The organism is Streptomyces sp. NPDC030799 (genome assembly GCF_055572255.1).
The window spans coordinates 170,590-225,409 of record NZ_JBVIDS010000015.1 but is presented as its reverse complement, the minus strand read 5'-3'; the positions used below and the strand labels follow the sequence as shown (position 1 = coordinate 225,409).

The window sequence follows — 54,820 nt, the reverse complement described above, 5'->3', positions numbered from 1 at the left end:
CGGCCTGCCGAAGGACGGCTTCGGCGTCCGCTGGACCGTCACCCGCGACTTCGGCTCCGGCGGACCCTTCACGTTCGCCGTCTCCGGCACCGACGGCATCCGGGCCTACCTGGACGGCGTCCGCAAGGTCGACCTCTGGTCCAACACCTCGACCGCGCGCGCCAGGACCGTCTACGTCACCGTCCCGCAGGGCAGGCACACCCTGCGGCTCGACTACGTCAACTGGACCGGCAGCGCCCAGGTGAAGTTCGCCTACACACCGCGCACCTCCGCCACCGTCGACAAGGTCGCACCGCTCGCCCCGACCGGGGTCGCCTGGGACCACTACACCGGTGACCCGGACGGCATACACGCTCAGCTCAGCTGGGCGAAGAGCAAGGAGATGGACCTCGCCGGGTACCGCGTGTACCGACGGGTGGCGGGCACGAGCAGCTACACACGGGTCGGTACGACCACGGCGACCGCCTTCAGCGAACGGCCGCCGCAGACCGGCCAGTCGTACTACTACGAGGTCCGCGCCTACGACAAGGCCGGCAACGAGTCACCCGGAAGCACCGACCAGGGCCCGGTGCCGTCATGGGACCGGACCCCGCCGGCCGCCCCGAAGCTCACCGCGGCCGGCACGGAGGACGCCAACCAGTTGTCCTGGACGGCCGTCCAGGACGCCGTCGGCTACCGGGTGTACCGCAAGGCCGCCGACGGCACCTCCTTCACCCAGCTCACCGACACCACCTCCACCGGCTACACGGACACCCAGGCGGCCTACCGCACGGCCTACGACTACAAGGTCGCCGCCGTCGACGCGCACGGCAACGCCGCGGAGTCCGCCGTCGTGAGCGCCACCCGGACCATCACGCCGCCGCAGGACGTCACGGTGGACACGAGCAGCGGCGAGCTGGTGCTCCGCTGGACCGAACCCGTCGGCACCGCCGACTACACCGTGCGCCGCTCGGCCGACATCGCCGACGGCTCCCGCAACTGGCAGACCCTCACCTGCGGTTCCCCCACGAGCACCACGGACGCCGCCGGCAACACCGTGCGCACGTGTGCCGACTACTCCGGCCACCGCGGGCGCACCTACCACTACACGGTGCTGCGCAAGGACGCCTCCGGCCGCTGGTCCGTGCCCTCCGCCGAGGTCACCGCCACCCGGCCCGGCGACGAGACGCCGCCGCCGATCGTGACCGGGCTGGCCGCCGAGCCCCTGGAGTACGGCATCCGCCTGTCCTGGCAGCCCAGCACCGCGCCGGACCTGGCGTACTACGCCCTCTACCAGCAGCAGGACACGTCCCACGACCCCGAGTACGTCGGCAAGGTGGACGCGTCGGAAACGCAGACTCTGCTGCCCTGGCCGGCCGACGGCTCGTCGCGGCGCCTGTTCGTCGTGGCCGTGGACGTCTACGGCAACTCCCTGACCTACGTGGACGATCCGTACGTCGACGACTGGAGCGTGCCCGTCGGCTCCGTCCCGGTGACCGCGCTCGACCTCCGGCCCACGACGGTCCCGGACGCCACCTCCGGCTGCCAGACGATCACCTGGAACACCAGGAGCGGGGTCACGCTGGAGCCGTGGTGCCCGTACGAGGACATCTCCAAGGTGACCGGCTTCCACGTCTACCGCTGGGACCGCGCCCAGGGCCGGTTCGTCCGGCTGACGCAGACCGCTGTGCCCAGGGGCAGTGCCGACTGGGTCTGGACCGACACCGACGCCCCCGCCGGTACGACCCTCTACTACATGATCTCCCTGGTCTCGGCGGACGGCACCGAGGCCTTCGCCGACATGGACTACGCCATCACCCGGCCGAGCACGTCCTGACCTTCCCGGCCTGCCCGGCCTTCCGGCATGACGAAGGGGCCCGCGGTCTCCCGCGGGCCCCTTCGCGTGTTCCACTCAGGTCAGTCCTGTTGCTGCTGCCGCTTCGGCCGCCACACCACCAGCGCGCTGGTCTGCTGGACCTCCTGGTACGGGACCAGGTCGCGGCGGTAGGAGGCGTGGACGGCGGCCTCGCGCTGCTGCATCGCGGCCGCCGCGCCGTCCAGGGCCGCCTGCAGTTCCGCGACGCGGGACTGCAGGGCGGCGACCTGGTTCTCCAGTTCGATGATGCGCTTGATGCCGGCCAGGTTGATGCCCTCGTCCTGCGACAACTGCTGCACCTGGCGGAGCAGTTCGATGTCGCGGGCCGAGTAGCGGCGGCCCCGGCCCGCGGTGCGGTCCGGGGAGACCAGGCCGAGGCGGTCGTACTGGCGCAGCGTCTGCGGGTGGAGTCCGGAGAGCTGGGCCGCCACCGAGATGACGTAGACCGGGGTCTCCTCGGTCAGTTCATACGGGTTACGTCGACGGCCGTCCATCTCTCTCAGTCTCCCTTCGCGGCCTCGAACAGCTCCGCCCGCGGATCCTCACCCGCGGTCGCCTCGCGATACGCCTCCAGTGCGTCACGAGCCTTCCCCGACAGGTCCTTGGGGACACGCACCTCGACGGTGACCAGAAGGTCGCCGCGGGTGCCGTCCTTGCGGACCGCGCCCTTGCCGCGGGCGCGCATGGTGCGGCCGTTGGGCGTGCCGGGCGGCAGTTTCAGGGTGACGGCCGGGCCGCCGAGGGTCGGCACCCTCACCTCGCCGCCGAGCGCGGCCTCGGTGAAGGTCACCGGGACGGTCACCGTGAGGTTGTCGCCCTTGCGCCCGAACACCGGGTGCTCGCCGACGTGCACGACCACGTACAGGTCGCCCGCCGGTCCGCCCCGCTCTCCGGGCGCGCCCTTGCCGCGCAGCCGGATGCGCTGCCCGTCGGTCACGCCGGCCGGGATGCGGACCTGCATCGTGCGCGAGGACTTGGCGCGGCCGCTGCCCTTGCACTCGATGCACGGGCTCTCGGCGACCAGGCCGCGGCCCTTGCAGTCGGGGCAGGGATCGGTGAGCGAGAAGCCGCCGCCGGAGCCCCGGGAGACCTGCCCGGTGCCGACGCAGGTCGGGCACATGCGCGGTGTGCCGTTCTTGTCGCCGGTGCCGGCACAGGCCTTGCAGGGCGCCTGGGAGGACATCCTGAGCGGCACCGTGGCGCCCTCGATGGCCTCCGTGAAGCTCAGCGTGACCTCGGTGTCGATGTCCTGGCCGCGCCGGGGCTGGGTGCGTGCGCCCGTGGCCCCGCCGCGGTTGAACAGGCCCCCGAAGACGTCACCGAGTCCGCCGCCGAAGCCGCCGGCACCCCCGCCCTGGGCGCCGCCTCCGAAGAGGTCGCCCAGGTCGAAGTTGAAGGAGCCGCCGGCGCCCGGCCCGGGGCGGAAGCCGCCGTTGCCGAACAGGGCGCGCGCCTCGTCGTACTCCTTGCGCTTCTTGGGGTCGCCGAGGATGTCGTTCGCCTCGGAGATCTCCTTGAAGCGCTCCTCGGCCTTGGTGTTGCCCTTGTTGGCGTCCGGGTGGAACTCGCGGGCGAGCTTCCGGTACGCCTTCTTGATCTCGGCCTCGGTGGCGTCCTTGGGGACGCCGAGGACCTTGTAGTAGTCCTTCTCGATGAAGTCCTTGGTGCTCATCCTCGACGTCCCTCCTTCCTGTCTGCGGTGATCACGTCAGCCCTCGTCCGGGCCACCGTTCTCCTTGTCGTCGGCGGAGCCGGCCTGCTTCGCCTCGGTGTTCTCCTCGGCGCCCTCGGCCTTGACGGTCTGTGCGCCGGGCTGCGGCTCGGCGACGGCCACCCGCGCGGGGCGGATGGTGCGCTCGCCGATGCGATACCCGGGCTGCAGGATCGCCACGCAGGTCGTCTCGGTGACGTCCGGCGCGTAGGAGTGCATCAGCGCCTCGTGGATCGTCGGGTCGAAGGGCTCGCCCTCCTTGCCGAACTGCTGCAGCCCCATCTTCGCCGCGACGGTCTCCAGCGACTCGGCCACCGACTTGAAGCCGCCGACCAGTTCACCGTGTTCCCGCGCGCGGCCGATGTCGTCGAGTACGGGCAGCAGCTCGGTCAGGAGGTTCGCGATGGCGATCTCCTTGACCGCGATGCGGTCCCGCTCGACCCGGCGGCGGTAGTTCTGGTACTCGGCCTGGAGGCGCTGGAGGTCCGCCGTGCGCTCACCGAGCGCCGTGCGCACCTGGTCCAGCTGGGCCACCAGGCCCGCGTCTGCAGTTCCGTCCCCGGCCGGGGCCGCCCCCTCCTGGGGGGCGGCCTTCGACTCGGCGTCGTCGGGGGTGGCGCCGGAGGGGACGTCGGGCTTCTCTTCAAAGCCCGGGGTCTCCTCCGTCACGCGGCACCGTCCTTGCGCTCGTCGTCCACGATCTCGGCGTCCACGACGTCGTCGTCAGCGGGCTTGCCGCCCTGGGCGGCGCCCTCCGGACCGCCGGCGCCCTGCGCGGCCTGGGCGTCGGCGTACATGGCCTGGCCCAGCTTCTGCGAGACGGCCGCGACCTTCTCGGTGGCGGTGCGGATCTCGGCGGTGTCCTCGCCCTTGAGCTTCTCCTTCAGCTCGGCGACGGCGGACTCCACCTCGGTCTTGATCTCGCCGGGGACCTTGTCCTCGTTGTCCTTGAGGAACTTCTCGGTCTGGTAGACGAGCTGCTCGCCCTGGTTGCGGGTCTCGGCGGCCTCGCGGCGGCGGTGGTCCTCCTCCGCGTACTGCTCGGCCTCCTGGCGCATGCGGTCGACCTCGTCCTTCGGCAGCGAGGAGCCGCCGGTGACGGTCATCTTCTGCTCCTTGCCCGTGCCCAGGTCCTTGGCCGTGACGTGCATGATGCCGTTGGCGTCGATGTCGAAGGACACCTCGATCTGCGGGACGCCACGGGGCGCCGGGGGCAGACCGGTCAGCTCGAACATGCCGAGCTTCTTGTTGTACGCCGCGATCTCGCGCTCGCCCTGGTAGACCTGGATCTGCACCGACGGCTGGTTGTCCTCGGCCGTGGTGAAGATCTCCGAGCGCTTGGTCGGGATCGTGGTGTTGCGCTCGATCAGCTTGGTCATGATGCCGCCCTTGGTCTCGATACCGAGGGACAGCGGGGTGACGTCGAGCAGCAGGACGTCCTTGACCTCGCCCTTGAGGACACCGGCCTGGAGCGAGGCGCCGATGGCGACGACCTCGTCCGGGTTGACGCCCTTGTTGGCCTCCTTGCCGCCGGTCAGCTCCTTGACGAGCTCGGCGACGGCGGGCATACGGGTGGAGCCACCGACGAGGACGACGTGGTCGATCTCGTTGATGGAGATGCCGGCGTCCTTGATGACGTTGTGGAACGGCGTCTTGCAGCGCTCCAGCAGGTCGGCCGTCAGCTGCTGGAACTGAGCCCGGGTGAGCTTCTCGTCCAGGTGCAGCGGGCCCTCGGCGGACGCGGTGATGTAGGGAAGGTTGATCGAGGTCTCGGTGGAGGAGGACAGCTCGATCTTGGCCTTCTCGGCGGCCTCGCGCAGACGCTGCAGGGCCATCTTGTCCTTGGACAGGTCCACGCCGTGGCCGGACTGGAACTGCTTGACCAGGTAGTCGACGACGCGCTGGTCCCAGTCGTCACCACCGAGGTGGTTGTCACCGTTGGTGGCCTTCACCTCGACGACGCCGTCGCCGATCTCCAGGAGGGACACGTCGAAGGTGCCGCCACCGAGGTCGAAGACGAGGATCGTCTGGTCGTCCTTGTCGAGGCCGTAGGCCAGCGCGGCGGCGGTCGGCTCGTTGACGATGCGCAGGACGTTCAGACCGGCGATCTCACCGGCCTCCTTGGTCGCCTGACGCTCGGAGTCGTTGAAGTAGGCCGGGACGGTGATGACCGCGTCGGTCACCTTCTCGCCCAGGTAGGCCTCGGCGTCCCGCTTCAGCTTCTGCAGGATGAACGCGGAGATCTGCTGCGGGTTGAAGTCCTTGCCGTCGAGCTGGATCTTCCAGTCGGTACCCATGTGGCGCTTCACCGAGCGGATGGTCCGGTCCACGTTCGTGACCGCCTGACGCTTGGCGACCTCGCCGACGAGCACCTCACCGTTCTTGGCGAAGGCGACGACGGACGGCGTGGTCCTGGCGCCCTCGGCGTTGGTGATGACGGTGGGCTCGCCGCCCTCCAGAACGCTGACGACGGAGTTAGTCGTGCCCAGGTCGATGCCGACCGCACGTGCCATGGTTGATTCCTCCAGCTGACTTGAGTGCAACGGACTCAAGTGTGCATGACGGCCACCGCTGGGTCAACAGACCTGAGTCGCCAAGACTCAAGTCTTATCCGTTCCTTACACGCAACTGGCCGCTGACCTGCGTCGATTCCGTGCGCCGCGGCGACTGGACAGGCATGCGAAGGAGGACGAGCACCACCAGCAGCGCCGCTCCGGCCACCCAGAGCACGGCGCCCTCCCCGGTCCATCCGGTGTGCACGAGCACCCCGACGAGCACCGAGGAGAAGGAGCCGGCACCCAGCAGCACGACCGAGCCCGGCGGGGTCAGCCCGAGCGGCCGCATCCGGTGCGCGAGATGGTCCGGGCCGCGCCGCAGCAGCGGGCGCCGGGCCAGCCCCCGGGCGAGGACCACGAGGACGGCGTCGGCGATCGCCACCGCGCCGAGGCAGAACATCACCGCCGCGCTCGGCGCCAGGTCGTACCCCGCGCGCGTGAAGACGAGGGACGACGACAGCAGGAACCCGGTGAACAGCGAGCCGCAGGCGCCGAGCCCGATCCGGGCGGGGTGCCAGTTGTGCATCAGGAAGCCGGTGAGGGCCGCGGCGAACACGCTCAGCAGGACGGCGAGCCCGTCCATCAGCTCGGCGGCGGCGCAGGCCCCGGCCCCGAAGGCGGTGACGACCCCGACGGTGCCGGCCAGCCCGTCCGCGTGGTCGAGCCCCTTGAAGGCCAGCGAGGCGACGACGATCCACACCAGCGCGAGCAGCCCGCCCGGCACGCCCGTCGCGTCGTACGGCACCACGCAGGCCGCCGCCACGGTCGTACCGGCGACGAGCACCCGCGCGCGCAGCCGCCACACGTCCGCGACCAGCCCCAGCGCGGCGACCGAGCAGGCGGCGACCAGCAGGCGGACGACCCCGTCGCCGAGCGGGGCGACCCGGGTCCACTGCCCCATCCAGGTGACCAGGCAGGTGACGACCACCACGGCGAGCCCGCCGAGCAGCGGCAGCCGCCGCTGCCGGCGCCGGTCGACGATGCCCGCCCGCAGCGCGGGGACCCTGAGCAGCGCCGCGAGGACGGCGGCGAGGAGCAGGGCGGCGGTGGCGGCGGCGATCCCGTAGAGCACGGCTCTAAGGTAGGGGCGAATGTAGCAATTCGGTACGAATAACACGATCCGATGACCCGTGGGATGATGCGCATCACCCCGCGCCCGGCTGCATCCCGCAGGAAGATGGGGGTAGTCTCAAACGGACTGCATAAGTTACCGCTTAGTAATGTCGCCCGTTTAAGTCGCCCAGTCAGTTCGAGGCCGCCTCAGGAGCCCCAATGCAACTCGCCGCGATCATCGTGTCGCTGGTCCTGATCGTGGTCGGCGTGGCACTGTTCGGCCGCGCCCTCCTCCAGATCTACAACTTCATGAGGCTGGGCCAGTCGGTACCGGCCGGCACGCGGACCAACGACCCCGCACAACGCGTCCTCACCGTGGTCAGGGAGTTCCTCGGCCACACCCGGATGAACCGCTGGGGCGTCGTCGGTGTGGCGCACTGGTTCGTGGCAGTGGGCTTCTTCACCCTGCTGCTGACGATCGTCAACGCGATCGGACAGCTGTTCCAGGCGGACTGGATCCTGCCGGTCATCGGCGAATGGGCGCCGTACAACATCTACGTCGAGTTCATCGGCACCATGACGGTGGTCGGCATCCTGGTGCTGATCGGCATCCGCCAGCTGAGCCACCCGCGCAAGCCGGGCCGCAAGTCCCGCTTCGCCGGTTCCAACTTCGGCCAGGCGTACTTCGTCGAGGCCGTCATCCTCATCGTCGGCGTCTGCATCTTCATGCTGCACGCCCTGGAGGGCGCCCAGCACCACGTCGACGGCTACGAGGCCTCCTTCTTCCTCTCGTACCCGGTCGTGTCGTGGCTGAAGGGCATGGACGTCTCCACGCTCCAGAACCTCACCTACTTCTTCGCCGGCCTGAAGATCGCGACCTCCTTCATCTGGATGATCACGGTCGCCCTGAAGACCGACATGGGTGTGGCCTGGCACCGCTTCCTGGCGTTCCCGAACATCTACTTCAAGCGCAACGCCACCGGCGAGACCTCCCTCGGCGCCCTGCTTCCGATGACCTCCGGCGGCAAGCCGATCGACTTCACCGACCCCGGCGAGGACGACGTCTTCGGTGTCTCCCAGGTCGAGCAGTTCTCCTGGAAGGGCCTGCTGGACTTCTCCACCTGCACCGAGTGCGGCCGCTGCCAGTCGCAGTGCCCCGCCTGGAACACCGGCAAGCCGCTCTCCCCGAAGCTGCTGATCATGTCCCTGCGGGACCACGCGCACGCCAAGGCGCCGTACCTGCTGGCCGGCGGCGGCAAGACGATGGAGGGCGAGGAGAAGGCCTCCGAGGAGCAGCTGAAGGACGTCCCCGCGGCCGCCCTCGCCGAGGCCGAGCGCCCGCTGATCGGCACCGCCGAGGAGAACGGCGTCATCGACCCGGACGTCCTGTGGTCCTGCACCACCTGCGGCGCCTGCGTCGAGCAGTGCCCGGTGGACATCGAGCACGTCGACCACATCGTCGACATGCGCCGCTACCAGGTGATGATCGAGTCCGCGTTCCCGTCCGAGGCGGGCACGATGCTCAAGAACCTGGAGAAGAAGGGCAACCCCTGGGGCCTGGCGAAGAAGCAGCGCCTGGAGTGGACCAAGGAGGTCGACTTCGAGGTCCCGGTCGTCGGCAAGGACATCGAGGACCTGTCCGAGGTCGAGTACCTGTACTGGGTCGGCTGCGCCGGCGCCCTGGAGGACCGCGCCAAGAAGACCACGAAGGCCTTCGCCGAGCTGCTGCACATCGCGGGCGTGAAGTTCGCGATCATGGGTGGCGACGAGAAGTGCACCGGTGACTCCGCCCGCCGCCTCGGCAACGAGCCCCTGTTCCAGGAGCTCGGCATGGAGAACGTGGCCGCGCTGAACATGGCGTTCGGCGAGGACGACGAGGACCCCGCGACGAAGAAGCCCAAGTCGGCGAAGAAGATCGTCGCGACCTGCCCGCACTGCCTCAACACGCTCGGCAACGAGTACCCGCAGCTCGGCGGCGACTACGAGGTCATCCACCACACCCAGCTGCTGCAGCACCTGGTGGACGAGGGCAAGCTGATCCCGGTCACCCCGGTCGAGGGCATCATCACCTACCACGACCCGTGCTACCTGGGCCGCCACAACAAGATCTACACGCCTCCGCGCGAGATCATCGGCAAGGTCCCGGGCCTCAGGAACGAGGAGATGCACCGCCACAAGGAGCGCGGCTTCTGCTGCGGCGCCGGCGGTGCCCGGATGTGGATGGAGGAGCGGATCGGCAAGCGCATCAACAACGAGCGCGTCGACGAGGCCCTCTCCCTCAACCCGGACATCGTCTCCACCGCCTGCCCGTTCTGTCTCGTCATGCTGACCGACTCGGTCAACGGCAAGAAGAACGAGGGCAAGGCGAAGGAGTCCATCCAGGTCGTGGACGTCGCCCAGCTGCTGCTCGACTCGGTCAGGACGCCGGTCGACCCGGCGGGCGAGCCGGAGACCGAGAGCGAGCCGGAGCCCGAGCCGGTGAAGTAACCCCCCGGCTCTCCCGCGTACGGCGCCCCCTGCTTCGCACAGGCAGGGGGCGCCGTCGTTTCCGTGGTCCCCTGCCCGGCTGTCACAGATCCGGCCGCTGCCTTGTCCTGCTGATGTGCGCGCGGGCGCACCGGATGTCCGGTGAATGCCGCCGGTGTCCGTCCCCCTCCGGGAATCCGCGTGCCGTCCGTTGCCGAGATGTCCGCCGAGTTCGGCATCGCGGCCTCGACCGCGCAAAAGGCATTGGCCCGTCCGCACAGGGACCGTCGGCAACGGGGCGCCCGGCGCGGCGGCTACTCGCTCTTCGGCCCCGCCTGCTGCACCACCTCGAAGGACCACAGCGTGGAACCGGAGGCCGCCGGCTTCGGCCGCTCCCCCTCCGTGCCGCCCTGATGCGCGGCCTTCATCGGGCCCTCCATCCACGCCTGGAACGACTCCTCGTCCCGCCAGCGCGTGTACACGAGGTAGGTGTCGGTGCCCTCGACGGGCCGCAGCAGCTCGAACCACTCGAAGCCGTCGGAGTTCTCCACGGCGTGGGCGCGGGACGCGAACCGCTTCTCCAGCACCTCCCGCTGCTCGGCGGGCACGGTCAGCACATTGATCTTCACTACGCTCATGGCCCCATCCTGGACCAACGCTCCCCGCTCCGCCTCACCGGCCGAGGGGTCCCCGGGGGAAACCCTGAAGACTCCCTGGTCGAATCGCTGACGGTCCCTTAGGGGATGTCACAGGTCGGCCGCAAAGCCGGGCCCGGAAGCCCGGGCCGGGCACGTCACTCTCCGGGACCAGGTACGTTCGATGACGTGGCTGGATTCAGGATCGGACGCGGGGGCCGGGACAACCGCACCCCCCAAGGACAGCAGGCGCCGCAGGGACCGTCGTACGGCCGGCCCGGACCGCAGCAGGGGCAGCCCGCGGGGCCGTCGTACGGGCAGCCCTCGGGGCCCTCGTACGGCTACCCGCAGACGCCGCAGCGGCCGTACCCGCAGCAGGGGCAGCAGCCGTCGTACCCGCAGCAGGGGCAGCCGTACGGCCGGCAGAGCCAGGCGTACGGCCGGCAGGGACAGGCGTACGGACACCCGGGCCCGGCCGACGACGGGCCGGAGTACTTCGGGGACGACGGCGGTTACCCGGGCGGCGGCGCTTCCGGCCACGACCCGTACGCGGCCAACAACCCGGGCCACACCCAGGCGTTCTCGATCGACGAGGCCGCCGACTACACCCAGGGCGCGACCTACCACGCCGGTTCGGCCGCCGCACCCGCCGCCCCGCTCGGCCCGCCCCTGCACTGGAAGGACCTGCTGAAGGGGATCATCCTTTCCCCCGACCAGACCTTCCTGCGCATGCGGGACTACACGATGTGGACCCCGGCCCTCATCACCACCTTCCTCTACGGCCTGCTGGCCGTCTTCGGCTTCGACGGCGCCCGCAAGGACGCGATCAGCGCCACACTCTCCAACGCGGTGCCGATCGTGCTGATAACGGCGGTCGTGATGGTGCTCGGCCTGTTCATCCTGGGCGTGGTCACGCACACGCTGGCCCGCCAGCTCGGCGGCGACGGCGCCTGGCAGCCGACGGTCGGCCTGTCCATGCTGATCACGGCCCTCACGGACGCGCCCCGCCTGGTCTTCGCCATGTTCTTCGGCGGCGACGCCGGCTTCGTCCAGGTCCTCGGCTGGGCCACCTGGATCGGCGCGGGCGCCCTGCTGACGCTGATGGTCTCCCGCTCGCACGACCTGCCCTGGCCGAAGGCGCTGGGCGCGTCGGCGATCCAGCTGATCGCGCTGCTGTCGATCGTGAAGCTCGGCACGTTCTAGTCCCCCGGGCATGCGAGAGGGCCCCCGGCGCCGCGGCGCCGGGGGCCCTTCATGTGCCTGGTGTGCTCAGGCGTCGAGCACCTGTCCGGCCCGCTGCACGACGGGCGGCTCGACGCTCCACGGGAAGTTGATCCACTCATCGGTCCGCTTCCAGACGTACTCGCACTTCACGAGGGAGTGGGACTTCTCATAGATCACCGCGGAGCGCACCTCGGCGACGGTGTCGAGGCAGAAGTCGCGCACGAGCTTCAGCGTCTTGCCGGTGTCGGCGACGTCGTCGGTGATCAGCACCTTCTTGTCGGAGAAGTCGATCACGTTGGGGACGGGCGCGAGCATGACCGGCATCTCCAGGGTCGTCCCCACCCCGGTGTAGAACTCCACGTTTACGAGATGGATGTTCTTGCAGTCCAGCGCATAGGCGAGCCCGCCGGCGACGAACACACCGCCCCGCGCGATGCTGAGCACGATGTCCGGTTCGTACCCGTCGTCGGCGATGGTCTGCGCGAGCTCGCGGATGGCGGCGCCGAAGCGCTCGTAGGTCAGATTCTCCCGAACATCACTCATGCCTGTGGCTGCCCTCACACCTGGGTCCGATGGAAATTGACGTAGGACCGCGAGGCGGTCGGCCCGCGCTGCCCCTGGTACCGGGAGCCGTAGCGCTCGCTGCCGTAGGGGAACTCGGCGGGCGAGGTCAGCCGGAACATGCACAGCTGGCCGATCTTCATCCCGGGCCAGAGCTTGATCGGCAGCGTGGCGAGATTGGACAGTTCGAGCGTCACGTGCCCGCTGAAGCCGGGGTCGATGAACCCGGCGGTGGAGTGCGTGACCAGCCCCAGCCGCCCGAGCGAGCTCTTCCCCTCCAGCCGCGAGGCAAGATCATCAGGCAGCGAGATGACCTCGTACGTGGAGGCGAGCACGAACTCCCCGGGGTGCAGGATGAACGGCTCGTCCCCCTCCGGCTCCACGAGCCGCGTCAGATCGGGCTGCTCGACGGAGGGGTCGATGTGCGGGTAGCGGTGGTTCTCGAACACCCGGAAGTACCGGTCCAGCCGCACGTCGATGCTCGACGGCTGCACCATGGATTCGTCGTAGGGATCGATCCGTACCCGTCCGGCGTCGATCTCGGCCCGGATGTCCTTGTCTGAGAGAAGCACGTAGCGAGGATACGCAAGGCGCGCGGAGCCGTGACAATCGTGACGACTCCGCGCGCCTGAGTTACGACGCGACTACTGACAGTCGCTGCCGCGATTCACTGCCACTGCTTCGATGACGGCCTCTACCGCTGTTCTACCGCTGCCTCTCCAGGGCGACCGGCACCACACTGCGGAGCCGGGCGCACCGGGGACACCTCATGAGCCGGCGAGGGCCGAGCCGGTCGGCCTGCTGCATCGGGAACGAAGCGGTGCTGAAGACGTGCCCGTCCGCGCAGCGGACGACGGTGCGTTCCATCAAGTCCCTTAAGTCCCTTCCCCAAGAGCCTCGTCGGGCTTACCGCCCTGACGACAAAAGCCACATTACGGGATCAAAGAGACGACTCTCCAGGCGGCACTCCGGCCCCACCCGGACCCTCCCCGAGGCCCCCACCGTACGCCCCAACTCGGCCCGGCCGCAGCCGGATCCACCCCTGAAAAAGACTCAGACCCCAGGGCCTCGGCACCAGGGGTCCGCGATGATGTACAGTGAGCAAGGTCCGGACACCGGATCCGCGAGGATCATGTCCGAACTTACGCGGGTGTAGTTTAATGGTAGAACATCAGCTTCCCAAGCTGAGAGCGCGAGTTCGATTCTCGTCACCCGCTCCATGCGAAACCCCCAGGTCAGAGACCTGGGGGTTCTTTGTTGTCTGGACCAGTGGACGGGCTGCGCACCACAACCGCACCATGAGCGGCGGCCGGCTGCCGGTTGGGCTTCTCCCTGTGGTGCGCTCTCAGAGGTGGGCAGCGATCGCTTCGGCCAACGGCGCCGGAACGCCGAGGCGGGTTTGCGAGGTCGGGGTATCGATCGGGTGCCGGTCCGGGTGTGGTGCTCGGCGGCGACCTTGCGGGCGTGGGCGACCAGGGCGGTTGGAACGGGTACGGGTGCGGTTTGCCGGGGCGATTCGATGGCAGGCGTGGCAGGCGGCTCGGGCGTGGCTTCGGGCTCGCCCTCCTGGTCCTCGATGACCTCGGGGTCGGGGCCCGTCTTGGGCGCGGTGTGAGCGAGGAGGGTACCGCCGAGGAAGGCGATGGCGGGCCAGCCCGCGACAAGGACCAGGGCCCCACCCCAGTTGACGACCAAGGCCCGGCATCGCATTCGAAGCCGGGCCTCATGCATGCTCAGCCACATGAGCGCCTACAGCAGCGACCTTTACCTGAACGTCACAGACGCCACCGGCGACGGCGTCGAGGTGGACGTCGCAACGAACCTGCTGAACGGCACCGTGCGCCTTTCCGTGCTGTGGACCCAGGAGATCTACCTGACACCCGACGACGCCGAACGGGTAGCCGAGTCCCTACAACGAGCTGCCGAACACGGTCGGCGCATCGCGGAGGCCAGCAGCCCGAAACCCGGCCAAGAGCGTCGGCCACCGCGGGGCGAGCTGCCGTCCGGCGCGCGCCGTCTGCTCGTCCATTCGCACGCCGCCCCGCTCCAACCCGCATGAGCGGCCTTAACTTCGAGTCCCGCCTGCGCTGCCGCAGACGGGGACTCGGCCCTGTGCGTCAGTTCCTCCGGCGACGCCCCTGCGCATAGGGACCGTGGCGATCATGTTCCCGCCATTCCTCCTCATGGGGGTCACGGTCTTCGCCACCCGCGTTGTCTCCAGGAGTTGAAATGTGTTCCCCATTGTTGACCTTGGCCAGCAGCGAGGCGAGTGGATCAGGGGGACCGTCGCTGAAGCGATCGGAGCCGCGCTCGGGCGGCGGCCCCGGCTCCGTCCTGTCGTGACGCGACCCTGACGTACCGCTCATGAGTAGCCCCCTCCGAACTCACTGAGATGCACGCGAGATCCTTCCCTGGAAGGTCGTCGGTAACCCGAATCCACGGGCCGTGTGGCGAACACGGTCAAGAGGCCCCCGACCACCGCTGCAACGGCCGCAACCACAGCCGACATAGTTGGGCTTCCCACAGTTGCCTCCCTATGAGCACCCAGAGGCGTCAGCCGGCCCCCTCGGACCCGTTTCAGTTTCCGTGTCAGTCAGCTACATGCAGGGCGCGCCGGCGCAGTAGTTGGACTTGCGCCACGCAGTATCGCGGATCGTGGTGGGCTTGGGACGTGGAGACCATCATCGCCAGTGGCATAGCCGTCCTGGGGACCCTGCTTGGTTCCGGAATCAGCTTGGCGTTACAGCACCGCACCACCGACATGAGCCACCAGTTCACCCGGCGCGAGAAGCTCCGTCAGGAACGACTCGACGCCTACTCCGCCTACGCCGGCGCCTTGGTGAACTACAGGCGCTGCCTGGTCCACCTCTGGTTCTGCGAACACGAGCAGCCACCACCCGAGGACCCCGAAACAGTCCGCGTTCGCTCCTACGGCCTGCGCTCGAATGCTCAAGAGGCGCTGTTCCGGGTGCAGATGCTCACGGACGACGAGACGCTGAGCCAAGCCGCGGAAGACGTGCTTGCAGACATCTCCACGGTCATCAAGGCTGAGGACAGGTCCGAGTACGACGCGATCAGGGCGCAGACCCACGACGGCATCGGGCGGCTGATCAGAGCAGCCAAGCAACACCTCTGAGGCGTACCTGGATCTGTCGGTCCCGCCTTCGACGCCCTGGAATCGCAGTGGCGCCAGGAGGTGCGGGCCTTCGGGCTGACCGGTGATTCGCGCCGAGAGGGGTCTCACCGAACGGTAAGCGTGTTCTGGCGCTGAACCGGCTGGTGGCCGACCGAAGGGCACAACGCATTGCCTGGCTCACGGGACCGGACTCGGCGCCTCCTTTCCAGGGTGCCAGGATGCAACGACACTCAGGTTATCGAGAATTGAATGATTGTCAGCTTGTTTATACAAGTGTTCCCATGGTCATTCGTGATCGCGTTTACGTGACGCATTTGGACAGCAAGGAGATATCCGCTCACCTGAAGGCGGGTTCATCCCTGGCGTTCGAGCGCGCCACCGTCTACGCCTTCAAGAATGGCAACACGCAGGTCGCCGTGCCCATCAGCGGCCAAGTCGTCGGCGCAAGCCTGAACGCCGTCTACGACTCGTCCGGCAGTGCGCCGCGGACAGCGATGTCTCCGCAGCGGGCCAAAGGCGCCGAGGCGGACCATGAGCCGCGGCGAGCGTCGTGCCGGAACCTGCTGCGGCGCTCGCGAACGGGCGGCACCTTCCGTATCGGACGCGGGACTCGCAAGTTCAGCGGGACAACCAGGTCAGCACCGCTGTCATCAGGTACACGACGACCGCCGCAAGCCAGACCATCAGGCGCGTCGGCCCCGAAGACCTGACCGACGCCCACTCCTCCTCCTGCTCCCGTGACAGCAGCGCATCCGCGAACGCCTGCGCGGTCTGCGGTCGTTCGTCAGGTTCAACGGACAGCGCAGCGCGAAGCAGTGTTTCGATGCCGTCCGGAACCCCCAGCTCGCCGGGAAGGGTCGGCAACGACGTCGTCGACGCCTGCCGCGTCACCATGGCTGTGCGACCGCCCGACCCGAACGGCTTGCGTCCGGTCAGCAACTCGAACGCGACGACACCGAGGGCGTACACATCGGCCCGACCGTCGAACCCGCCCGTCTGGAAGGCCTGTTCGGGCGCCATGTACGCGGGGGTGCCGGTGGTGACTGTCAGCCCCGACGCGTCGGCCAGTTGTTTCGCGCTGCCGAGGTCCGCGACGAGTACGGCGGCAGGCGTGCGGCCGGCGTCGAGCAGGAGGTTCGACGGCTTGATGTCGCGGTGGATGACGCCCGCGTCATGGAGCACCTGAACTGCGTACCCGGCCTCGGCCGCGAGCCGGAGCGCCTCCGCGGGCCGGCAGTGCCCTGTCTTCTCGGCCAGCGTGCCGCCCCGGACGTAGTCCATGACGAAGTACGGCCGGTCGTCCTGGACGCCGACGTCGTGAACGCGCACGACACGTGGGCTGGAGATTCTGCGGAGCAGCCTCGCCTCCGCCAGGAAGCGCTGTCGTACATCGGCGTTCGACGCCCAGTTGTCGGCCAGCACCTTGACCGCGACATCGGTGTCGAGCTCGGGGTCGTATGCCTTCCATACGGTGGCGAACGAACCGGCTCCCAGCCTGTCCTCAAGGAGATAACGACCTAGCTTCTGCATGTGGCAACATTTTTCCCGGGGCGACGTGGCGGATGTGACCGGCTGTAGTGGGGAACTTCCGTGCGACCCAGTGGGGTCCAGGTCGGACGATAGCGGGGGGACAGCAGGGTGCTCGAGGAGGATGAGCTGACGCACCTCGTGGCGTCTGCCCAGGCAGGTGACCGGGCGTCCCTGGACCGCCTCCTCGTCCGGCTTCGGCCCACCGTGATGCGCCGCTGCTCCCGGTTCCTTCCGCACCACGCCGACGCCGAAGAGGCCGCGCAGGACGCCCTGTTGTCCATCAGCACACATCTGCACGAGTACACCGGACGAGGCTCGTTCCTCGGCTGGGTGACGGTGATCGCCTCGAACGCCGCCAGGTCCACGTATCGCTCGATGCGCCGACGGGCGGAGGACAGTCATGCCGTCGTTCCCGACGGTGTCGACCCACGGACGACGAGCGTCATCGCGGGGACCCGCCTGGACCTGATGGAGTCGCTGGCCGCACTGGAGGAGCGGCACCCGGCCCTGGTGGAGTCCTTCGTGCTCCGCGATCTCGGAGACCTGACCTATCTTCAGGTCGCCGAGATCACCGACGCTCCTTTGGGCACGGTCAAGGACCGCATCCATCAGGCCCGTCGCTTCATGCGGGACCGCCTCGGCGGTGGCCTCTGAGACGCCCCGGCTTCCCGCTCCCTCCTGGCATCAGCTCGACCGCGGGCCGGGAGGTGCTGCCGTGCGTGCTCGGACGATCGTCCTCGTCCTGGCGGTAGCCGTCGGGCTCGGCCTGTTGACCGGCCGGTTCGTCCTGCCCGCGCCCTCTGCTCCGGCCGCCCCGACGGTGACGTCAGGCGCTGCGGCGTCCTCGCCGGGCAACGGCTCTCCGACGCCGAGGCCCGCGAGCGGACCCATGACGAACCGGCACTTGCTGACAGCGGCCGAGTTCAGGAAGGTTGGTCTCTCCAAGCGCATCTACGTGCGGGATCGCGTCGGAGACGGCAACTACGCCAACGCGACCTGCACCGGCGAGAAGACCCTCGGCGAGACGCTGGGAGCGTACGGCGCGCACTTCCGCGGGCTGGTGACGAGCAAGGACACAGGCCACGGCGACCCCACCGAGGCGGCGAACGTCGACGATCAGGTCGCACGCGAAGTCGCCGACGACGCCGGAAGCCGCGCACTGGCTCAGAACTACGCGGAACGCCTGCTGTTGGAGGAAGTGCCGTGCCAGAGCGAGCCCGCCACTCACTGGATCTACGGGCCGACGCACACGATCGACGTCGCTGCGGACATCACCGCCAGCTGGATGGGTGTGTACGGCGGCGACCTGAACACCACAGGGACCGCACCACGAGGCAAGGAGCCGTGTGGAGGCGTCGCCATACTCCGCAACGGCTCGCACTACGGGGTCCTGGAGATTGATGCCTGCCTGGACACGGCTGCGATGACGCGGATCGTCCGTGCGGCCGTGACACGGCTCTGAGACCTCCCCCCGCCCCACCAGGACGTGACATGGCTCACATCGATCGTGGCAGATCGCCATCCAACATCTCCCGTACCCCCGGCATCTCCCAGATGTACGACGACGCCAACCGCGTCGTGACCAGACAGGAGATGAGATGTTCGACAACCAGGCAGCCCGCGGGAAGTTCGCGTGTCGCGGTCGTGTCGCGGGAATAGCCGCCTCCGTCGGTGCCGCCCTGATAGCGGTCGGCATCGGCGCGCTTCCCGCCGCCGGCGCGGACGCGAGTTCTGCGAGCCGGTCGGCGACCGCCCTTGCCGCCGCTCCTGCCGAACCCGGCCTCGGCTCCGCCGGCCTGATGCAGAGTGACGACTTCTTCCAGCAGGGCCTGGCCCCGGTCCGCGCGACGGTGGACCTGAGCGGGAAGCAAGCTCTCTCGGCATGCTCCGGCGAGGAGACGATGCGAGAGCTGACCAAGGGGAAGGCCGCCGCCCATGCCGACGTGACCTGGACCTTCGACACCAAAGGCACCTCGCTGACCGAATCCGTCGCGGACGGTACCACCGACACATCGGCGGCCTCGTACGAGAAGCAGCTGAACAAGCTGGTGCGCGGCTGCCAGGACGAGCCGCGTGGTCACTGGTACTACGGCAAGGGGCACACGATCACCACCAAGGCCGGCGAGGGCAGTTGGTACCCGGCATTCAGCGGCGACGGCAAGGTTGCCGGCGGCGTCGCGGTGATCCGCAGCGGCCACAGGTTCGGCATCGTGGAACTCACCGGTCAGCCCAGCGACGACCCCGGCTACATGGAGGGCATCACCGCCGGTGCCATCAACCGGCTCGCCGACTGATCTGCGAAACCCCAGGTCAACGGCCTGGGGTTGGTTTTTGTCCGGTCAGTCGGCTCTCCGCCGCTCCCTGAAACGGGCGGCGGCCGCGGCGAGATCCACGATCGGGGCGGGGTAGTCCAGGCCCGCCCGGGTGGCTGCGTCGAGGTGAGCGACGCGGTGGACCGCGGTCGCGTCGAGGTGGCGGAGTTCGGGGAGCCAGCGGCGCACGTACTCCCCGCGGGGGTCGTACCGGCGTGCCTGGACGAGTGGGTTGAGGAGCCGGTTCGGGCGGGTGTCCGTGCCGGTCCCGGCGACCCATTGCCAGTTGAGCTGGTTGTTGGCCACATCGCCGTCGACAAGGAGGTCCAGGAAGTGGCGGGCCCCCGCCCGCCAGTCCACGTACAGCGTCTTGGTGAGAAAGCTTGCCGCGAGCAGGCGGGCCCGGCCCGGCATCCAGCCCTCGTGGCGGAGCTGTCGCAGGGCGGCGTCGACGACGGGGTAGCCCGTGCGGCCGTCCTGCCAGGCTTCGAACTCCTTCGTGGCGCGGCGCCAGCGGTCGTGCCGGGGCCGGTAGTCGTGGTCGGCGGCGTCGGGGCGGGCCGCCAGGACCTGGTGGTGGAAGTCCCGCCAGGCGAGCTGGCGGACGAAGGCGTGCGCACCGGGACCGTCCTGGGCGCGGACCCGGTGCAGCAGTTCGGTGGGTGAGAGGCAGCCGAAGTGCAGGTAGGGGGAGAGCCGGGAGGTCGCGTCGGCGGCCAGGTCGTCGTGCCGGTCGTCGTATGCGGACAGCGGGCCCGCCAGCCATGACCGCAGCCTGCGGCGGGCCTCGGATTCCCCGCCGGCGGGCAGGCTCGGCGAAGTGGGGCCCGACGCGAGGGACTCCGCGCGAGGAAGGCCGGCCGAGCCCACGTCCGGTAGCCGTACGACGTCCGGTGCGGGCAGGACGCCGCGCCCGGAGAAGCTCTCCCATCGGCGGAAGTAGGGGGTGAAGACGGCGAAGTGGCCCTTGCCCGCCGGTGTCAGCGCTCCCGGCGGTACGACCGTCAACGAGGCGTCGTGGACTCGCAGTTCGCGTCGGTCGCCGGCCAGCTCCGTGCGCAGCCGGTCCTCGCGCCGTGCCGCGTAGCGGCTCACCCCGCCCGCGATGTGCACCACGGCTGCCCCGGTCTCCGCCGCCACCCGGCAGGTCTCCTCGACCACGTCGCCGACGCGCACCACCAGCCGGCCGCCCCGGGCCCGCAGGGCTCTGTCGAGATCAGCCAGGCTCTCGGCGAGGAACGCCGCGCGGTTGGGTCCGGCGAAGCCGGTGCGGCGGATGCCGGTGTCGACGACGAAGAGCGGGACCACACGTTCGGCGTCCTTCAGGGCGGCCTGGAGGACCGGGTTGTCGTGCACCCGCAGGTCGGCGGTGAACAGGGCGACCGAGACGCGCACGGTTCCTTGAGCTCCCTCAGTGAGTACGGGCCGGTTCAGGGGCGGCCGATTCGGCCGCGGCGGCGATGTTGCGGGCCATGCCGCCGAAGACCGCGGCGTGGAAGGGGGCCACGGCCCACCAGTAGGCGTGCCCGGCCAGGCCGTGCGGGTGGAACAGGGCCCGCTGCCGGTACACCGTGCGCCCCTGTGGATCCCGGTCGACGGTCATCTCCAGCCAGGCCAGGCCCGGCAGCCGCATCTCCGCCCGCAACCGGAGCAGCCGGCCCGGCTCGATCTCCTCCACCCGCCAGAAGTCCAGGCTGTCGCCGACCCGCAGCCGGGTGGCGTCCCGGCGGCCCCGGCGCAGTCCGACACCGCCCACCAGGGTGTCCAGCCAGCCCCGCAAGGACCAGGCCAGTGGCGAGGAGTACCAGCCGTTCTCGCCGCCGATCGCCTCCACCACCCGCCACAGCGCCTGCGGCGACGCCGCGACCGTACGCTCGCGATGATCCGTGTAGAGGCTCCCGCCCGCCCAGTCGGGGTCGGTGGGCAGCGGATCGCTGGGGGCGCGGGGAGTCGAGGCGGAGGACCACCTGGTGGCCACGTCCGCGTCCTGCACGCGCCTCAGAGCCAGCCGGATCGCCCGGTCGAGACCGACCGGTCCCTCCGGCGGGTCCGGCACGTAACGGACGATGTCCCGCTCGGCGCAGACCACCTCGTGCCTCAGCGACTCGACCAGCGGGCGGGCGAGAGCGCCCGGCACCGGGGTGACCAGACCGACCCAGAGGCTGGACAGCCGGGGGGTGAGGAGGGGAACGGGGAGGATGAGGCGTTTCGGCAGCGCGGCGACGACGGCGTACCGCCGCATCATCTCCTCGTACGTGACGATGTCCGGTCCGCCGATGTCGAAGGCGCGGTTCACGTCGTACGGCAGCCTCGCGCATCCCACGAGGAAGCGGAGCACGTCGCGGACGGCAATGGGCTGGATGCGGGTGCGCACCCAGCTCGGGGTCACCATCACGGGCAGCCGCTCGGTCAGATGTCGCAGCATCTCGAACGAGGCCGAACCCGACCCGATGATCACGGCCGCCCGCAGTACGGCGGTCGGCACGCCCGAGGCCAGGAGGATGCGGCCCACTTCGGCGCGGGACCGCAGATGAGGTGACAGCGCGTGCTCGGGTACCCCGGAGGGGCTCAGACCGCCGAGGTAGACGATCCGGCGGATTCCGGCGGCACGCGCCTGCTCACCGAAGACCCGGGCCGCGCGCCGGTCGGTCTCCTCGAAGCCCCGACCGGTACCCAGGGCGTGCACCAGGTAGTACGCGACGTCCATGCCCTCCATGGCCGCGCGCACGGCCCTCTCGTCCGTTGCGTCCCCGCGCACGGCCTCCGCCCGCCCGGCCCACGGATGGTCCCGCAGCTTGCCGGGGGCGCGGGCCAGGCAGCGCACGGAATGCCCGGCGGCGAGCAGCTCCGGCACCAGCCTGCCGCCGATGTAACCGGTGGCGCCGGTGACCAGACAGCGCAGCGGCCGGTCGTCGTCGGTCATGCCGGTCGACCTCCCAGGAGGACATGAGAGCCATGACGTTTCCTGCGCCCCGGTGCGTTCTGATGCGCCCTGTCGCTCTTCCCTGAACCCATGCTTGGGGCCGCGGACGAACACCGCAACCTCGCCGTCCCGGGCCGGAGGGTGGTCACACGGCTCGGTCTCTCAGGCCTTGCGGCAGTCCAGGTCCGCCATCGCCTTCGGGAGATACGCGCGCAGGAGCTGTGTCAGGTCCTTCCTGCGCTGCGAGGTGTCCTCGGGATGCTCCTTCCCGAGTTGGATCAGCGTGGCGATGCGCTTCTTGTCGCCTCCTGTGGTGCAGTCGGCGACCGCCATGGCCCCCCGGTCGGCGACGCGGGCCGCATCGCCGATGTCGGCCGGTGCGGGGTGGCCGAGCCGCTGCAGACCGCGGTCCTGCACCTTCAGGGGGTCGGTGTCGGGCGAGACCAAGTCGCTGGAGATGTAGAGGACGAGGTTGTCGTCCACGGAGACACGGCACCGGCGGCTCGTCGCACCGGCGTCGGAGGAGCGCTGGGTGAGCTTCTTGCCGTCGGGCAGCAATGGCGAGACCAGCTGGGAGTCCACGGCCACCCCGCACAGATCACCGGGGACGGCATAGTCCCGGCCACCTTTCGAGCAAGCGGTCGACGAGAGCAGGACGGCGCAGGCGAGGGCGCCGGTGGCGAGCAGGCGTCCGCTCGACCGGCGCAGTCGCGGCCGTGCCTTCCGGGTCTGCTTGGTCACTGATCTCCTGCCAGTCCCTGAGCGCGCGAGTTTCCGTCGAACGCGGCTCCGTTGATCTCCGACGTGAGGGTGTAGCGGTTGTTGCCGTGGTGGTCGGGGTTGGCGTCCGCCCACAGGTCGGCCAGCTTCTGCAACTGGTTCTCGCGGGCGGTGAAGACCTCTCCGTTCTGCCGGGCGACCTCCTCGTTGATGCGGTTCTGCTCGTCCAGCTGCCACTGGTAGGCGAGCGCGTCCACGCCACGCTGGGCGGCGTCGCCCACGACGGGAATGAAGTTCACGGCACCGCCGAAGCCGTGGTACAGCCACTTGGCGTCCCAGGAAGGGTCGTGCTTGTCCGTCTTCAGCGCCTGGTAGCGGGCCTCCTCCAAAAAGCCGACGGTGTGTCCGGCTCGCAGGAGGGTCTCCTTGGGATCGCTGGGATGGTCGTTGTAGATGTCGCGCACCATCTCACGGTTGAGGCCGTCGTTGAGGATGCCATAGGCGTGCTGGTCGCGGGAGACCTGCTTGGCCACTTCCAGCAGCTGGTGGCGGTCCAGCTGCCGCGGGTCGCTCGGGTCGTCGGCGAGGGAGCTCGCGGTGTTGTGTACCTCGTCGCCCCAGTTGACCAGTGTGGTGGCCATGTCGTCGCGGAACTCGAACGGCATGTCGTCGCCGGCTTCGGAGAGGTACTTGAGGGATCTGTCGAGGACGTGCCGGTTGTCCGCCGTGTGCTCGACGGGGACGGCGTGCGGATCGTTGGGGTTCACGCCGGTCGCCGCGGCAAGCAGGGCCTTGCCGGTCGCCTCACGGGACTGGTTGCCGTCGTGGTCGTCGAGCGGCGTGTCGTCGAAGACCGGCCGCTGCTTGAGTACCCATTCGGCGTTGTCCTGGGGCTGGGTGGTGTTGAAGAAGTCGGTCGCGGCCTTGGGGCTGTTGGACAACCCCGTCATGAGGCCCGTCATCGGGTCGCGGCCGAAGTCGTCCCCGATGAAGTTCATCTTCGGCATCGGCGGCGCACCGGCGTTCCAGTAGTGGTCCGGCAGGCGCATCTTCTTCTCGGTCGCCACCAGGGCGTTGCCGTACTTGTTCAGGAACTGGTCGTCGTAGTCCCCGACGCGCATGAGGTTGCTCATCAGCTGGAAGCCGTAGACCTGCGTCCCGCGCGTCTGGATCCGGTCGTCGCCGAGCTGGACCATCTGGTCCTCCCACTGGCGCATCGCGGGGGAATCGGAGCGGGTGGCGCCGGCGAGGACGAGACCGAGGTTCTTCTGCAGCTCGCCCAGCTGGTCGTGCCGGGCCCGCTGCAGGTCGCCGCCGTCGGACGGGTCGGACAGGTCGGCCCAGAAGTCGAGCGTGCCTCGCGGGCCCAGCGTCGTGGCGAACTTCTCCTGGAAGAGAGGGTCGTTGCGGTACTTCGCGAGGGATCGGTTGAGCTCGTCGAATTCCTCGGGCGACATCGAGTCGCCCTTGTTCTTGAGGAGGTTGGCCAGCCTCTCGGCTTCCTCCACGGGTTCGGCGGCGGAATCCCGGTCCTGGTAGGTGGCGCCGGAGAAGCCGTACTCGGTCTGGTCGACGAGGACCCGCAGCGCCTGGTCGGCCGAGTTGTCGCTCTCGGTGGCCGCTTTCAGGATCCGCTGGACCTCGTCCCGGAGGTGGTCCACGTCCTGCTGGCTGTGCTCGGGCACCGATGTGCCCTTGGCGGCCCGGTCGGGGTGGATGTTCATCGTGACGGTGAACGACCCGTTGCCGGTGTCCATCACCGTCAGGTTCTTCTTCAGGCCGTCGGAGATCGCCTGGTTCAGCTGGTTGCGGTAGCCGACGAGTTCGTCATGGGTGTCCTTGAGAATGTTGTGGATGCTGCTCGCCTCGGCATGGGCGTCGGCGAACTCGTCGGCCGTCTTGGTGATGAACTCACGGGTCACCGTGGCGTTCACCCCTTTCCAATCGGCCTTTTCCGCCGCCCCCTTCAAGCCGTCGCGCGCGTCCTTCTCCAGCGTCTCCAGGTGGCTGACGACCTTTGCCCAGTCCGCGACGGCGGTCCCCAGCGTCTCGAAGCGGCCGAACCGCAGCGTGTCCAGATCCATCAGTGACCGGCCTCCTCGCTGAAGCCCTGGTCCAGCGTCGCGATGCTGCTCAGCTGACCCGCGATGTAGTGCTCGTCCCCCCGGTGGACCCGCTTGGTGAACTCGAGGTGGTTGGAGATGTGCGCGCACGCGTCGAGAAGCGTGGTCAGCTGGTGTTCCCAACGCTCCTGCACGTGATCCAGACCGCCGCCCAGGCTGAAGCCCTGCCCCTTCAGGTCGGAGGCGGCGGACTGGCTGCTGGACCAGGCGTCCCGCCCGTGGTTGCCGAGCGCGTCCCAGAGGTCGAATGCCTTGTCGCCGATGGCGGCCAGGTCCTGCTGGTTCACCTTCAGGTCGCCGCCCGGCTGCGCGCCCCCGCCGCCGTCGGCCGGCAGCTGGTTCAACCGCATACTGGTCGACCGCCGCTGCGCTGCCTCGTGCTTCAGCTGTTCCCATTCCTCCCAGGCCATGTCCCCCAACCTCTCCCGGTTGTCCGTTCGGCACGATGTGAATGTGCTGCCCGACGCAGATGCAGATGTGTTGCTCTCTCCTACTCGACGCACCGAACCGATCACACGAGTCCCAGGCGGACAACACTTGACCAGCCCTCCACAGAAGGCACACGAGTACGTCACATTCCGATGCTCCGCCGGCCGACGTGATCACCAGGCCGAGCGGGGAGTGCCGGTCGCAGCCGGGCGCGGCCCGTACGTACGCAGAGTCGCTGACGAAACAGGGACGGCTGGACCAGGCCCTGCCCTGGTGGGAGAAGGCCGTCGAGGAGGGGGACCAGGGGAACCGCCTCGCGGGGATCCCGGCCCGCCGCCGGGGCGATCTGGCGGTCTGCTCCGGCAGGTCAACCACCAGCACTGAACGGGGAGTGCCCCGGCGTCGAACGGCCGGGGCACTCCGTCGTGAGCGGGAGGCGTGTCCGTTCGGGTTATTGCACGTCGACGAAGTCGCCGGTCGCCTTGACGGCCGGGGTGGTGGAGGTGCCTGTGAAGTTCCAGCGCCAGTAGCCGTCTTCTGCGGCGGGGACCGTGGTCGTCAGGTCGCCGGTGCTGGAGGTGTACACGGTCTTCACGGTGGTGTAGGTCGTCGTACCGGCCTTGCGGAACTGGAGCTTGACCGGCTGGTTGGAGTAACCGAAGTAGTCGAGATTGTTCCAGTCGGCCCGGGTGAGCCTGCCGGTCACGGTGAGGGTCCTGCCCTGGGCGACCGGCTCCGGACCTGCGTCCACGGTGAGTTTCGACTGCCGCTGCAGACGGGTCGTGGTGTAGCTCGCCGTCTGGGTCCAGCTGTCGTCGTTGGCCACCCCCATCACACTGACCTTCCAGGTGCCGGCGTGGGCGTTGGTGAGTGCGGTGCCGCCGTACCTCCAGTCCGGTTCGAGGGAGAACGTCTGCTCACAGGTGGAGGTGGTGGCGCTCACGGCGACGCAGTCCGCATGGTAGTGGTACTGGTTCGACACGATGCGGTCGTCGTAGGTCTCGTAGGGGTTCGCACCGTCCGGTCCGCGCCACAGGACGAAGTCCGCGTCCTGGATGCCCGACGGGTGGGTGAAGGTCCCCGACACCGTGACCGTCTTGGCGTAGAGACCGACCACGATGTTCTTGCCACCGTCGAAGGTGACGTTGCTCATCTGGACATCGGTGGTCTGGGGCTCGTCCGCCTGGGCACCGGGGACGGCGAAGCCGGCCAGCGCGGTGACGGCACTGAGGACGGCAAAGGCAGCGCGCTTGCGCATGCATCTCCTTCTCGAAGGGATGAGTGGGAACCCGCCGGGCGGGGCACGGCGGGGCAGCCGAAGCCGGTCAGGGGCCGGCGACGGACTTGATCGTGTACGGGTAGGTCTCCTGCTGCCAGATCACCGTGAACCGGGAACTCGGGCGGGCGTCGACCTGGGGCACCCGGCCGTCCGACGTGAGCGTCCTCGCGGTGCCGAACACCCCGGAGCGGCTGATCAGACGGGCGCTGGTCCTGGTGTAGCTGTACGGAGGCGTCGACTTGGGAAGGACCGTGTGGCCGACGTCCATGCCGCCTCGGCGTTGACGGCCATGGTCGCGGTGATCGCGAGTCCGGCCGCCGCAGCGACAGAAGCGCCGGTGAGGACACGCCTTTTCAGCGCGCGCCGATGACGTGCCGGATGTGGTGTCATCCTGGATCCCCCCGTTCACATGGCCATGCCTCATGCACAGCTGTCACACAGACTGCTCGTCGTAACCAGCGCATGTGCATGATCAAACGTCACAGCATCCGGCAGGTCCCGACCGGGAGATGAGCAACAAAGGCCCCTGTTACGGTGCGCCTGTGTCATCGATCAAGCAGTTCCAAGTCACCTTCGACTGCGCCGAACCCGAGCGCGTCGCTCGCTTCTGGTGCGAGGTGTTGGGGTACGTCGTGGCGCCGCCGCCGAAGGGATTCGCCACGTGGGACGACTTCGACCGCTCCCGGCCTCCTGAGGAGCAGGGTTCATGGTTCGCCTGCAGTGATCCCTCAGGTGTCGGCCCGCGACTGTTCTTCCAGCGCGTTCCCGAAGGCAAGGTCGTCAAGAACCGGGTGCATCTCTGCGTGAGGGTCGGCACCGGGCTCGTGGGGGAAGAGCGCCTCGCCACGCTCGAAGCCGAGTGCGCACGACTGGTCGCGCTCGGCGCGGTACGCGTGCGGCTGCTGTACGACGGCCACGACTCCTGCATCGTGATGCAGGACATCGAGGGCAACGAGTTCTGTCTCGACTGAGCATTCGATCCTGCTCACTGGGCCTCGCCCTCCGCCACGCCGGGCCGCTCATCCGGGTCGCCCGGGCGGGAGGGCTCGGGCGGTGTGAGCACGTAGCCGGCGATGAGGCCTCCCACGCCCAGAAGGCCGTGCAGGTAGACCTCCGTGGACTGCGCGGTGCCGTTGACCGCCATGATCAGAACGATCCCGGTCACGAGCACGGCAAGAAATGTCACGTAGTGGCGGCGGAGCGACATCCTGAGGTCGATCGGCATGCTTGCTCACCTTCCTCGTCCTGACCTCGGCTTGGGATATCAGCCATTCGACCAGGCACGACTCCACGCGGTCCAGGGATTCCGGCGGAGTCCGTTCTTCTCGGAAGCATCGGAGAATTTCAGCCTTCTTCGATGGGATTCGATGAAGTTCGGCGGATGCTCGGAAACAGTGGGACGATCGTGAATCGTCGGACCGGGCATGGCAGTTGGGGGAACCATGGACGCCCACCCGCGCGGCGCGCCGCCGCCCGTGCGGCGGTTCGCAGCGGAGCTGCGTCGGCTGCGCATCACTGCGGGCAACCTCCAGATAAAGACGATCGCCGCTCGGGCGCAGTGCAGTCCGGCGACGGTCTCCGAGGCCCTCAACGGGCGTCGCCTGCCCGGCGAGATGGTCACCCGCCGCCTGGTCGCCGTGCTGGGCGGGGACTGGAGCCAGTGGCAGGCCCTGTGGCGTGAGGCCAGGACGGAACTGGACACGCTCAAGCGGGAGGGACCCGAGGGGCCGGTGGAGGCGACGCGGGCCGAGATGGTGCGCTATCCGGACCCGACCTCCTTCTACCGCGCCGCCGCCGACCGGATCCGCACGGCCCGCCGCGAGATCCGGCTCACCTACGTCCGGCTCCACCCGCCCGGTCACTGGGGAGCGGCGGAAGTGGCCGAGTACTTCAGTACGGTGCTGCAGTGGGCCAGGGGCCACTCCGGGGAGGGTGCCAGTGTCCGGCGCATCATCGGTGTTCCCGAGCGAGACGGTGCGCCGAGGACGGCCTACCTGCAGTGGCTGCGCGAACATCACGCGGAGACCACGGACATATACGCCTACGAGGCGCGCGTCATGCCCTGGACTGCCTCCTGTGCCTGGCACAACACCGGCCTCGTGGACGACTCCGTCACCTTTCTGTCCTTCTCCGGTGCCGGCCGTCAACAACTGACGGGGTTCAGCGTGGAGGGGCCGGCCTTCCTGGCGTACTTCGCGGACAGCTTCGACCAGGCGTGGGGCGCGCTGGAGCCGCTGGACGCGTATGTGGCGCGCCACTGCCGTTAACGCGGGCCTGCGCATCTCATCCCTGTGGCCGGTTTTCATCTCAGCAGTTCTCGAAAAGCCCAGGTCAGCGGCGTGAAGCGGTTACCCTCGTCTGGATCTGTGCCGACGGCCACAGCGAACGGGGGTACACATGGGCTCATACTGAGTCATGACAAAGCCTGCTGCGCCGAAGCGTCATCTGCCCACCAGCCCCTTCAAGGCCCCGGTCACACCCGCTCCCAAGCACTTCGCCATGGGCGACCAGGTCACACATGACGTGTACGGCCTCGGCCGGGTGATCGGCATCGAGGACGGAATCGCCGCCCTCGTGGATTTCGGCTCGGCGCGAATGCGGATCTTGAGCCCGTACGCCAAGATGACCAAGCTGTAGAACCGCTGTGCCCGGTCACGGCACACCAGGCCCCTTCAGGAGCCTGTCATGAAAGAGAGTCCTCTCATCGATCTGACGTCGCTGTTCTCCGCCCTGGAAGCGCAACCCCGCTGCTCCAAGGCAGCATCGCCGCCTCCGACGACCAATCCCTTCCAGGCCCCCGACTTCGGGGATGACGAGACCTGGCCGCCCGAGGACGCACAGGAGCCCGCGTCGGGCATACGCGCGACGCGGCCCAGGGCCGCTTGACCTGCCAGGCGGCCCACGAGCGTGCCGCGTGGCCCGACCGGGTCAGCGGATGACGTCGAAGACGTTCTTCTGCAGGCCGTTGGCGTAGACCTCGTGCTCGACCAGCTTCAGCTTCTGCGTGTCCTTGTCCGTGGCACTGAACAGACGCTTGCCGGCGCCGAGCAGGAGCGGGAAGACGAGCAGGTGGTACCGGTCGATCAGACCCGCGTCCGAGAGGCTCTGGTTCAGGGCCGCGCTGCCGTGGACGATGATCGGGCCGCCCTCGGTCTCCTTCAGCGCGGCGACCTCGTCGAGCGAGCGCAGGATCGTGGTCTCACCCCAGTTCGCCACCAGGTCGTTCTCGGTGAGAGTGGTGGAGACGACGTACTTGGGCATCACCTTGTAACCGGCGAAGTCCTCCATGCCGGGCCACACCGGGCTGAACGCCTGGTAGCTGACACGGCCCAGCAGCATGGCCGTGGCTTCCTTCTGTTCCCGTCCCTTGATGTCGAAGGCCTCGGGGAGGAACGGGACGTCCTTGAAGGTCCATCCGGAGTTCCGGTAGCCGGGCTCGCCGCCGGGGGCCTCCACGACGCCGTCGAGCGAGACGAAAGCAGTGCTGATCAGGGTACGCATCTGGGATTCCTCGGTATCTCGCGCCTGGTCACAAGGCTTGTGTACGATGTCCACATTCGGAGGTCGCGACAGTGCGCACCCCGGACCGAACGTGCAGGAGCCTAGACGGCTTAAGTGGATGCTGTCCACATTGAGGGGATGGTGGCCATGACGGCGGCCGGAAGCGGCAAACCGAAGCGGGACACCTACCGCCACGGCGACTTGCGCAACGCGCTCGTCAAGGCCGGCCTCGAACTCGCCCGTGAGGGTGGTCCGGAAGCCGTCGTGCTGCGTGCGGCCACCCGGCAGGCCGGGGTCGTCCCCAATGCCGCCTACCGGCACTTCGCCGACCGAGGCGCGCTCCTGCACGCGGTGTCCCAGGCGGCCATGGCCGAAGTCGCCCGCACCATGGAGGCCGAGCAGGCCGCCCTGCCGCCGGCCGAGGACGCGGTGGCCGCCGCCCGTGACCGCTTCCGCGCCGTCGGCACCGGCTACCTGCGCTTCGCCCGCGAAGAGCCCGGCCTGTTCCGCGCCGCCTTCCATGTGCCGGGCGACATGACCCACGCGACCGACGACACCGCGGCGGGGCCCGGCGGGAAGACACCGTTCGAAATCCTCGGCGCTGCCCTCGATGGCCTGGTGGAGGCCGGTCTGCTGCCCGAGGACCGCCGCTCCGGCGCCGAGTTCCTCGCCTGGTCCGCCGTCCACGGCCTCGCCATGCTGCTCATCGACGGCCCCCTTCGCGGCCTCGACCCCACCCAGGCCCGCGCCGCGGGCCGGCACGTCATCGACATGATCGAACGGGGTGTCTAGCCGGCGGGTACGGCGGGGGAAAGTCTGTCACGGCGAAGACACATGTCCGTGCCTGCCGGAGTTAAGGTTGACGCACGACGCAGATGGTGATGCTTCCTTCCGGGCACGGGTGCCGCGCACGCCCGGCTCCCTCGCCGCGTCCCCGAAACGAAGGTGCCATGCCCGCTGAGAACGCCCCTGTCGCCGGCAACCTCGACGACGACGACTACCCCGCCTACACCATGGGGCGTGCCGCCGACGTTCTCGGCACCACACCCGCCTTCCTCCGGGCCGTCGGCGAAGCCGAGCTGATCACTCCGCTGCGTTCGGAAGGCGGCCACCGCCGGTACTCGCGCCGCCAGTTGCGCATCGCCGCCCGTGCCCGTGAGCTCGTCGACCAGGGCACCCCCATCGAGGCCGCCTGCCGCATCGTCTCGCTTGAGGACCAGCTCGACGACGCCCTCCGCCTGAACCGGGACATGCGCCGGAAGCTGGACGGGCAAGGCACGGATACCTAGTCCCGCGGATACAGAAATCCAGGCCGCAGCGAAATCGAATGCACGGTCACTGCGGAAAACACTTGGAAGGTTCCGGTCGACCTGTGTTAGCGTGATAGGCAGTTGCAGTTTTGGTTGCCAGAGACTTGTTTCTTTGCAGAGCTTTCCGGTTCTTCCGGAGGGGTGATCATCGCGGCGACTCGGCTCCGCAAAGTGCGGGGTCCGGCACTGCCCCCCAAGGGAGATTCAATATGGCATCTGGCACCGTGAAGTGGTTCAACGCGGAAAAGGGCTTCGGCTTCATCGAGCAGGACGGTGGCGGCGCTGACGTGTTCGCCCACTACTCGAACATCGCCACCTCCGGCTTCCGCGAGCTTCAGGAAGGCCAGAAGGTTACCTTCGACGTCACGCAGGGCCAGAAGGGCCCGCAGGCCGAGAACATCGTTCCTGCCTGACACTGACGCGAATCGTCGCGAGCCAGTGGTTCGCGCATCGTGAGGCTGGGGCCCGCGCTCTTGGGGTGCGGGCCCCAGCTCATTGCTTTCCCGGTCGACGCTGCCCGGACCGCCGCTTTCCCAAATCGGTCCGGCTTTTCACATTTATTCGGCTCATTCTTGTGAATCCTGCTCCGGCGCACTGCTGACGGAATTCCTCGATACGCCGCATCGAGGAGGTTCCTGTATGAACCGCACCCATGGAACTGGCGGCAGTTCCACTCGCCGCAGCCGCTCCCGTACGCAGGAGAAGGGCCGGCAGAGCAATCGTCCGGTCACCGGGCGAAGGAGCGGCCAGGGAGCACGCTCCGCCACGCACCGACAGGAGTTCGCTCTGCCGGTCACGCTCACCGAGCCGCTGCCGGCCGTCTCGACGTTCGCCGAGCTGGCCATGCCCGCGCGTCTGCTCGCCACGCTCGGCGCCGAGGGCGTGACCGCGCCGTTCCCGATCCAGGCGGCCACGCTGCCGAACGCGCTGGCCGGCCGGGACGTCCTGGGCCGGGGCCGTACCGGCTCGGGCAAGACGCTCGCCTTCGGTCTGCCGGTGCTCGCCCGTCTGGACGGGCAGCGGGCCCAGCCCCGGCAGCCGCTCGCCCTCGTCCTCGTCCCCACCCGGGAACTGGCCCAGCAGGTCACCGACGCGCTCACCCCCTACGCCCGCGCCCTGCGACTGCGGCTCGCCACCGTGGTGGGCGGCATGTCGATCGGCCGGCAGGCGAGCGCGCTGCGCGGCGGTGCCGAGGTCGTCGTCGCGACGCCCGGCCGCCTCAAGGACCTCATCGAACGGCGCGACTGCCGGCTGGACCAGGTCGCCGTCACCGTTCTGGACGAAGCCGACCAGATGGCCGACATGGGCTTCATGCCGCAGGTGACCGCGCTGCTCGACCTCGTGCCCGCGAGCGGTCAGCGGTTGTTGTTCTCGGCCACCCTGGACCGCAACATCGACCTGCTGGTGCGCCGTTACCTGCATGATCCCGTGGTGCACTCGGTCGACCCGTCCGCGGGGGCCGTCAGCACCATGGAGCACCATCTGCTGCACGTGGACGACGCCGGCAAACACACCGCCGCGACCGAGATCGCCGCCCGCGACGGTCGGGTGATCATGTTCCTCGACACCAAGCACGCGGTCGACCGGCTGACCAAGCACCTGCTGTCCGTCGGTGTGCATGCCTCGGCCCTGCACGGCGGCAAGTCCCAGTCACAGCGCAACCGGACCCTTGCCCAGTTCAAGGACGGCCATGTCACGGCCCTGGTGGCCACCAACGTCGCCGCCCGCGGGATCCACGTCGAGGGGCTCGACCTCGTCGTGAACGTCGACCCTCCCGGCGACCACAAGGACTACCTGCACCGCGGCGGCCGTACCGCCCGCGCCGGCGAGTCCGGCACCGTCGTCACCCTCGTGCTGCCGCACCAGCGGCGCGCGATGGACCGTCTGATGGCCGACGCCGACATCACTCCGCGTACCGTGCGGATCCGCCCGGGGGAGGCCGAACTGCACCGCATCACCGGCGCCCGTACGCCCTCCGGCGTGCCGGTCACCCTCAGCGCGCCGGTCGCCGAACCAGCCGCACGAGCCGACCGAGCCGAACGAAGCAAGCGCACGGGAGCCACCTCCCGTGGTCGCAGGGGACGGACCGCCGCCCGTGGCGGGAGTGGCCGGGCCGCCGACCGTGGCGGCAGTGGACGGTCCGCCGGCCGGACCCGTCACGCCGCCCCGAAGAGCAACACCTAGGCCAGGCACCGGGACTCCTCCGGCCTCCTCGCCCCCCTGCTGACCGCCGTCGCCCTGTCGGTCCCTCCGGAGTTCCTCCCCAACCCTGTGGAGTCATCCATGCGCTGTGTCATCGCCCGTTTCCCCTTCGACCTGACCAAGAGTGAGGTCGAGCAGTCGATGAGTGGCATCACACCCGAGCCGGTCACGGGCCTGGCCGTGACGATCGGCCGTCACGTCTACCCCGTGATGCAGGTCGGCGAAGTGATCACCAAGCAGAGCCGTCGCGACTTCACATCGGGTGAGATGCGCCGGGCACTGACCCGGCTCGGCTTCACCTGCCACGACGCACCCCCGGCCCCGTCGGCCCCGTCGGCCCCGCACACACGAACCGATGAGGACCTGCTGGGCTGGTGACACCCGGCTCACCGCCTCGACCAGCGGCTCGGGGAGGCCCAGCAGGCGCAGTGCTTCGGGCAGGGTGGCGGCCACGGTGACCGCGTCCACCGCGGCCTGCGCGGCCTCCCGGTACCGTGTCCGGGCGTCGGCGTGGTCGCCGCCAGCTCGATGGCCAGCGGCAGGTTGTCGAGTGCGGTGCAGACACGCCGTACGGTCCCCGGGTCGGGTGCGAACGCCCGGTGCGCGGCGCGGGCAGCAGCAGCCGGCCGGGCAGCGCGGCGACCAGGCGGTCCAACGGGCCCTGCGCACCGGCTGCCAGGTGCAGCCCGCTCTCCCGCAGGCCCTGGGCGCCCAGGGCGCCCAGGAGGGCTTGCGACAGAACGGCGGTGTCCTGCAGTGCGGCCAGTTCCACGAAGCACACCTCGTCGCCGGCCGTCGCCGCCACCTCCGCGGACAGCCGCGTCTTGCGACGCCTCCCGGACCGGTCAGGGTCACCAGCCGGCCGGTGCCGAGGAGTTGCCCGACCTCGGCACCGGCAGCGAGGACCGGTTCGGCGGACCCGCGACCGGTGGCGAGCGGAGGATGCGCGTGGGCATGCTGGGCGCCCAGCGCGCCGCCCTCGGGCTGAAGTGATCCGGGCTCGGAGCCGAGTTGGCTGTGCGGTCCGTGTCCCCGTCCTCGCTCTCCAAGGGTCCCGGAGCCGTGCAAGGGCCCCGGACCGGTCGCGGTCCGGGGCCCTTGGCATCCACTTCTCACATGAGTACAGGCCACTGATGGCCGAACGGGCGGCGGGCCTGCGGCCCGGGCGCCGAGACCCCACTCGGTGAGCTGGGTGACCGGCTACCCGCAATCGGTGAACTGGGCGCCTGGATTGCCCTCGCCGTTCAGCAAGTTGCCTCCCAGGCCGTTGAGGATGCCCACCTCACCCAGGACGTCGATGCACCCGCCGCGATGCATGACCGCGCCTTGGGCAGTGGCGGCGGTCGTGGTGGTGCCGGTGGCTATGAAGCTCACGCTAGCGATGACCGCGGCCGCCGCAGCGGCCTTGGAGAGCTTGCGCATTCGTCCTCCTGGGGTCGAGTGGAGCGCGCCAACACAAAGATCCACTTAGCGCTCATTTCGGAGGCTAATGCGACATTCACCGCAGCGCTCATCGGCGGCGCCATCCGGGGGCCCCGGCGTCGGCCGGCCGGGAACCCGTGTCACGCGTTCGGCATTCCCTTCGGCGCGGCGTCCTTCCACACGGTGTGGAAGGCCAGCCGCAGACAGCCCGCCAGGGCGGGGTGCTCGATGAAGAGCGTGGTGGTGGTGCCCGCGCCGGCCACCGGGTCGGGCATGTCGCACAGGACGAGGGAGGCGTCGGCGATGACGAGCTTCAGCGGCAGTTCGGAGGCGAAGCGGGCCTCCTCGCCCGCCGCGGCGAAGCGCCGTACGTGCTCCACCGTCTCGGGGTCCTCCAGGGCGGCGTCCAGGTAGATCGCGCGGACGGTACCGCCGGCGCGGTGCAGCCGGCGGACCACCTCCATGCCCTCCGTGTTCTCGGCGGGAGCGACGAACGGCGGCTTGCAGAAGGTGAGAAGTTCGTGCCGCGCCTGCCGCTGGATGTCGGCGAAGCGTTCGGAGATCGCCTTGGGGTCGCGCAGGATCTCGATGTAGTCCAGCGGGTCGGTGTGTTCGCGGCCCTGGAACCAGAGGGGCTGCAGGAGGCCGGCCAAGCCCTGCGAGACCCGCTCCAGCCGGTCGACCGACTCCCGTTGCACCGCCATCAGGCGGGCGAGGGCCAGCTCGGGGGTGACGGCGGAGTACGTGGCCACTCGCCCGGGATGGGTGGTGGCCAGCTGTCGTCGTACGAGTGCGTCCAGTACGTCGTAGACGCGCTGGCGCGGCACGTCGGCCTCCCGGGCCACCTCGGCGGCCGTGTAAGAACCACGCCTGATGAGCGTCAGGTAGACCCGTGCCTCGTACCGGGCGAGACCCAGCGACATCAGGTCGTTGATGGTTCCGTCTTCAAGCTCCATGGCTGCACAAGGTACCTGTGCCCCCGGGGAGTTGAGAGCAAGGTTTTACCAACTGGCACTGTTCTCTTCGGCAAACTGTCCATAGCCTCATGTGTAGCCACCACTGACCGGGGTGGCAGCACCAGCAGTTTGCCCGGAAGTCGGCTCCCGTCGGCCACCCCCAACCGCAAGTGCTTGTCATGTGCGTGACATACGAGTGCTTCCGGCCGCCGTCACGGAGCCGCCCATCCCCCCACGGAGGGCAGTTCATTGCATTCCCACCGCAGAAGGAACCCGATACGCCGCAGCGCGCCCGCGCTGGTGTCCGCAGCAGTCCTGATCACCGGCGGCCTGGCCGTCGCCACCCAGTCGGCAGCCTTCGCGACGCCGACCACCGCAGCTCCCGCGGCCTCCGCCTCCACGGTGCACACCCGCCCGCTCTGTTCGGAGCCGAGCAAGCCCGGCTCCATGGCGTGCCAGGCGGTCGTGCGCACCGACCTGAAGGTGCAGAAGTCCCTCGGCCGCCACGACACCCCCAAGGGCTTCGGGCCGGCCGACCTGCAGGCCGCGTACAACCTGCCGAAGGACGGCGGCAAGGGCGCCACCGTCGCGATCGTCGACGCGAACGACGACCCGAACGCCGAGAAGGACCTGGCGGCCTACCGGTCCCAGTACGGCCTTCCGGAGTGCAGCACGAGCAACGGCTGCTTCAAGAAGATCGACCAGGACGGCGGCACCAACTACCCCGCTCCGGATCAGGGTTGGGCCGGCGAGATCTCCCTCGACGTCGACATGGTCAGCGCCGCCTGCCCCCAGTGCCACATCCTGCTCGTCGAGGCCAGGTCCGCCGGCATGGACGACCTCGGCGCGGCCGTGAACCAGGCCGTCAAGCAGGGCGCCAAGTACGTCTCCAACAGCTATGGCGGCAACGAGGAGGCGGCCGACACCTCCGCGGACGACAAGTACTTCAAGCACCCCGGCGTCGCCATCACCGTCAGCTCCGGCGACAGCGGCTACGGCACCGAGTACCCGGCCGCCTCCCAGTACGTCACCGCCGTCGGAGGCACCTCGCTCAGGAAGGACAGCAGCACCCGCGGCTGGTCCGAGTCCGTCTGGGGCACGTCCGCCGGCGGTGAGGGTGCGGGCTCGGGCTGCTCGCAGTTCGACACCAAGCCGTCCTGGCAGAAGGACACCGGCTGCACCAAGCGCAGCGTCGCCGACGTCGCGGCCGTCGCCGACCCGGCCACCGGCCTCGCCGTCTACGACACCTACCAGGCCGGCGGCTGGAACGTGTACGGCGGCACCAGCGCCTCCGCGCCGTTCGTCGCCGGCGTCTACGCCCTCGCGGGCAACCCGGGCGCCGGTGACACTCCGGCCTCCTACCCGTACGCCCACCTGGACAAGCTGAACGACGTCACCGACGGCGCCAACGGGTCGTGCAGCGACTACCAGTGCAAGGCAGGCAAGGGCTACGACGGCCCGACGGGCCTGGGCACCCCCAACGGCACCGCGGCCTTCACCAAGTAGAGCGAAGGCTCCCGCTCCGCCCGCTTCGCCCCGCCGGCCGTCCGGCGGGGCGAAGTGCCGTCCGCTCGTGGACGTTGTGACATTTCCGCGAGCCCGGACGCTGGTCACCATGGGGCCGTCGACACGACCGGAGCACGGCGGACGGCAAGGAATCGCTGCGAACCGGTGCGAACGAGGACAGTCTTGGGCCAGGTACGGCAACCCCGGCGCGTACAGGCGTACGACGGGGAACTGGGCGCGGCGGTCGCGCGGGCCCAGGACGGTGACGAGACCGCTTTCGCGGTCGCCTACCGGATGGTGCAGCCGGGCCTGCTCGGTTACCTGCACGGCATCGTCGGCGACGACGCGGAGGACGTGGCGTCCGAGGCCTGGCTGGAGATAGCCCGCGACCTCGGACGCTTCAAGGGCGACGGCGCCGGCTTCCGGGGCTGGACCGCGACCATCGCCCGGCACCGTGCCCTGGACCACCTGCGCCGCAAACGGGTACGGCCCCGGGCGGGAGGCACGGAACAGGACGTACTCCACCTGCCCGCCGCGTCCAGCACCTATGAACAGGCCCTGGAGAGCCTCTCCACCGAGCGGGCCCTCGAACTGGTCCGCGCGCTGCCCGAGGACCAGGCCGAGGCCGTGCTCCTGCGGGTCGTCGTCGGCCTGGACGGGCCCGCCACCGCGCGCGTTCTCGGCAAGCGCCCGGGAGCGGTGCGCACGGCCGCCCACCGAGGCCTCAAACGCCTCGCCCGGCAACTGGGTGCCGGCGGCGAGGCGGAGACGGGTGTGACGGATGGGGCCTGCCGCACGCTGGGGAAGTCGACATGAACTACGACGCCGAAATGAACCACGACGTCGACAGTGTGCGTACGAAAAGGCATCAGGCCCCTACGCAGAACGAATCGAAACTGTCGGACAGGAACGGAAACGCACATGGGTGAACGGCTGAGCGCCGACGGAGTGCCGGGCCGTCGACGTGTGCACCCTGAGGGCGCCGTGTCCGGCGCGTGGGACGGGCCGGAGTCCCCGCTGGAAACGTTGCTGGCCACCGTCATCCGCGCGGACCACCTCGACCCCGAGGCCGAGCGGCGGGCCCTGGCCGCCTTCCGGGCCGCCGCCCACGGCGCGGGCGCCCGCCGGGCGCGTACCCGGCGCCGGGACGACTGGCGGCTGCCCGAGGCACGGCGCGCCCGGCGCCCGGTGCGGATGACGTTCGGCGTGGTCTTCGCCAGCCTCACCCTGGGCGGTGTCGCGGTCGCGGCCATCGGTTCCGCTGGCTCGTCCACGGACGGCACCGGTACCGGCCGGGGGCCCGCACACCCGTCGGCGGTCACCCCGGCCCGGCCGGGCGGTGCCGCCTCGTCCGCGCCCTCCGTCGGCCACGGACCGACGGACCGCCCTTCGTCCGCCAAGGACACCGAGGCCCACTGCCGCGCCTACGAACAGGTCGACAAGCGCGGCAAGGCCCTCGACGCGCGGGCGTGGCAGCGGCTCGTCGCAGCCGCCGGCGGGGAGAACAGGGTTGCCGCCTACTGCTCCGAGCAGCTGACACGTGCATCGGCCGGACCGGCGGGCAGGGGCAAGCCCGGCAAGGATGCCGCAGACACCGGCCACAGCACGGCGGGGAACACCGGCACCTCCGGCAACGGGACTTCCGGCAACGGGACTTCCGGCAAGGGCACGCCCCGTACCGGCACGTCCGGTGACAACGGGACCGGCAACGGCGGCACAAGCGGTGGAACCGGCCAGGCGGGCGGCGGGAAGGGCACCGGCAAGGGCGGCGGGAAGCACTCGTAGCCCAACGGACTCCTACGTCCTCGTACGTCCTTCGCGGCGACCGGGTCCACGGGTGCGCCAGGCCGCCGGCGCCCTGTCCCCAGCCCTCCCGCTCGACACCGATCTGCCGCGGCTCGCGCACGGAACCGGCGTCGAGGGGCCGGGCGGACGGGGTCCGGGCATCAGTCGGATGCGCCGGTCACACGGAAGGCGTCGGGGTCTTGGCCGGAGCGGCGGGCTGGACCGGACGGTGGGTCACGCGGCGCCGGGCCGGGATCCCCAGCACCGGGTGGGCCACGCCCCAGGCCGCGCCCTTGCAGACCAGTTCCTTGTAGCGGGCGGCGAGGCGTCCCGTCAGGGCCGCCCGGACGGCGCGGTCGTCGGCGGTGACGTACTGGATCAGACCGTCCCTGCGACCCAGCGAGATGCACTGGTTGAAGTAGCGCAGCGGCACCTTCGGGAGCTTTCGGCCGGTCAGCCGGGCCGCGATGGCGTCGGCGGCCTGCCATGCGGTGGGGACGCCCGAGGCGCACGACATCCGCAGCGGCTTGTCGCCGGGGCCCTGCACCAGGGCCGCGTCGCCGATGGCGTACACGTCCGGGTGCGAGACCGAGCGCATGGTCCGGTCGACCACGATCCGGCCCGTGCCGCCGACCTCCAGGGTGGTGGCCCGCGCGATCGGATGGACGGCGAACCCTGTGGTCCACACGGTGACCGCGGCGGGGATCGTCCCGCCTTCGGCGGTGGTGACGCGGTCGCTCCCGACGGCGGTGACGGCGGTGTGTTCGTGCACGGTGATGCCGAGCCTGCCGAAGACCTTCCGCAGGTGCCGGCGACCCTTGGGCGAGAGCCAGTCGCCGAGGCCGGCGCGGGCGGCGAGGGCGACGTCGAGGTCGGGGCGGGCCTCGGCGATCTCGGTCGCCGCCTCAAGACCGGTGAGACCGCCGCCGACCACGACCACGGGCGCGCCGGCGTCCAGGCCGGCCAGCCGCTCGCGCAGCCGGAGTGCGCCGACGCGACCGGCGATCTCGTGGGCGTGCTCGGCGACGCCGGGGACGCCCTGGTCGTCCCAGCCGCTGCCGAGGGCGTACACGAGGGTGTCGTACGCCAACTCCTCAGCCGGACCGGAGCCGTTGACGGTCACCGTCCTGCGGTCGACGTCGACGCCGGTGACCCGCGCCGTCCTCAGTTCGACGCCGGTGCCCGCGAACATCTCGCTGAAGGGCCGGGGCCTGAGATCCTGGCCGGCCGCGAGCTGGTGCAGCCGGACGCGCTCGACGAAGTCCGGCTCGGCGTTGACGAGCGTGATGGCGACGTCCTCGCGGTGCAGCCGCTTGGCGAGGCGCCCGGCGGCGATGGCTCCGGAGTATCCGGCTCCGAGGACGACGATGCGGTGCTGCATGTCCCTGCTCCTGTCTTCAGCGGATGCGCTCCAGGGGATGCGCTTCAGCGGATTCGCCCCTTGAACCGGGCGGGCCGCCGTTTACTGACAGGAACGGGATGTGAAGCAGCTCACATCGCACACCGGAGGTGGCCGGAAGGCGGTCAGAAGAATCGGAGCAGGGGGTCTCCGTGGTCGGTGGCCGCCCACTGCCGGGTCGCGCGTTCGAGCTTGTCGGGGTTGGCCTGGTTGCGGAACGCGGCGATGCCCTCCGGGGTGATCTCCAGGCACATGACGCCGATGACCCGGCCGTCGAGGACCGCCACGAGTGCGGGGCCGCCGTTGGCGGTCGTGGCGTGGACCTCGGGCGAGCCGCCGACCAGGGCTTGCTTGGCCCTGCTGGGTTTGAACAGGCCCCGCATGAACTTCGCGACCGCGAGGGCGCCTTCGAACGCCTTGGTGCGGGCCGGGACCTTCCCGCCGCCGTCGCCGATCGAGACGGCGTCCTGGGTGAGCAGCCGTACCAGCGGCTCGGTCCGGCCGCTGGTGGCGGCCGCGAGGAACTCGTCGATGACCCGCCGGGCGGCGGCCTCGTCGATCTCGGTACGGGCCCTGCCGTCCGCCACGTGCTTCTTGGCGCGGTGGAAGATCTGCTGGCTGGCGGCCTCGGTGAGGCCGAGGATCCCGGCGATCTCCCGGTGCGGGTAGCCGAAGGCCTCCCGGAGGACGTACACGGCCCGCTCGACCGGGGACAGCCGCTCCAGTACGGCCATGACCGCGTACGACACCGACTCGCGCTGTTCGGCGGTGTCGGCCGGGCCGAGCATCGGGTCACCGGCGAGCAGCGGCTCGGGGAGCCATTGGCCCACGTACGTCTCGCGCCGGGCGCGGGCCGAGGTGAGCTGGTTGAGGCACAGGTTGGTGAGCACCTTCGTCAGCCAGGCCTCGGGGACCTCGATGCGCTCGGTGTCGGCCGCCTGCCAGCGCAGGAACGTGTCCTGCACGGCGTCCTCGGCCTCGCTCGCCGAGCCGAGCAGGCGGTAGGCGATCGCCTCCAGGCGGGGCCTGGAGGCCTCGAACCGGTCCACGTCGTTCACCGTCAGGGCCATGGCGAGGATCCTAGGCCCTGTCGCGTACGACGGGCCCGCCCCCGTCAGCGGACGCCGCGGGCGCCGGTGCGGGCGGGTGCCCGGCAGGGCCGGGCGGCACGGCGGGTGAGCAACGCGCCGTACTCGAGGCCAAGCGCACCACGGGAAAGATCGTCCTCGCGCCGTGAGGCGGGGCGTGGCCGATCCGCACTCGGCCCGGCCCGGCCGGACTACGGAAGGTCGGCGGCGGGCCGTTCGGCCGCTCCCGCCTGCTGAAGCAGCAGGCGGGCCAGATCCCGCGCCTCGTCCGGGGTGAGCGCCGCCCAGACTCCCGGCTCGCCGCCCTGGTCCTCGCCCACGTCCAGCGTGATCCGGCCGACGGGACGCTCCGGCTGCCCGAGCCACAGGCACCGCACGTCGATCCTGCGTCCGCACCTGGTCACGAGGGGGCTGTCGCTCCGGTCGTGTCCCGCCGTGCCCGCCGTACGCACCGTGCCTGCCGTATGCGCCATCGCCATCGGTCTCACGCTCCTCCACCGGTCGGCTCCGCCCACTGGGCATCAGGAACAGCGCGCCGTACGCCCGAATTGTTCCGGCCGCCCGTGAGCGAGGGGCCGGGCCGTGTGATGATGCGGGCCGTGAGCCGCCCCGGGGAGGGGCCGGGCGGCCCGGATGAGGGGCGGGAGTTCGTCGTGGGCAAGGGCAGGGCGTCCATACCGGACGAGGAGTGGGAGCGCTTCCTGCGGGAGGCCGAGGCCGGGACCGGGGACGCGCCCAAGGAGCCGTCCGCGCGGGCGCGGATGGTGGCCCGGCGGCTGCGGGAGGAACCGGACCGGCCGGTCGCGTGGCGGAGCCATGAACCTGCCCGGCGGCGCGGCGGCAAGGGCCGGTACGTGGTCGGTCTGCTGGTCGCGGCCGGTCTGCTGGTCGTGGCGCTGAACCCGGGGCGGCTGACCGGATGGTTCGGCGGCGGGGGCGGCGGCGCGGGTGCGCCGCTCGCCGTGGAGTCCAGGCGCCCGGACCAGCCGCCCCCGACCGAGGCGGCGGACCAACGGCCCACCCGGGCCGAGCCGTTCAGGGGATCTCCGGCGGCGCGCTGGGGTGACGGGACGGCGGGGATCGGCATGCCCGCGGCACGGGCGACCGGCTGGATGAGCAAGGCACAGGTCGCGCAGGCGCTGAACCGGAGCCGGGACTTCCTCGCCGCGTCCGGTCTGGATGCCGGTGTGCTGGGCGGGAAGCGGCCGGGGAAGGCGATCGCGCTGATCAATCCCCGTCAGCAGGACGTCCGGGACTACCTGGCGACCGCGTTCCGTGCACCCAGCCGCAAGAACGACCCGCTGCTGCTGTTCAGCCGGTTCGACACGACGAAGGTCCGGCTCGTCGGGGACGTCGTCAAGACCCGGGGACGGATCACGTACCGGAAGGGCAGGCGCGGCGCGGTCGAGGTGACGGCCGACGTCACGTTCGTCTATCCGGTCGTGCGCGCCGCGGCGGGAGGCGACGACGACGACGTCGAACGCACCATCGTGCGCCGGGAGATCGTCATGAGCTGGGACGACCCGGCCGAGGTGATCACCGAGCCGGGTACGTTCTCGCTCCTGTCCTACAAGGTGGACACCACCAACGGCGGCTGCGGCACCTACACCGGCTACCTCACCCCCGAGTTCGGTGCCGGCAGCGCGAGCCCGGGCACCGGCCCGGCCATCGACCCGTACGACCGGAGCGGGCCGATCGACGCCGGCGAGCGGGGCGGCGGCGACACGGCGTGCGGGACGGCCAGCCGGTCGTAGGCGGCGTACGGCTACCCGGCCGTGAGCCGCGCCGGGCGCGTGGTGCGCAGTGTGCGCAAGGTGCGCAGTGGGGACAGGAAGGCCGGCAGGAAGCTCAGCGTCATGCCGGCCGCGCCGAGCCACAAGGTGGCCGCCGCTCCGAACGCCGAGCCCGAGACCCCGCCCAGGACTCCGCCGAGCGGCAGGCCGCCCCAGGACACGAACCGGGCCGTCGCGCTCATCCTGCCCAGCAGCCGGTCCGGGGTGAGGGCCTGCTGGACGCTCGACTGGGCCACGACCCGAACCACCCCGCCCAGCGAGAGGGCCGCGAGCCCGGCCGCCGCCGCACACACGCTCCATCCCGGTCGCGCGGCCGGCATCACGGCGGTCAGCGGGCAGGTGACGAGCGGCGCGAGCCAGATCACGGGGCCCTGCCCGAGCCGCTGCGCCAGGCGGGTCGCCAGCAAGGCGCCCAGCAGGGCACCGCAGCCCATGCCCGACAAAACCAGGCCGACGGCGGACGGCCCGAGGCCCAACCCCCGTTCCAGGAAGACAAGCAGCATGGTCTGGTACATCACGAGGAAGACGTTGAAGAGCGCGTCGCCGAGCACGGTCGCGCGCAGGACGGGCTGCCCGAGCACGAACCTCAGCCCTTCCGTGATCTCCCGGCGCAATCGGGACCGCTCACGCCTCCCGCTCGCCCCCGGCTTCGGCTCCCGCTCGCGGATACGGCTCGCGAGGAACGCCGAAGCGGCCATCCCGGCCGCACTCGCCACGAGCGTCGCCGGCGCCCCGGCCCAGCCGGCCAGCGGACCCGCCACGGCCGGCCCGCCGACACTGGTGACCGAACGGACCGCCGACAGCCTCGCGTTCGCCTCGACGAGCCGTCCGCGCCCCACCAGGTGCGGCAGACAGCTGACGTACGCGACGTCGAAGAACACGGTCAGCACCCCATGGACGAGTGCGACGGCGTAGAGCACGCGGATCGACAGCAGACCGGTCCACCAGGCCGTCGGTACGGTCATGAGCACCAGTGCCCGCGCGAGGTCGGCGGCGACCAGCACCGACCGCTTGCGCATCCGGTCCACCCAGGCCCCGGCCGGCAGCCCCACCAGCAGCGAACCCGCCGTGGTCAGCGCGGTCAGCACTCCGACCTGGAACGGGTCGGCGTGCAGCGCGGCGATGGCGGCCAGCGGCAGCGCCAGGAAGAGGATGCGATCGCCCAGCTGACCGAGCGCGGTGGCGGCGAACAGCAGCCCGAAGTCGGGGTCACGCGGGCGCAGGCGCATCGGCTCACGACCTCACGTCGACGGCGAACTCGTAGACGACCTCGCGGCGTACGTCCGGAATGACGATGTCGGCGGTCTCCACCGGACGTCCGTCGGTGTCGTAGATGGTCCGTTCGATGCGCAGCACCAGATCCCCGACGCCGATCCCGAGCAGATTCGCCTCCGTCCGGCCGGCACGGGCCGGGCGCGGCACCTCGACGACGGTCTCGACGACCACGCCGATGGCGCGCATGCGCTCCACGACCCCCTGGCCCGCGAGCGGCCCCCTCTCGGGCAGGACGACCGGTGTCCCCTCCGTGACGGCCATCGGCTCCCAGGAGTCGGAGAGCTGGACGGGCTGCCCGTCGGCGAGGAACTCGTACTGCGTGTTGACGCACGGGTCCCCGGGTTCGATGGCGAGCCGCTCGGCGATGGCCTCGGGGGCGGGGACGCGGACCAGGCTGTGCGCGTCCCAGGCGGCGGCCCGGCCCCGCTCCCGACGGCCGGCGAGGGCGAGGGAGCCCCGGTGCTCACGGTGCCACGAGCGGACCATCCGCAGGCGCTCGCGCGGGGTACGGACGTACGTGCCGGAGCCCGCGCGTCCCTCCAGCAGATCCTCGATGATCAGCCGGTCCACGGCCCGCTGCACGACGTTGCGCCCGACGCCGTACTCCTCGGCGAGGCGCGCCCGGGACGGCAGCCGCCCGCCGATCGCCCACTCGCCCGCGAGCACCCGGGCGCGCAGCGCGTCGGCCACGGCGAGATACGGCGCCTTGCGGGGCATGTGCGACTCTCCGGTGCGTGAGGTGATCCGGACGAGTCCGCAAGCTACTTCACCGGCGGAAAGCTACTGGAGCAGCACTGCGCTCGGTCAGCCCGCGGCCCGCCGGCGCCGCCGCCACACCCGCCACGAGCACCGGCCCGTCGGGGAGTTCACGCCTGGCGCGGATCCGGCCTGAGGACGGCGAACACCGCCTGGGCGGGGTCGGCCAGCCAGGCGATGCGGCCGACGCCGGGGACGTTCGCGGCCGGCATCAGCACCGTGCCGCCGTTGTCGCGCACCGCGGCGACGGTCGCGTCCGCGTCGGCCACGGCGAAGTAAGGCACCCAGCGCGCGTCCTCCCGGCCGTCCTGCAGCGGGGCCACGCCGCCGAAGGAACCCTCCTGCTGATCGCCCTCGCCGATGCTGAGCACCTGGTACGTCATGCCCGGCGCCTGCATCTGCTGGGCACGCCAGCCGAACAGCCCGCGGTAGAAGCCGATGGCCGCCTCCGGGTCGCCGACGTGCAGCTCCACCCACACCAACGTGTCGTCCTCCGACGCCCGCTGCAGGCCCTGCGCGGACTGCAGTACAGCAAACTGCGCGCCCTGCGGGTCGGTGAACTGGGCGAAGGCGGCGTCTCCCATGCTCACGGGCTCGGCGCGCACCGTACCGCCGGCGTCGGTCACGGCCCGGGCGACGGCCTGGGCGTCGTCGGTACGGAAGTACGTCATCCAGGCGGAGCTCGCCCCCTCCTCGGTCAGCGGGCCGAGGGCGGCCACCGTGCCGCCGTTCTTCCGGAAGAAGCCGTAGCCGCCCGCTTCCGGGCCGGCGGAGGTGAACTCCCAGCCGAAGACGGCACCGTAGAAGGCCGCGGCCGTCCGCGGGTCGGGGCTGCCCAGGTCGATCCAGATGGGCGAGCCGGTGCGGAACTCTGTGCCGAGCATGCGTGTCCTCCTGCCGGTCCGGTGTGCAGCCGCCCCCGGAGAAACCCACGAATCTGCGCAGGAGAGCCACACGGGCTGCACACAGCCTTTCGAAAGGCTCGTTAGCGTGGCTGCTCGCCGCTCCCCCTGGACTCAGGAAGACCACAAATGGACTACTGCTCCTCGTGCCGCCGGCACCTCAACGGTGCCCTGGTCTGTCCCGGGTGCGGTGCGTACGCCCCGGACATAGCCCCGCCCGGCACCGAGGGCCTCGGCACGAACACCGGCCGGCAGGAGCCATCGGCACCGCTCGCCGGCCACGACTGGTTCGCCGCCGAGTCAGCCCCCACGGCGCGGCCCACCGAAACCACGGACACACGACCCACCGCCGCCACGGACGCGCCACTCCCCTGCGTCGCTTTCGCACCAGGTACCGACGCCCCGTCCGCCCCGGCCGACGCCACCGACGTCCCGTTCGCGCCGCCCGCCGAGGCCGCCTTCGCGCCGTCCGCCGAGGCCACGGATGCGCCACGCGCCGACGTGCCGTTCGCCCCGGCCCCGCTCGCCCCGGTGACCGACGCCCCCGACGCCCCGCCCGCCGACGTCACGGACGCGCCGCCCGCCCCGCGGGGACGCGCCGCGCGGCGCCGGCAGCGGGCCCGCTGGAAGAAGAGCCGGCGCCGGGCCGTGGTGGCGACCGCCGTCGCGCTGGTCGGCGGCGGCCTGACGCTCGCCTCGCTGGACCGCGGCTCCGGCGACCGGGCCCAGGCGGCCACCGCACCGGACCACCGCAGCATGGGCCTCACCGACGACCCGTCGGCCGCGCCCAGCCACCCGGCGTCCACGCCCGCGCCGCCCGCGACCACCAGGCACCACCGGCTCACGCCCGCCACCCCGGCGGCACGCACGGCCGCCGTCGGCGTCCCCCGGCAGCAGACCCTCGCGCCCGCCTCCCGCACGGCACAGTCCGCCGGCCACCCGCACACCGCGGCGGCGGCCCCGCACCCGGCCGCACCGGCGGCACCGGCCGCCCCGCAGCCGCGGACCACCGCACCGTCCTCCTCCGGCACGGGCACCGGCAGCGGCACCGGGACGGGCACGGGCACGGGCGGCTCCGGTACGGCGACACAGCCGTCGTCCTCCACCGACAGCAGCAGCGGCAGCGGCAGCGGCACCTCGACGTCCACCGCCCCGTCGTCGCAGACGTCCCCGACCTCGACCTCGTCCGACCGGCTCTGCCTGGTCCTGGTCTGCCTCGGCTGACCTGCCGGGCAGCGTCGTCGGCTGCGCTACGCTGCCCGCAACCGGGGGAAGAGAGACACATGTTCGACACGATGTTCCGCACACGTCTGGGCGCGGCCGGGCTGACGGCGCTCCTGCTGGCCGCGCTCACCGCCTGCGGCGGCACGTCGGACGACGCCCCCGACCCCGTTCACGGCCTCAAGGACACGGTCCGCCACACGGCCCGCACGACCACCCGGGCCACCCGTCCGCACCTGGTCAAACACTGCACGACCGGCACCCACCGCACCTGCCGCAAGGTCCAGGACGGCACCGAGACCTACCGCAAGGAGCTGCGCCCGGAGCGCTGGTGCGTCCGCCTGGACGCCGTCGACGGCGACCGCAAGCGCAACGACGTCTGGTACCGCGTCGACCGCGCCGATTACGACAGGATCATGGCCGCCGACGACCACACCAGCGTGCAGTTCGTGCCCCTGTCCCCGGACAACGGCTGCTGACGTACGGCAGTCCGGGGATGCTCAGCACTGGCTGACGGGCGCCACGCTCACCGCGTCGCGCCGCCAGTCGAGGTGCCGGACCGTCGCGGCACCGTTCGCTTCCTTCCGGGCCTTCACCTCGACCGTCACACCGGACCCGTCGGCGGCGAGCAGCTCGCCGCACACCGATTCCCCCCGTGTGTGGACCATGACCGTCGACGCCGGGTCGTCCGGCCCCGGGGCCACCCAGGTGACCATGATCCCGGCCGCGGTCGCCAGGACGCCGAGGAGGGTCGCCCAGCAGGCACGGCGGATCAGCCGCGCGATGCGGTCCCTCTCCTCCCGTTCCCAGTCGAGCAGCTTCCCGGCATCCGCGTACTTCAGCTCGAAACCCGGTTTCCCGTGGACGGCCCGCACCGCGAGGAAGGTGGCCAGGAGCAGCGACAGCAGCCCGGCCGCCACCAGCGGCAGAACCGTCAGCCGGTATCCGGAGGGCAGTTCGGCGACGTTCTCACGGCCCTTGAGGACCAGCACCGCGGCCAGCAGGCCGGTGGCGGCGGTGAGGAAGTTCCGCCAGCCCTCGGCCTGTCCGCGCGCGATCTCCAGCTGGGTCTCCGTCATCGCCTGGAGCCGCTGATGGGCGCGCCGCAGCTGCTGGGGGGCGTATCTCCTGGGGGTGGTCACGAAGTCCCGCCCGCAGGACGGACAGCCGTCCAGGCCGCGCCACAGCCGCCGGTCTCCTTGTCGTCTCCCCGATGGGGGTACTCGCAGGCGCACTGCATGTAGACCCGCGCGGGAACCTCGTCGGCCGAGGCGCCGCCGGCGGGCAGGCCCTTCGCCACGGCCCCCGGGATCACATGCGGGACCGGCTGCTCCATCTCCCCGGCGCACTCCGGGCAGTCGCCGGAGATGCTGAGCGACTCACCGGCCAGGTTCCAGGAGAACCCGCTCTCCTGGTCCGGCAGATTCTTGACCTCGTAGTCCTTGGGCACGTGCGGCACGTCAGTTCCCTTCGTCCGGGGGCAGGCGGAAGCCGAACAGAGGCGCGTAGTCCCGGAGCCGTACGCGGACCTCGTCGACGTCCAGGTCCGTCTCCTCGGACGCCAGGAGCACCTGGTCCGCGGTGAGATCACCGGACAGCGCCGGTTCCCGGCCGGTGAGGCGGGCGGTCAGGATGACGACGTCCCGCCAGTCGGGGGTGCGGGTGAGGGTGGGCTCGGGGAAGGGCATGTCGAGCCCGATCGCCGCGAACTGCCGGAGCCTGCGGTACGCCTGCGGCAGCGCAAGGCCGAGCCGGCCGGCCGCGATGACCAGGGCCAGCGGGGTCAGCGTCCACGACTTCTCCAGGTCCGGCTGCAGGAGCGCGTACTCGGCGGCGACGTCCCGCTTCTGCGGCCGGACCGGTGGTACGAAGTCGTCCGGCACCGGGATCGTGGGGCCGCCCAGGGAGCGGTAGGCGTTCACCGTGGCGGCGGCCGTCGGGAGGTCGATGCCCTCTCTGTCCGCCAGGGCGATCAGATCGGGCAGCCAGACATGCTTCCGCCACGCCCCTCTGACGCACAGTGCGGTGAAAACGGGAGGGCTCGGCCGCCGGTCGGCGACCTCCTCCGGCACCTCGGCCACCTCCAGGCCGTACCCGGCCGCCTCGCTGCTCAGTCGTCCGGCGAGCGTGCCGAGACGCTCGCCGAACGACATCGCGAGGCCCATGAGGTAGACGGGATCGACGCGCTCCCTCTCCCTGACGGATGGAGCCCTCATGCTCGTCACATCGGCCCGGTCGCGCACGGTCGTCGCCCAGATGTCGTCCGCGATCTCCCGGGGCCGACGGGACCGGGGCGTGGACAACCACGTGCGGGCCGCGTCAACGGCACCGCGCTCGACCAGTCCCGCTTCCGCCAAGGCATCGACCATGGCGACGTCCTCCTCCAGCGACGACGGTTCGTCCAGGTCACCGAGCGCGCGCAGCACCGCCCACACGGTCAGCGGGCGCGGCCCGGACTCCTCGTAGTCGAGCACGGCGACAAGTTCTCCACACCACGCGGGCGGGCGGAGCGCTGCCAGGGGTCCGGGATCCGGCACCTCAAGACCCAGTTGCCCGGCCCAGCCACTCATCCACCGCGCGGTGTCTCCCACCGTCTCCTCCCGGTCGGCGGCCACCCGCACCAGATGCGGCAGACCCATCGCGCCCGGGCCGAGGAGGGGCAACGCTGCATCCACGTCCCTGCTGATCGCGCGGAACTGGGCGCGGTCCAAGGGGTGCTTGAGGTTCGGACCGGTGAGCCGGTAACCGAGGGGTTCGAAGCGGCGCACCACGTCCTCGATCTCCGTTGCGGGAAGGCCGGTCTTACGTACCCTCCAGGCGACGTCGAACGGGCTCACCAGATGGGGGAACGGAGGCTCGCCGCCGACCGCGAAGGGCGGGGTCGGCGGGCCTGGATCGTCGTCCAGCAGAGCGGTCCGTTCCCGGCTTCCCACGACGTGGGAGCCGAGTCCCTGGAGGTCCGTGGGCACCGAGATCGACGGATCGAGACGCGACAGACGCACGCACAGCTCGGTCAGCCTGCCCAGCGTCTCCCCGTGGGTCTCCGACAAGCGCAACAAGGCCAGCCGAGCCAGGCGTTGCCCCCCTGGACCACTCACGTCCAGTCTCCGGCACATCTGGTAGAGGTCGGCCATCAAACGGTCCGGTACGACGTCCGCCAGCCCCCGCACGTCCGTCGTCTCCGGAACGGACACGCCCACGATGGCGTACCGGCGGAGCTGGCGCGTCGCTTCGCGCAGTGACATTCCGGCATCCGCAGCAGCTCGCAGCGCAACGATCCAGGAGCCGTCCGGGTAGGACCTGAACACGAGAGCGTCGAGCGGCTGGGGTTCGGGGAGTATCGCGCCCTCTTCCAGCGGACGCCGGTTCCGTGTCATTCCCAGAACGCTCTCGCGCCAGGCGGTGAACAGGTCCATCAGCCCGTTGACCGGCCGCCTGGTCCTGTGGATGACATCGAGATCATTGGGGAAACATCGGACATCGCGGAGCGTGAGGTCGCCTTGGCCCTGGGCCTGCCTCTTCCATTCGTGGTCTTCCGGAAACGACAGCGGCACGTCGCTCTCCAGCAGATGGCCGATGACTGTCTGCCCGAGCAGCGGCTCATTCCGCACCAGGCTCCAGAGCCACCCCAGCCGGAAAGGACGCCAGGCGGAGCGGATCAACGTCGGCACGGTGTCCTCGACGTCCTGCCGCACCCGCCCGTCGTCGTACGAGAGGATCCGATTGCGGTCCACGCTCAGCTTCGGCCGGTGTCTTCCCCGCAGGTTCAGCACGTAGCCGTAAGGGCGGTCGGCCTCCTCGACGAGCAGCCCGTCGGCCAGCAGCATGCCCTCCCCGTCCACCCACCAGACGTCCTCGGCGGCGTGGATGCGCAGGCTCGGCAGGGATGAGTCGCCGTACAGCTCCCCCGGCTGCCAGACCACCGGCTCGCCCCCGAACTCGGTCGCGGTCACCTCCACCGGACTGCACCACAGGAACTCGCGCAGCGCCTGGACGACGGAGGGCTGTCGCCCGCTGTGTCCATCGGGCTCGTCGTGCAGGTACAGCCGGACCCTGGTGCCGCCGCCCTCCAGCTCGTTCTCCTCCCGGCGCAGGTGCATCAGCCCCGAACCGGCGGTGACACTGGCCCGATGGCCGCCGTCGGCGGCGGTCGCTCCGCCGCGGATGCCCACCGGCCGCGTGATCACCTCGACCTCTTCGGCCAGCATGAAGTAGCTGAAGACACCGATGCCGAACCGGCTGTTCAGCTCGGTCGTGATGCCCTTGCGGCGCCACCGGCGCATCTCGCGCATCCGGGCCGAGGACTGTTCGGAGCGGCGGCCGGCCTGGGCGAACAGGTCCCGCAGCTCCTCGGCCGTCATCCCGACGCCGTTGTCCTGGCACTGGATGTACGTCCGGCCCGTGGCTTCGTCGATGCCCTGGGTGAACTCGATCCGGGATCCCGCCAGTTGGTCCCGTTCGGAATCGGAACCGGCCCACCGGCCGGGTTCCGCGTAGCGCCGCCGTGCCTGCCGTACCCGGCAGGCGTCGAGGGCGTTCTGGTACAGCTCACGCACCGCGAGCATCCGGTCGCCGTACAGCTGGGTGCCCATGATGAGCGGCTTGACCTCGTCCTCGGCCAGCTGGAACCGGGGCGGCGGCTTGTCGAAGGCCCGGTTCTTCGGCAGCAGGCCGTCGGTCTTCACCACCTGCGGCAGGCCGAAGAGAAGGTCGCTCGGGCGCAGGGTGCCATGGGTACGGCGGGCCGCCTGGGACACCGCTGCGATCCGGGCGGCGAGGCGGTCGAGCGCGGTGTACAGGGCCGCGCTGGAACATTTGAAGACCAGCAGCCACCGGGTGGCCGGTACGACGTCGGCCACCGCCTCCTCAACCGTCTCCATGTCCCGGCCGGTGCGGAAGCCCCGGTTCGCTCTGATCTCGGCGACGATTCCCCGCGGCAGGATCTGCGTGGGCTCGCGCGGGCCGAGATGGTCGATGAGGACGCCGTCGAGCATGCGCGGGTCGACGGCGAGGAGCCCGGCGATGTGCAGGAGCGTCGCCAGCTCGCGTGGCCGCCAGGTCCACCGCTCCTCCCCGCACAGATCCTGGGACAGCCCGGTCACCCACTCGCTTCCGTCGGGCGCCGCCGCCTCGGCCGGTGTGCCCGTGCCGAGCTGGGAGACGACCTGGAGCACCGCACCGCGCAGCGTGTCCCGCTCATCGGGACCGAGCGTTTCACCGGTGGCACTCTCCGCCGCCAGCACCAGGCGGTCCACCGCCGTACGCAGGCTGTCCAGGGCGTCCTCGTCGCTCTCCCAGAGCAGGTCCCAGTCGGCGAGGAAGCGGTGCCGCAGCCAGTACTCCGCGCCGCGCGCGTCCTCGGCCCGGTCGCGGCGCAGCAGCGTCTCGCGCCAGGACTCGGCCTGCCGGTGGGCGCGTCGTACGTCGCCCATGTCGCGCGCGAGCTGGGCCTCGAAGCTGTCGGCGGGGTGTTCCCGGGCGGAGGCCACGTCCTCCGAGCCGTCCCCGAGGACGGCACGGAGCGCCGCCAGGCCGCAGGCCAGCGCGGCCTCCCGCAGGAAGGGGGCGCCCAGCAGGACCACGGTCTCCACCAGGCCGAGCCGGGCCCCGCTGGCGACGACCAGGCTGTCCAGCCGGTTGATCAGCCGCTCCGGGAAGAGGTCGTCGTCCCACGGGTCGGTCCCGGCAGACCGCCGATCACGGATGCGGACGACCTTGGTCACGACCTCCGCCAGCTGTTCCTTGGCCCTGCTCTGCTCGGCGTCGGAGCCCTCGGTGAGCCCCCACAGGGCCGAGGAGAGGACCGCGTCCGTCCAGGGGCCGGCGAACGGCATCGCCTCGCACATGACGACGTCCGCATGGGAACCGCCGGAGTGGTCGTTGCCCAGCCACTGCGCCTGGATCTCCGGCGGCTTGAGGTACGAGTAGGGCCGCGCGATCTCCGGAGCGTGGTGCTGGGCGGATTTGATGACCTCGCCCACCGTGCGGGCCGCCGATTCCCGCTTCACCGCCTCCACCAGTGCCCTGGCCAGGAAGCTGCCGCCCTGGAGGTGTCCCAGCGCGGTCTCGCCGGGTGCGCAGGGCCTGAGGACCACGACGTTGTCCCGCGGCCGGCTGACCGTCAGCCTGCCCAGGCCGGCGTCCCCGCTGCCGCTGCTGCGACAGGCGTCCAGGCACAGCAGCACCGTCGCGTCGGAGGTCAGCTGCAGCAACAGCTCGTCGGGTGCCACCTCGATGAGGCGCTGCCGGTCCAGCACCCGCTCCCCGCCGGGCCGCTGTCTGGCCCAGATGTCACTGGGCACGAGGAAGTCCGTCTCGCCGAGTCTCAGCCCGTGTCCCGAGAAGTAGACGAGACCGACGTCGCCGTCCTGGCAGGAGTGCAGGAACGTGTCGAGCTGCACGGTGATGTTCTGCTGGACGGTCGATTCCTCATCGTCCAGGACCGTCACGTCCTCCGCCGCGTAACCGGAGCGCAGCAGCGCGTCGCGCAGGTTCGCGACGTCCGTGACCGTGAACGGCAGGGCGGGGTAGGCGTCGTTGAGTTCGGGAATCTTTTCGAGTTCCGGATGCGCCGGCACCGCGATCAGAAGAGCCCTCCGGCGCCCAGAACTCATCGTGCTCAATCCCCCCAGGAAACAGCAGAGTTCGCGAACCGCGATTATCGCAGACGGCGGACCGGAGCGGATGAGTACGACAACGGATGCGCCCCATACCCGCGCACGGCCAGGATCCCGGTGTGAACCCGTCCCCCGAAGCGTCCCCATCCCCGGTGCCCGCCACGCGCCCGCCCGACCGTGGCCCGGTCGTCGCGCTGCTCATGTGGACCGCGCTCCTGCTGCTGCCCCTGCTCTACGGCTGGTACCGCTTCAGCCAGGACTCGCTCGCCTGTTTCAGCGGGCCGGCCGGCTGCCGGGGGCAGCGCGCCACCGTGATGTCAGCCGTGGACTGGGGGGTGTCGCTCGTCGGCGGGCCGGTCGCCGGTGCCGTGTTCCTCGGCACCACCGGTGCGCTGCTCCGGCGCCGGGCCGCGGTGTGGGCGGCGGCCGGGGCGTTCCTCGGCACGCTGGTGATGTGGATCGTCGCGGTGTATGCACTGGGCGAAGGGTTCCAGCACTCGCAGATCGACTTCTGAACGCGCCCCGGCGCTCGCCTCCACATGGCGGCGCGCCAGTCGTCGGTCCCGGCGGACCAG

The 54,820-nt window shown here is 70.5% G+C and carries 53 protein-coding genes, 1 tRNA gene and 1 pseudogene (1 of these 55 cut by a window edge); 25 read left to right on the top strand and 30 right to left on the bottom strand.

Annotated features, from left to right (window positions below):
• Window positions 1–1,816, top strand: partial view of a fibronectin type III domain-containing protein gene (locus ACZ41I_RS33245; RefSeq protein ID WP_399766276.1) — the 3' portion only. It extends 215 nt beyond the left edge of the window; 1,816 of the gene's 2,031 nt are visible here — the last part of the coding sequence; its start codon lies beyond the left edge, outside the window; it ends in the stop codon at window positions 1,814–1,816.
• A gap of 80 nt (window positions 1,817–1,896) precedes the next feature.
• On the opposite strand, the gene ACZ41I_RS33240 is transcribed toward ACZ41I_RS33245, so the two are convergent.
• The 5 genes from ACZ41I_RS33240 to ACZ41I_RS33220 all read right to left on the bottom strand — a co-directional run bounded on the left by ACZ41I_RS33240 (window position 1,897) and on the right by ACZ41I_RS33220 (window position 7,193).
• Window positions 1,897–2,349 (bottom strand): heat shock protein transcriptional repressor HspR, encoded by a 453-nt coding sequence (locus ACZ41I_RS33240; RefSeq protein ID WP_363215120.1) that lies wholly within the window; start codon window positions 2,347–2,349, stop codon window positions 1,897–1,899.
• 5 nt (window positions 2,350–2,354) lie between these two features.
• Window positions 2,355–3,527, bottom strand: coding sequence for a molecular chaperone DnaJ (gene dnaJ / locus ACZ41I_RS33235; RefSeq protein WP_468515799.1), 1,173 nt, complete (start codon window positions 3,525–3,527; stop codon window positions 2,355–2,357).
• A 36-nt stretch (window positions 3,528–3,563) separates the two neighbouring features.
• Entirely contained in the window at window positions 3,564–4,235 is a 672-nt protein-coding gene (grpE, locus tag ACZ41I_RS33230; protein WP_363215122.1) for a nucleotide exchange factor GrpE, read from the bottom strand.
• Window positions 4,232–6,079, bottom strand: coding sequence for a molecular chaperone DnaK (gene dnaK / locus ACZ41I_RS33225; RefSeq protein ID WP_363215123.1), 1,848 nt, complete (start codon window positions 6,077–6,079; stop codon window positions 4,232–4,234). The genes grpE and dnaK overlap by 4 nt, the downstream gene beginning before the upstream one ends.
• A gap of 94 nt (window positions 6,080–6,173) precedes the next feature.
• Window positions 6,174–7,193 (bottom strand): MraY family glycosyltransferase, encoded by a 1,020-nt coding sequence (locus ACZ41I_RS33220; protein ID WP_363215124.1) that lies wholly within the window; start codon window positions 7,191–7,193, stop codon window positions 6,174–6,176.
• A gap of 200 nt (window positions 7,194–7,393) precedes the next feature.
• Here ACZ41I_RS33220 and ACZ41I_RS33215 point away from each other — a divergent pair, with 200 nt between their 5' ends.
• Window positions 7,394–9,661 (top strand): (Fe-S)-binding protein, encoded by a 2,268-nt coding sequence (locus ACZ41I_RS33215; RefSeq protein ID WP_399766282.1) that lies wholly within the window; start codon window positions 7,394–7,396, stop codon window positions 9,659–9,661.
• Window positions 9,662–9,954: 293 nt separating this feature from the next.
• Here the strand turns inward: ACZ41I_RS33215 and ACZ41I_RS33210 are convergent, their stop codons facing one another.
• Window positions 9,955–10,278, bottom strand: coding sequence for an antibiotic biosynthesis monooxygenase family protein (locus tag ACZ41I_RS33210; protein ID WP_363215127.1), 324 nt, complete (start codon window positions 10,276–10,278; stop codon window positions 9,955–9,957).
• Between the two features lie 105 nt (window positions 10,279–10,383).
• Here ACZ41I_RS33210 and ACZ41I_RS33205 point away from each other — a divergent pair, with 105 nt between their 5' ends.
• Window positions 10,384–11,478: a Yip1 family protein gene (locus ACZ41I_RS33205; protein WP_468515798.1), complete on the top strand. Its 1,095-nt coding sequence runs from the start codon at window positions 10,384–10,386 to the stop codon at window positions 11,476–11,478.
• A gap of 66 nt (window positions 11,479–11,544) precedes the next feature.
• On the opposite strand, the gene ACZ41I_RS33200 is transcribed toward ACZ41I_RS33205, so the two are convergent.
• Both ACZ41I_RS33200 and dcd read right to left on the bottom strand, forming a co-directional pair.
• A complete protein-coding gene (locus tag ACZ41I_RS33200) occupies window positions 11,545–12,042 on the bottom strand; it encodes a phosphoribosyltransferase (RefSeq protein ID WP_363215129.1) in 498 nt (165 codons plus the stop codon).
• Window positions 12,043–12,056: 14 nt separating this feature from the next.
• Complete coding sequence (dcd, locus tag ACZ41I_RS33195; RefSeq protein ID WP_351243622.1) at window positions 12,057–12,632, bottom strand: dCTP deaminase; 576 nt, start codon at window positions 12,630–12,632, stop codon at window positions 12,057–12,059.
• A 574-nt stretch (window positions 12,633–13,206) separates the two neighbouring features.
• Between dcd and ACZ41I_RS33190 the strand changes: the two genes are divergently transcribed.
• Window positions 13,207–13,280 (top strand) — tRNA-Gly (locus tag ACZ41I_RS33190).
• A 125-nt stretch (window positions 13,281–13,405) separates the two neighbouring features.
• Here ACZ41I_RS33190 and ACZ41I_RS33185 read toward each other — a convergent pair.
• Window positions 13,406–13,728: pseudogene (locus tag ACZ41I_RS33185) on the bottom strand (DUF2637 domain-containing protein); the annotation flags it as partial.
• Between the two features lie 73 nt (window positions 13,729–13,801).
• Here ACZ41I_RS33185 and ACZ41I_RS33180 point away from each other — a divergent pair.
• Window positions 13,802–14,119, top strand: coding sequence for a hypothetical protein (locus ACZ41I_RS33180; protein ID WP_468515797.1), 318 nt, complete (start codon window positions 13,802–13,804; stop codon window positions 14,117–14,119).
• Window positions 14,120–14,731: 612 nt separating this feature from the next.
• On the top strand, window positions 14,732–15,196 hold the full coding sequence (locus tag ACZ41I_RS33175; protein ID WP_468515796.1) for a hypothetical protein: 465 nt from the start codon (window positions 14,732–14,734) through the stop codon (window positions 15,194–15,196).
• Between the two features lie 618 nt (window positions 15,197–15,814).
• Here the strand turns inward: ACZ41I_RS33175 and ACZ41I_RS33170 are convergent.
• The gene (locus ACZ41I_RS33170; protein WP_468515795.1) at window positions 15,815–16,726 is read right to left on the bottom strand and encodes a serine/threonine-protein kinase; all 912 of its coding nucleotides are present in this window, start codon (window positions 16,724–16,726) and stop codon (window positions 15,815–15,817) included.
• Window positions 16,727–16,834: 108 nt separating this feature from the next.
• Between ACZ41I_RS33170 and ACZ41I_RS33165 the strand changes: the two genes are divergently transcribed.
• The 3 genes from ACZ41I_RS33165 to ACZ41I_RS33155 all read left to right on the top strand — a co-directional run bounded on the left by ACZ41I_RS33165 (window position 16,835) and on the right by ACZ41I_RS33155 (window position 19,020).
• Window positions 16,835–17,380: an RNA polymerase sigma factor gene (locus tag ACZ41I_RS33165; RefSeq protein ID WP_451354961.1), complete on the top strand. Its 546-nt coding sequence runs from the start codon at window positions 16,835–16,837 to the stop codon at window positions 17,378–17,380.
• Between the two features lie 61 nt (window positions 17,381–17,441).
• Window positions 17,442–18,188, top strand: a complete 747-nt coding sequence (locus tag ACZ41I_RS33160) for a hypothetical protein (RefSeq protein ID WP_468515794.1) — start codon at window positions 17,442–17,444, stop codon at window positions 18,186–18,188.
• 136 nt (window positions 18,189–18,324) lie between these two features.
• Window positions 18,325–19,020, top strand: coding sequence for a hypothetical protein (locus tag ACZ41I_RS33155; protein ID WP_468515793.1), 696 nt, complete (start codon window positions 18,325–18,327; stop codon window positions 19,018–19,020).
• 45 nt (window positions 19,021–19,065) lie between these two features.
• Here ACZ41I_RS33155 and ACZ41I_RS33150 read toward each other — a convergent pair whose 3' ends face one another.
• The 7 genes from ACZ41I_RS33150 to ACZ41I_RS33120 form a co-directional block, all read right to left on the bottom strand.
• A complete protein-coding gene (locus tag ACZ41I_RS33150; RefSeq protein WP_468515792.1) occupies window positions 19,066–20,433 on the bottom strand; it encodes a cryptochrome/photolyase family protein in 1,368 nt (455 codons plus the stop codon).
• Between the two features lie 16 nt (window positions 20,434–20,449).
• Window positions 20,450–21,961 (bottom strand): SDR family oxidoreductase, encoded by a 1,512-nt coding sequence (locus ACZ41I_RS33145; protein ID WP_468515791.1) that lies wholly within the window; start codon window positions 21,959–21,961, stop codon window positions 20,450–20,452.
• Between the two features lie 162 nt (window positions 21,962–22,123).
• A complete protein-coding gene (locus ACZ41I_RS33140) occupies window positions 22,124–22,702 on the bottom strand; it encodes a hypothetical protein (protein ID WP_399766340.1) in 579 nt (192 codons plus the stop codon).
• Entirely contained in the window at window positions 22,699–24,765 is a 2,067-nt protein-coding gene (locus tag ACZ41I_RS33135) for a hypothetical protein (protein WP_468515790.1), read from the bottom strand. Before ACZ41I_RS33135 ends, ACZ41I_RS33140 begins: the two co-directional genes overlap by 4 nt.
• A complete protein-coding gene (locus ACZ41I_RS33130) occupies window positions 24,765–25,214 on the bottom strand; it encodes a hypothetical protein (RefSeq protein WP_363215142.1) in 450 nt (149 codons plus the stop codon). The genes ACZ41I_RS33135 and ACZ41I_RS33130 overlap by 1 nt, the downstream gene beginning before the upstream one ends.
• 470 nt (window positions 25,215–25,684) lie before the next feature.
• Window positions 25,685–26,491, bottom strand: coding sequence for a calcium-binding protein (locus ACZ41I_RS33125; RefSeq protein WP_399766347.1), 807 nt, complete (start codon window positions 26,489–26,491; stop codon window positions 25,685–25,687).
• A gap of 67 nt (window positions 26,492–26,558) precedes the next feature.
• Window positions 26,559–26,780, bottom strand: a complete 222-nt coding sequence (locus tag ACZ41I_RS33120) for a hypothetical protein (protein ID WP_468515789.1) — start codon at window positions 26,778–26,780, stop codon at window positions 26,559–26,561.
• A 274-nt stretch (window positions 26,781–27,054) separates the two neighbouring features.
• On the opposite strand from ACZ41I_RS33120, the gene ACZ41I_RS33115 reads away from it, so the two are divergent.
• Window positions 27,055–27,483 carry a VOC family protein gene (locus ACZ41I_RS33115; RefSeq protein WP_363215146.1) on the top strand — a complete coding sequence of 143 codons (429 nt, stop codon included), beginning with the start codon at window positions 27,055–27,057 and terminating at the stop codon, window positions 27,481–27,483.
• A 14-nt stretch (window positions 27,484–27,497) separates the two neighbouring features.
• Here the strand turns inward: ACZ41I_RS33115 and ACZ41I_RS33110 are convergent, their stop codons facing one another.
• Window positions 27,498–27,737, bottom strand: a complete 240-nt coding sequence (locus tag ACZ41I_RS33110) for a hypothetical protein (RefSeq protein ID WP_363215147.1) — start codon at window positions 27,735–27,737, stop codon at window positions 27,498–27,500.
• A 199-nt stretch (window positions 27,738–27,936) separates the two neighbouring features.
• Here ACZ41I_RS33110 and ACZ41I_RS33105 point away from each other — a divergent pair, with 199 nt between their 5' ends.
• The 3 genes from ACZ41I_RS33105 to ACZ41I_RS33095 all read left to right on the top strand — a co-directional run bounded on the left by ACZ41I_RS33105 (window position 27,937) and on the right by ACZ41I_RS33095 (window position 29,398).
• Window positions 27,937–28,779: a helix-turn-helix domain-containing protein gene (locus tag ACZ41I_RS33105; protein WP_399766357.1), complete on the top strand. Its 843-nt coding sequence runs from the start codon at window positions 27,937–27,939 to the stop codon at window positions 28,777–28,779.
• A gap of 148 nt (window positions 28,780–28,927) precedes the next feature.
• Entirely contained in the window at window positions 28,928–29,149 is a 222-nt protein-coding gene (locus ACZ41I_RS33100; RefSeq protein ID WP_363215149.1) for a hypothetical protein, read from the top strand.
• Window positions 29,150–29,197: 48 nt separating this feature from the next.
• Window positions 29,198–29,398 carry a hypothetical protein gene (locus ACZ41I_RS33095; protein WP_468515788.1) on the top strand — a complete coding sequence of 67 codons (201 nt, stop codon included), beginning with the start codon at window positions 29,198–29,200 and terminating at the stop codon, window positions 29,396–29,398.
• A 42-nt stretch (window positions 29,399–29,440) separates the two neighbouring features.
• Here the strand turns inward: ACZ41I_RS33095 and ACZ41I_RS33090 are convergent, their stop codons facing one another.
• Entirely contained in the window at window positions 29,441–30,013 is a 573-nt protein-coding gene (locus ACZ41I_RS33090) for a dihydrofolate reductase family protein (protein ID WP_399766364.1), read from the bottom strand.
• Window positions 30,014–30,151: 138 nt separating this feature from the next.
• Between ACZ41I_RS33090 and ACZ41I_RS33085 the strand changes: the two genes are divergently transcribed.
• From ACZ41I_RS33085 to ACZ41I_RS33065, 5 genes are all read left to right on the top strand, one after another.
• Entirely contained in the window at window positions 30,152–30,805 is a 654-nt protein-coding gene (locus tag ACZ41I_RS33085) for a TetR/AcrR family transcriptional regulator (protein ID WP_468515787.1), read from the top strand.
• Window positions 30,806–30,963: 158 nt separating this feature from the next.
• The gene (locus ACZ41I_RS33080) at window positions 30,964–31,302 is read left to right on the top strand and encodes a helix-turn-helix domain-containing protein (protein ID WP_363215151.1); all 339 of its coding nucleotides are present in this window, start codon (window positions 30,964–30,966) and stop codon (window positions 31,300–31,302) included.
• Window positions 31,303–31,532: 230 nt separating this feature from the next.
• A complete protein-coding gene (locus ACZ41I_RS33075) occupies window positions 31,533–31,736 on the top strand; it encodes a cold-shock protein (protein ID WP_007383480.1) in 204 nt (67 codons plus the stop codon).
• A gap of 226 nt (window positions 31,737–31,962) precedes the next feature.
• A complete protein-coding gene (locus ACZ41I_RS33070) occupies window positions 31,963–33,507 on the top strand; it encodes a DEAD/DEAH box helicase (protein WP_468320922.1) in 1,545 nt (514 codons plus the stop codon).
• Between the two features lie 99 nt (window positions 33,508–33,606).
• Window positions 33,607–33,903, top strand: coding sequence for an SCO5918 family protein (locus ACZ41I_RS33065; protein ID WP_468515786.1), 297 nt, complete (start codon window positions 33,607–33,609; stop codon window positions 33,901–33,903).
• Between the two features lie 822 nt (window positions 33,904–34,725).
• On the opposite strand, the gene ACZ41I_RS33060 is transcribed toward ACZ41I_RS33065, so the two are convergent.
• Together ACZ41I_RS33060 and ACZ41I_RS33055 are read right to left on the bottom strand one after the other, a co-directional pair.
• Entirely contained in the window at window positions 34,726–34,947 is a 222-nt protein-coding gene (locus tag ACZ41I_RS33060) for a hypothetical protein (RefSeq protein WP_363215155.1), read from the bottom strand.
• A 140-nt stretch (window positions 34,948–35,087) separates the two neighbouring features.
• Window positions 35,088–35,903, bottom strand: a complete 816-nt coding sequence (locus ACZ41I_RS33055) for a TrmB family transcriptional regulator (RefSeq protein ID WP_363215156.1) — start codon at window positions 35,901–35,903, stop codon at window positions 35,088–35,090.
• 300 nt (window positions 35,904–36,203) lie between these two features.
• Between ACZ41I_RS33055 and ACZ41I_RS33050 the strand changes: the two genes are divergently transcribed.
• From ACZ41I_RS33050 to ACZ41I_RS33040, 3 genes are all read left to right on the top strand, one after another.
• A complete protein-coding gene (locus tag ACZ41I_RS33050) occupies window positions 36,204–37,409 on the top strand; it encodes a S53 family peptidase (protein ID WP_468515785.1) in 1,206 nt (401 codons plus the stop codon).
• A 183-nt stretch (window positions 37,410–37,592) separates the two neighbouring features.
• Entirely contained in the window at window positions 37,593–38,225 is a 633-nt protein-coding gene (locus ACZ41I_RS33045) for an RNA polymerase sigma factor (protein ID WP_468515817.1), read from the top strand.
• A 105-nt stretch (window positions 38,226–38,330) separates the two neighbouring features.
• Window positions 38,331–39,194 (top strand): hypothetical protein, encoded by an 864-nt coding sequence (locus ACZ41I_RS33040; RefSeq protein WP_468515784.1) that lies wholly within the window; start codon window positions 38,331–38,333, stop codon window positions 39,192–39,194.
• Between the two features lie 178 nt (window positions 39,195–39,372).
• Here the strand turns inward: ACZ41I_RS33040 and ACZ41I_RS33035 are convergent, their stop codons facing one another.
• From ACZ41I_RS33035 to ACZ41I_RS33025, 3 genes are all read right to left on the bottom strand, one after another.
• On the bottom strand, window positions 39,373–40,575 hold the full coding sequence (locus tag ACZ41I_RS33035) for an NAD(P)/FAD-dependent oxidoreductase (RefSeq protein WP_468320936.1): 1,203 nt from the start codon (window positions 40,573–40,575) through the stop codon (window positions 39,373–39,375).
• A 143-nt stretch (window positions 40,576–40,718) separates the two neighbouring features.
• Window positions 40,719–41,663: an RNA polymerase sigma factor SigJ gene (gene sigJ / locus ACZ41I_RS33030; RefSeq protein WP_363215160.1), complete on the bottom strand. Its 945-nt coding sequence runs from the start codon at window positions 41,661–41,663 to the stop codon at window positions 40,719–40,721.
• Window positions 41,664–41,872: 209 nt separating this feature from the next.
• Window positions 41,873–42,160, bottom strand: coding sequence for a hypothetical protein (locus ACZ41I_RS33025; protein WP_399766390.1), 288 nt, complete (start codon window positions 42,158–42,160; stop codon window positions 41,873–41,875).
• 174 nt (window positions 42,161–42,334) lie between these two features.
• On the opposite strand from ACZ41I_RS33025, the gene ACZ41I_RS33020 reads away from it, so the two are divergent.
• Window positions 42,335–43,435 carry a hypothetical protein gene (locus ACZ41I_RS33020; protein ID WP_468515816.1) on the top strand — a complete coding sequence of 367 codons (1,101 nt, stop codon included), beginning with the start codon at window positions 42,335–42,337 and terminating at the stop codon, window positions 43,433–43,435.
• 11 nt (window positions 43,436–43,446) lie between these two features.
• Here the strand turns inward: ACZ41I_RS33020 and ACZ41I_RS33015 are convergent, their stop codons facing one another.
• The 3 genes from ACZ41I_RS33015 to ACZ41I_RS33005 form a co-directional block, all read right to left on the bottom strand.
• Entirely contained in the window at window positions 43,447–44,703 is a 1,257-nt protein-coding gene (locus ACZ41I_RS33015) for an MFS transporter (protein WP_468515783.1), read from the bottom strand.
• Between the two features lie 4 nt (window positions 44,704–44,707).
• Window positions 44,708–45,466, bottom strand: a complete 759-nt coding sequence (locus ACZ41I_RS33010; protein WP_399766396.1) for a GntR family transcriptional regulator — start codon at window positions 45,464–45,466, stop codon at window positions 44,708–44,710.
• Between the two features lie 149 nt (window positions 45,467–45,615).
• Window positions 45,616–46,389: a VOC family protein gene (locus ACZ41I_RS33005; RefSeq protein ID WP_399766399.1), complete on the bottom strand. Its 774-nt coding sequence runs from the start codon at window positions 46,387–46,389 to the stop codon at window positions 45,616–45,618.
• A gap of 147 nt (window positions 46,390–46,536) precedes the next feature.
• Between ACZ41I_RS33005 and ACZ41I_RS33000 the strand changes: the two genes are divergently transcribed.
• Both ACZ41I_RS33000 and ACZ41I_RS32995 read left to right on the top strand, forming a co-directional pair.
• A complete protein-coding gene (locus ACZ41I_RS33000) occupies window positions 46,537–47,631 on the top strand; it encodes an SCO2400 family protein (protein WP_468515782.1) in 1,095 nt (364 codons plus the stop codon).
• Between the two features lie 59 nt (window positions 47,632–47,690).
• Window positions 47,691–48,107 carry a hypothetical protein gene (locus tag ACZ41I_RS32995; protein WP_399766404.1) on the top strand — a complete coding sequence of 139 codons (417 nt, stop codon included), beginning with the start codon at window positions 47,691–47,693 and terminating at the stop codon, window positions 48,105–48,107.
• Window positions 48,108–48,128: 21 nt separating this feature from the next.
• Here the strand turns inward: ACZ41I_RS32995 and ACZ41I_RS32990 are convergent, their stop codons facing one another.
• From ACZ41I_RS32990 to ACZ41I_RS32980, 3 genes are read right to left on the bottom strand one after another with little or no spacing between them, the layout of a single operon-like run.
• Complete coding sequence (locus tag ACZ41I_RS32990; RefSeq protein ID WP_468515781.1) at window positions 48,129–48,770, bottom strand: hypothetical protein; 642 nt, start codon at window positions 48,768–48,770, stop codon at window positions 48,129–48,131.
• Window positions 48,767–49,087: a hypothetical protein gene (locus ACZ41I_RS32985; RefSeq protein WP_363215167.1), complete on the bottom strand. Its 321-nt coding sequence runs from the start codon at window positions 49,085–49,087 to the stop codon at window positions 48,767–48,769. Before ACZ41I_RS32985 ends, ACZ41I_RS32990 begins: the two co-directional genes overlap by 4 nt.
• Before the next feature lies 1 nt (window position 49,088).
• Window positions 49,089–54,242 carry an HD domain-containing protein gene (locus ACZ41I_RS32980; protein WP_468515780.1) on the bottom strand — a complete coding sequence of 1,718 codons (5,154 nt, stop codon included), beginning with the start codon at window positions 54,240–54,242 and terminating at the stop codon, window positions 49,089–49,091.
• Window positions 54,243–54,397: 155 nt separating this feature from the next.
• On the opposite strand from ACZ41I_RS32980, the gene ACZ41I_RS32975 reads away from it, so the two are divergent.
• A complete protein-coding gene (locus ACZ41I_RS32975) occupies window positions 54,398–54,760 on the top strand; it encodes a hypothetical protein (RefSeq protein WP_468515779.1) in 363 nt (120 codons plus the stop codon).
• The last annotated feature ends 60 nt before the right edge of the window (window positions 54,761–54,820 follow it).

Excerpts from the sequence above, each read along its gene's own strand:
- ACZ41I_RS33240 (WP_363215120.1), bottom strand. The coding sequence starts at position 2,349 with ATGGACGGCCGTCGACGTAACCCGTATGAACTGACCGAGGAGACCCCG.
- dnaJ (WP_468515799.1), bottom strand. The coding sequence starts at position 3,527 with ATGAGCACCAAGGACTTCATCGAGAAGGACTACTACAAGGTCCTCGGC.
- dnaK (WP_363215123.1), bottom strand. The coding sequence starts at position 6,079 with ATGGCACGTGCGGTCGGCATCGACCTGGGCACGACTAACTCCGTCGTC.
- ACZ41I_RS33215 (WP_399766282.1), top strand. The coding sequence starts at position 7,394 with ATGCAACTCGCCGCGATCATCGTGTCGCTGGTCCTGATCGTGGTCGGC.
- ACZ41I_RS33210 (WP_363215127.1), bottom strand. The coding sequence starts at position 10,278 with ATGAGCGTAGTGAAGATCAATGTGCTGACCGTGCCCGCCGAGCAGCGG.
- ACZ41I_RS33205 (WP_468515798.1), top strand. The coding sequence starts at position 10,384 with ATGTCACAGGTCGGCCGCAAAGCCGGGCCCGGAAGCCCGGGCCGGGCA.
- ACZ41I_RS33200 (WP_363215129.1), bottom strand. The coding sequence starts at position 12,042 with ATGAGTGATGTTCGGGAGAATCTGACCTACGAGCGCTTCGGCGCCGCC.
- ACZ41I_RS33180 (WP_468515797.1), top strand. The coding sequence starts at position 13,802 with ATGAGCGCCTACAGCAGCGACCTTTACCTGAACGTCACAGACGCCACC.
- ACZ41I_RS33170 (WP_468515795.1), bottom strand. The coding sequence starts at position 16,726 with ATGCAGAAGCTAGGTCGTTATCTCCTTGAGGACAGGCTGGGAGCCGGT.
- ACZ41I_RS33155 (WP_468515793.1), top strand. The coding sequence starts at position 18,325 with ATGTTCGACAACCAGGCAGCCCGCGGGAAGTTCGCGTGTCGCGGTCGT.
- ACZ41I_RS33145 (WP_468515791.1), bottom strand. The coding sequence starts at position 21,961 with ATGACCGACGACGACCGGCCGCTGCGCTGTCTGGTCACCGGCGCCACC.
- ACZ41I_RS33135 (WP_468515790.1), bottom strand. The coding sequence starts at position 24,765 with ATGGATCTGGACACGCTGCGGTTCGGCCGCTTCGAGACGCTGGGGACC.
- ACZ41I_RS33130 (WP_363215142.1), bottom strand. The coding sequence starts at position 25,214 with ATGGCCTGGGAGGAATGGGAACAGCTGAAGCACGAGGCAGCGCAGCGG.
- ACZ41I_RS33125 (WP_399766347.1), bottom strand. The coding sequence starts at position 26,491 with ATGCGCAAGCGCGCTGCCTTTGCCGTCCTCAGTGCCGTCACCGCGCTG.
- ACZ41I_RS33120 (WP_468515789.1), bottom strand. The coding sequence starts at position 26,780 with ATGGACGTCGGCCACACGGTCCTTCCCAAGTCGACGCCTCCGTACAGC.
- ACZ41I_RS33110 (WP_363215147.1), bottom strand. The coding sequence starts at position 27,737 with ATGCCGATCGACCTCAGGATGTCGCTCCGCCGCCACTACGTGACATTT.
- ACZ41I_RS33105 (WP_399766357.1), top strand. The coding sequence starts at position 27,937 with ATGGCAGTTGGGGGAACCATGGACGCCCACCCGCGCGGCGCGCCGCCG.
- ACZ41I_RS33100 (WP_363215149.1), top strand. The coding sequence starts at position 28,928 with ATGACAAAGCCTGCTGCGCCGAAGCGTCATCTGCCCACCAGCCCCTTC.
- ACZ41I_RS33095 (WP_468515788.1), top strand. The coding sequence starts at position 29,198 with ATGAAAGAGAGTCCTCTCATCGATCTGACGTCGCTGTTCTCCGCCCTG.
- ACZ41I_RS33090 (WP_399766364.1), bottom strand. The coding sequence starts at position 30,013 with ATGCGTACCCTGATCAGCACTGCTTTCGTCTCGCTCGACGGCGTCGTG.
- ACZ41I_RS33085 (WP_468515787.1), top strand. The coding sequence starts at position 30,152 with ATGGTGGCCATGACGGCGGCCGGAAGCGGCAAACCGAAGCGGGACACC.
- ACZ41I_RS33080 (WP_363215151.1), top strand. The coding sequence starts at position 30,964 with ATGCCCGCTGAGAACGCCCCTGTCGCCGGCAACCTCGACGACGACGAC.
- ACZ41I_RS33075 (WP_007383480.1), top strand. The coding sequence starts at position 31,533 with ATGGCATCTGGCACCGTGAAGTGGTTCAACGCGGAAAAGGGCTTCGGC.
- ACZ41I_RS33070 (WP_468320922.1), top strand. The coding sequence starts at position 31,963 with ATGAACCGCACCCATGGAACTGGCGGCAGTTCCACTCGCCGCAGCCGC.
- ACZ41I_RS33065 (WP_468515786.1), top strand. The coding sequence starts at position 33,607 with ATGCGCTGTGTCATCGCCCGTTTCCCCTTCGACCTGACCAAGAGTGAG.
- ACZ41I_RS33060 (WP_363215155.1), bottom strand. The coding sequence starts at position 34,947 with ATGCGCAAGCTCTCCAAGGCCGCTGCGGCGGCCGCGGTCATCGCTAGC.
- ACZ41I_RS33055 (WP_363215156.1), bottom strand. The coding sequence starts at position 35,903 with ATGGAGCTTGAAGACGGAACCATCAACGACCTGATGTCGCTGGGTCTC.
- ACZ41I_RS33040 (WP_468515784.1), top strand. The coding sequence starts at position 38,331 with ATGGGTGAACGGCTGAGCGCCGACGGAGTGCCGGGCCGTCGACGTGTG.
- ACZ41I_RS33035 (WP_468320936.1), bottom strand. The coding sequence starts at position 40,575 with ATGCAGCACCGCATCGTCGTCCTCGGAGCCGGATACTCCGGAGCCATC.
- sigJ (WP_363215160.1), bottom strand. The coding sequence starts at position 41,663 with ATGGCCCTGACGGTGAACGACGTGGACCGGTTCGAGGCCTCCAGGCCC.
- ACZ41I_RS33025 (WP_399766390.1), bottom strand. The coding sequence starts at position 42,160 with ATGGCGATGGCGCATACGGCAGGCACGGTGCGTACGGCGGGCACGGCG.
- ACZ41I_RS33015 (WP_468515783.1), bottom strand. The coding sequence starts at position 44,703 with ATGCGCCTGCGCCCGCGTGACCCCGACTTCGGGCTGCTGTTCGCCGCC.
- ACZ41I_RS33010 (WP_399766396.1), bottom strand. The coding sequence starts at position 45,466 with ATGCCCCGCAAGGCGCCGTATCTCGCCGTGGCCGACGCGCTGCGCGCC.
- ACZ41I_RS33005 (WP_399766399.1), bottom strand. The coding sequence starts at position 46,389 with ATGCTCGGCACAGAGTTCCGCACCGGCTCGCCCATCTGGATCGACCTG.
- ACZ41I_RS33000 (WP_468515782.1), top strand. The coding sequence starts at position 46,537 with ATGGACTACTGCTCCTCGTGCCGCCGGCACCTCAACGGTGCCCTGGTC.
- ACZ41I_RS32995 (WP_399766404.1), top strand. The coding sequence starts at position 47,691 with ATGTTCGACACGATGTTCCGCACACGTCTGGGCGCGGCCGGGCTGACG.
- ACZ41I_RS32980 (WP_468515780.1), bottom strand. The coding sequence starts at position 54,242 with ATGAGTTCTGGGCGCCGGAGGGCTCTTCTGATCGCGGTGCCGGCGCAT.